The 57671-nt window shown below is 38.8% G+C and carries 62 protein-coding genes; 45 read left to right on the top strand and 17 right to left on the bottom strand.

The annotated features are described in order from the left end of the window. Window positions 1-14 precede the first annotated feature (14 nt). The 4 genes from E0W68_RS09740 to E0W68_RS09725 all read right to left on the bottom strand — a co-directional run bounded on the left by E0W68_RS09740 (window position 15) and on the right by E0W68_RS09725 (window position 4452). Window positions 15-947, bottom strand: coding sequence for a tryptophan 2,3-dioxygenase family protein (locus tag E0W68_RS09740; RefSeq protein ID WP_162076262.1), 933 nt, complete (start codon window positions 945-947; stop codon window positions 15-17). A gap of 9 nt (window positions 948-956) precedes the next feature. Further along, on the bottom strand, window positions 957-1718 hold the full coding sequence (locus E0W68_RS09735; protein WP_135219239.1) for a DUF3108 domain-containing protein: 762 nt from the start codon (window positions 1716-1718) through the stop codon (window positions 957-959). 301 nt (window positions 1719-2019) lie between these two features. Continuing rightward, window positions 2020-3180: a 4-hydroxyphenylpyruvate dioxygenase gene (gene hppD / locus E0W68_RS09730; RefSeq protein WP_135219238.1), complete on the bottom strand. Its 1161-nt coding sequence runs from the start codon at window positions 3178-3180 to the stop codon at window positions 2020-2022. Window positions 3181-3294: 114 nt separating this feature from the next. Next, a complete protein-coding gene (locus E0W68_RS09725; RefSeq protein WP_135219237.1) occupies window positions 3295-4452 on the bottom strand; it encodes a homogentisate 1,2-dioxygenase in 1158 nt (385 codons plus the stop codon). A 242-nt stretch (window positions 4453-4694) separates the two neighbouring features. On the opposite strand from E0W68_RS09725, the gene E0W68_RS09720 reads away from it, so the two are divergent. From E0W68_RS09720 to E0W68_RS13850, 3 genes are all read left to right on the top strand, one after another. Then, window positions 4695-5675 carry a hypothetical protein gene (locus tag E0W68_RS09720; protein ID WP_135219236.1) on the top strand — a complete coding sequence of 327 codons (981 nt, stop codon included), beginning with the start codon at window positions 4695-4697 and terminating at the stop codon, window positions 5673-5675. Between the two features lie 316 nt (window positions 5676-5991). Beyond that, window positions 5992-7806 carry a sodium-dependent transporter gene (locus tag E0W68_RS09715; RefSeq protein ID WP_135219235.1) on the top strand — a complete coding sequence of 605 codons (1815 nt, stop codon included), beginning with the start codon at window positions 5992-5994 and terminating at the stop codon, window positions 7804-7806. After that, entirely contained in the window at window positions 7803-7958 is a 156-nt protein-coding gene (locus E0W68_RS13850) for a hypothetical protein (RefSeq protein WP_162845822.1), read from the top strand. The genes E0W68_RS09715 and E0W68_RS13850 overlap by 4 nt, the downstream gene beginning before the upstream one ends. Before the next feature lie 78 nt (window positions 7959-8036). On the opposite strand, the gene E0W68_RS09710 is transcribed toward E0W68_RS13850, so the two are convergent. Continuing rightward, on the bottom strand, window positions 8037-8999 hold the full coding sequence (locus E0W68_RS09710; protein ID WP_135219234.1) for a succinylglutamate desuccinylase/aspartoacylase family protein: 963 nt from the start codon (window positions 8997-8999) through the stop codon (window positions 8037-8039). A 290-nt stretch (window positions 9000-9289) separates the two neighbouring features. On the opposite strand from E0W68_RS09710, the gene E0W68_RS13845 reads away from it, so the two are divergent. From E0W68_RS13845 to E0W68_RS09695, 4 genes are all read left to right on the top strand, one after another. Next, window positions 9290-9445 (top strand): hypothetical protein, encoded by a 156-nt coding sequence (locus E0W68_RS13845; protein WP_162845821.1) that lies wholly within the window; start codon window positions 9290-9292, stop codon window positions 9443-9445. Window positions 9446-9453: 8 nt separating this feature from the next. Beyond that, window positions 9454-10047 carry a GNAT family N-acetyltransferase gene (locus E0W68_RS09705; RefSeq protein ID WP_135219233.1) on the top strand — a complete coding sequence of 198 codons (594 nt, stop codon included), beginning with the start codon at window positions 9454-9456 and terminating at the stop codon, window positions 10045-10047. Window positions 10048-10199: 152 nt separating this feature from the next. Next, window positions 10200-11996, top strand: coding sequence for an excinuclease ABC subunit UvrC (gene uvrC / locus E0W68_RS09700; protein WP_135219232.1), 1797 nt, complete (start codon window positions 10200-10202; stop codon window positions 11994-11996). Beyond that, window positions 11996-14197, top strand: coding sequence for a patatin-like phospholipase family protein (locus tag E0W68_RS09695; protein WP_135219231.1), 2202 nt, complete (start codon window positions 11996-11998; stop codon window positions 14195-14197). The genes uvrC and E0W68_RS09695 overlap by 1 nt, the downstream gene beginning before the upstream one ends. Before the next feature lie 58 nt (window positions 14198-14255). Here the strand turns inward: E0W68_RS09695 and E0W68_RS09690 are convergent, their stop codons facing one another. Further along, window positions 14256-15566: a Fic family protein gene (locus E0W68_RS09690; RefSeq protein ID WP_135219230.1), complete on the bottom strand. Its 1311-nt coding sequence runs from the start codon at window positions 15564-15566 to the stop codon at window positions 14256-14258. Between the two features lie 216 nt (window positions 15567-15782). Between E0W68_RS09690 and E0W68_RS09685 the strand changes: the two genes are divergently transcribed. Beyond that, window positions 15783-16355: a 5-formyltetrahydrofolate cyclo-ligase gene (locus E0W68_RS09685; protein WP_135219229.1), complete on the top strand. Its 573-nt coding sequence runs from the start codon at window positions 15783-15785 to the stop codon at window positions 16353-16355. Between the two features lie 116 nt (window positions 16356-16471). Next, window positions 16472-16804, top strand: coding sequence for a hypothetical protein (locus tag E0W68_RS09680; protein ID WP_135219228.1), 333 nt, complete (start codon window positions 16472-16474; stop codon window positions 16802-16804). Between the two features lie 62 nt (window positions 16805-16866). On the opposite strand, the gene E0W68_RS09675 is transcribed toward E0W68_RS09680, so the two are convergent. From E0W68_RS09675 to E0W68_RS09650, 6 genes are all read right to left on the bottom strand, one after another. Further along, complete coding sequence (locus E0W68_RS09675) at window positions 16867-17556, bottom strand: SDR family NAD(P)-dependent oxidoreductase (protein WP_135219227.1); 690 nt, start codon at window positions 17554-17556, stop codon at window positions 16867-16869. A 98-nt stretch (window positions 17557-17654) separates the two neighbouring features. Next, a complete protein-coding gene (locus tag E0W68_RS09670; RefSeq protein WP_135219226.1) occupies window positions 17655-17960 on the bottom strand; it encodes a TIGR03643 family protein in 306 nt (101 codons plus the stop codon). Next, window positions 17942-19237 (bottom strand): DASH family cryptochrome, encoded by a 1296-nt coding sequence (locus E0W68_RS09665; RefSeq protein ID WP_135219225.1) that lies wholly within the window; start codon window positions 19235-19237, stop codon window positions 17942-17944. The genes E0W68_RS09670 and E0W68_RS09665 overlap by 19 nt, the downstream gene beginning before the upstream one ends. Before the next feature lie 196 nt (window positions 19238-19433). Continuing rightward, window positions 19434-20756, bottom strand: coding sequence for a hypothetical protein (locus tag E0W68_RS09660; RefSeq protein ID WP_135219224.1), 1323 nt, complete (start codon window positions 20754-20756; stop codon window positions 19434-19436). After that, a complete protein-coding gene (locus E0W68_RS09655) occupies window positions 20743-21129 on the bottom strand; it encodes a Maf family protein (RefSeq protein WP_135219223.1) in 387 nt (128 codons plus the stop codon). Before E0W68_RS09655 ends, E0W68_RS09660 begins: the two co-directional genes overlap by 14 nt. Before the next feature lie 93 nt (window positions 21130-21222). Continuing rightward, window positions 21223-21963, bottom strand: coding sequence for a helix-turn-helix transcriptional regulator (locus tag E0W68_RS09650; protein WP_135219222.1), 741 nt, complete (start codon window positions 21961-21963; stop codon window positions 21223-21225). Window positions 21964-22101: 138 nt separating this feature from the next. Here E0W68_RS09650 and E0W68_RS09645 point away from each other — a divergent pair, with 138 nt between their 5' ends. The 25 genes from E0W68_RS09645 (at window position 22102) to E0W68_RS09525 (ending at window position 40575) form a co-directional block, all read left to right on the top strand. After that, complete coding sequence (locus E0W68_RS09645; RefSeq protein ID WP_135219221.1) at window positions 22102-22389, top strand: hypothetical protein; 288 nt, start codon at window positions 22102-22104, stop codon at window positions 22387-22389. Window positions 22390-22421: 32 nt separating this feature from the next. Then, complete coding sequence (locus E0W68_RS09640; RefSeq protein WP_135219220.1) at window positions 22422-22673, top strand: hypothetical protein; 252 nt, start codon at window positions 22422-22424, stop codon at window positions 22671-22673. A 70-nt stretch (window positions 22674-22743) separates the two neighbouring features. After that, complete coding sequence (locus E0W68_RS09635; protein WP_135219219.1) at window positions 22744-23007, top strand: DUF3127 domain-containing protein; 264 nt, start codon at window positions 22744-22746, stop codon at window positions 23005-23007. Between the two features lie 26 nt (window positions 23008-23033). Continuing rightward, window positions 23034-23297, top strand: a complete 264-nt coding sequence (locus E0W68_RS09630; RefSeq protein ID WP_135219218.1) for a hypothetical protein — start codon at window positions 23034-23036, stop codon at window positions 23295-23297. Window positions 23298-23446: 149 nt separating this feature from the next. Next, window positions 23447-23695: a hypothetical protein gene (locus E0W68_RS09625; protein WP_135219217.1), complete on the top strand. Its 249-nt coding sequence runs from the start codon at window positions 23447-23449 to the stop codon at window positions 23693-23695. After that, on the top strand, window positions 23695-24444 hold the full coding sequence (locus E0W68_RS09620; protein ID WP_135219216.1) for a DUF1376 domain-containing protein: 750 nt from the start codon (window positions 23695-23697) through the stop codon (window positions 24442-24444). The genes E0W68_RS09625 and E0W68_RS09620 overlap by 1 nt, the downstream gene beginning before the upstream one ends. Next, window positions 24419-24904, top strand: a complete 486-nt coding sequence (locus E0W68_RS09615) for a hypothetical protein (RefSeq protein WP_235831830.1) — start codon at window positions 24419-24421, stop codon at window positions 24902-24904. The genes E0W68_RS09620 and E0W68_RS09615 overlap by 26 nt, the downstream gene beginning before the upstream one ends. A gap of 475 nt (window positions 24905-25379) precedes the next feature. Then, window positions 25380-25685, top strand: coding sequence for a type II toxin-antitoxin system TacA family antitoxin (locus E0W68_RS09610; RefSeq protein ID WP_135219215.1), 306 nt, complete (start codon window positions 25380-25382; stop codon window positions 25683-25685). After that, window positions 25657-26163 (top strand): GNAT family N-acetyltransferase, encoded by a 507-nt coding sequence (locus tag E0W68_RS09605; protein ID WP_135219214.1) that lies wholly within the window; start codon window positions 25657-25659, stop codon window positions 26161-26163. The genes E0W68_RS09610 and E0W68_RS09605 overlap by 29 nt, the downstream gene beginning before the upstream one ends. 130 nt (window positions 26164-26293) lie before the next feature. Continuing rightward, window positions 26294-26776 carry a Panacea domain-containing protein gene (locus tag E0W68_RS09600; RefSeq protein WP_225990361.1) on the top strand — a complete coding sequence of 161 codons (483 nt, stop codon included), beginning with the start codon at window positions 26294-26296 and terminating at the stop codon, window positions 26774-26776. Between the two features lie 26 nt (window positions 26777-26802). Continuing rightward, the gene (locus tag E0W68_RS09595; protein ID WP_135219213.1) at window positions 26803-27186 is read left to right on the top strand and encodes an MgtC/SapB family protein; all 384 of its coding nucleotides are present in this window, start codon (window positions 26803-26805) and stop codon (window positions 27184-27186) included. A 6-nt stretch (window positions 27187-27192) separates the two neighbouring features. Then, a complete protein-coding gene (locus E0W68_RS09590; RefSeq protein ID WP_135219212.1) occupies window positions 27193-28038 on the top strand; it encodes a hypothetical protein in 846 nt (281 codons plus the stop codon). Window positions 28039-28064: 26 nt separating this feature from the next. Next, entirely contained in the window at window positions 28065-28577 is a 513-nt protein-coding gene (locus tag E0W68_RS09585; protein ID WP_135219211.1) for a hypothetical protein, read from the top strand. Window positions 28578-28693: 116 nt separating this feature from the next. Then, on the top strand, window positions 28694-29146 hold the full coding sequence (locus tag E0W68_RS09580) for a hypothetical protein (RefSeq protein WP_135219210.1): 453 nt from the start codon (window positions 28694-28696) through the stop codon (window positions 29144-29146). Next, window positions 29143-29571, top strand: coding sequence for a hypothetical protein (locus E0W68_RS09575; RefSeq protein ID WP_135219209.1), 429 nt, complete (start codon window positions 29143-29145; stop codon window positions 29569-29571). The genes E0W68_RS09580 and E0W68_RS09575 overlap by 4 nt, the downstream gene beginning before the upstream one ends. 81 nt (window positions 29572-29652) lie before the next feature. After that, window positions 29653-30981 (top strand): phage terminase large subunit, encoded by a 1329-nt coding sequence (locus tag E0W68_RS09570; protein WP_135219208.1) that lies wholly within the window; start codon window positions 29653-29655, stop codon window positions 30979-30981. A 152-nt stretch (window positions 30982-31133) separates the two neighbouring features. Next, window positions 31134-31673, top strand: a complete 540-nt coding sequence (locus E0W68_RS09565; RefSeq protein ID WP_135219207.1) for a hypothetical protein — start codon at window positions 31134-31136, stop codon at window positions 31671-31673. A gap of 396 nt (window positions 31674-32069) precedes the next feature. Next, window positions 32070-32519 (top strand): hypothetical protein, encoded by a 450-nt coding sequence (locus tag E0W68_RS09560; RefSeq protein WP_135219206.1) that lies wholly within the window; start codon window positions 32070-32072, stop codon window positions 32517-32519. Continuing rightward, window positions 32512-32967 (top strand): hypothetical protein, encoded by a 456-nt coding sequence (locus E0W68_RS09555; RefSeq protein ID WP_135219205.1) that lies wholly within the window; start codon window positions 32512-32514, stop codon window positions 32965-32967. Before E0W68_RS09560 ends, E0W68_RS09555 begins: the two co-directional genes overlap by 8 nt. Next, window positions 32964-34112, top strand: coding sequence for a hypothetical protein (locus E0W68_RS09550; protein ID WP_135219204.1), 1149 nt, complete (start codon window positions 32964-32966; stop codon window positions 34110-34112). The genes E0W68_RS09555 and E0W68_RS09550 overlap by 4 nt, the downstream gene beginning before the upstream one ends. A gap of 119 nt (window positions 34113-34231) precedes the next feature. Further along, on the top strand, window positions 34232-36451 hold the full coding sequence (locus E0W68_RS09545; RefSeq protein WP_135219203.1) for a hypothetical protein: 2220 nt from the start codon (window positions 34232-34234) through the stop codon (window positions 36449-36451). Then, entirely contained in the window at window positions 36448-36741 is a 294-nt protein-coding gene (locus tag E0W68_RS09540) for a hypothetical protein (RefSeq protein ID WP_135219202.1), read from the top strand. Before E0W68_RS09545 ends, E0W68_RS09540 begins: the two co-directional genes overlap by 4 nt. Window positions 36742-36743: 2 nt before the next feature. Beyond that, a complete protein-coding gene (locus E0W68_RS09535) occupies window positions 36744-39995 on the top strand; it encodes a hypothetical protein (protein WP_135219201.1) in 3252 nt (1083 codons plus the stop codon). 94 nt (window positions 39996-40089) lie between these two features. Next, complete coding sequence (locus E0W68_RS09530; RefSeq protein ID WP_135219200.1) at window positions 40090-40329, top strand: hypothetical protein; 240 nt, start codon at window positions 40090-40092, stop codon at window positions 40327-40329. Continuing rightward, window positions 40330-40575, top strand: coding sequence for a hypothetical protein (locus E0W68_RS09525; protein WP_135219199.1), 246 nt, complete (start codon window positions 40330-40332; stop codon window positions 40573-40575). 1 nt (window position 40576) lies between these two features. Here E0W68_RS09525 and E0W68_RS09520 read toward each other — a convergent pair whose 3' ends face one another. The 3 genes from E0W68_RS09520 to E0W68_RS09510 all read right to left on the bottom strand — a co-directional run bounded on the left by E0W68_RS09520 (window position 40577) and on the right by E0W68_RS09510 (window position 43691). Next, window positions 40577-42184, bottom strand: coding sequence for an Eco57I restriction-modification methylase domain-containing protein (locus E0W68_RS09520; RefSeq protein ID WP_135219198.1), 1608 nt, complete (start codon window positions 42182-42184; stop codon window positions 40577-40579). A gap of 77 nt (window positions 42185-42261) precedes the next feature. Further along, window positions 42262-43464, bottom strand: a complete 1203-nt coding sequence (locus E0W68_RS09515; protein WP_135219197.1) for a phospholipase D family protein — start codon at window positions 43462-43464, stop codon at window positions 42262-42264. An 8-nt stretch (window positions 43465-43472) separates the two neighbouring features. After that, a complete protein-coding gene (locus tag E0W68_RS09510; RefSeq protein ID WP_135219196.1) occupies window positions 43473-43691 on the bottom strand; it encodes a helix-turn-helix domain-containing protein in 219 nt (72 codons plus the stop codon). A 274-nt stretch (window positions 43692-43965) separates the two neighbouring features. On the opposite strand from E0W68_RS09510, the gene E0W68_RS09505 reads away from it, so the two are divergent. The 11 genes from E0W68_RS09505 to E0W68_RS09455 all read left to right on the top strand — a co-directional run bounded on the left by E0W68_RS09505 (window position 43966) and on the right by E0W68_RS09455 (window position 54548). Then, complete coding sequence (locus E0W68_RS09505) at window positions 43966-44997, top strand: Clp protease ClpP (protein WP_135219195.1); 1032 nt, start codon at window positions 43966-43968, stop codon at window positions 44995-44997. Further along, window positions 44997-46055, top strand: coding sequence for a hypothetical protein (locus E0W68_RS09500; RefSeq protein WP_135219194.1), 1059 nt, complete (start codon window positions 44997-44999; stop codon window positions 46053-46055). The genes E0W68_RS09505 and E0W68_RS09500 overlap by 1 nt, the downstream gene beginning before the upstream one ends. A 177-nt stretch (window positions 46056-46232) precedes the next feature. Next, entirely contained in the window at window positions 46233-46832 is a 600-nt protein-coding gene (locus tag E0W68_RS09495) for a hypothetical protein (protein WP_135219193.1), read from the top strand. Between the two features lie 3 nt (window positions 46833-46835). Continuing rightward, window positions 46836-47315 (top strand): hypothetical protein, encoded by a 480-nt coding sequence (locus E0W68_RS09490; RefSeq protein ID WP_135219192.1) that lies wholly within the window; start codon window positions 46836-46838, stop codon window positions 47313-47315. Next, window positions 47312-48469, top strand: coding sequence for a hypothetical protein (locus tag E0W68_RS09485; RefSeq protein ID WP_135219191.1), 1158 nt, complete (start codon window positions 47312-47314; stop codon window positions 48467-48469). The genes E0W68_RS09490 and E0W68_RS09485 overlap by 4 nt, the downstream gene beginning before the upstream one ends. Further along, the gene (locus tag E0W68_RS09480; RefSeq protein WP_135219190.1) at window positions 48441-48947 is read left to right on the top strand and encodes a DUF6712 family protein; all 507 of its coding nucleotides are present in this window, start codon (window positions 48441-48443) and stop codon (window positions 48945-48947) included. The genes E0W68_RS09485 and E0W68_RS09480 overlap by 29 nt, the downstream gene beginning before the upstream one ends. A gap of 4 nt (window positions 48948-48951) precedes the next feature. Beyond that, window positions 48952-52578 carry a hypothetical protein gene (locus tag E0W68_RS09475; protein ID WP_135219189.1) on the top strand — a complete coding sequence of 1209 codons (3627 nt, stop codon included), beginning with the start codon at window positions 48952-48954 and terminating at the stop codon, window positions 52576-52578. Window positions 52579-52583: 5 nt separating this feature from the next. After that, the gene (locus E0W68_RS09470; RefSeq protein ID WP_135219188.1) at window positions 52584-52811 is read left to right on the top strand and encodes a hypothetical protein; all 228 of its coding nucleotides are present in this window, start codon (window positions 52584-52586) and stop codon (window positions 52809-52811) included. Window positions 52812-53111: 300 nt separating this feature from the next. Beyond that, window positions 53112-53378, top strand: a complete 267-nt coding sequence (locus tag E0W68_RS09465; protein WP_135219187.1) for a hypothetical protein — start codon at window positions 53112-53114, stop codon at window positions 53376-53378. Beyond that, window positions 53359-53889: a M15 family metallopeptidase gene (locus tag E0W68_RS09460; RefSeq protein WP_135219186.1), complete on the top strand. Its 531-nt coding sequence runs from the start codon at window positions 53359-53361 to the stop codon at window positions 53887-53889. The genes E0W68_RS09465 and E0W68_RS09460 overlap by 20 nt, the downstream gene beginning before the upstream one ends. Further along, a complete protein-coding gene (locus tag E0W68_RS09455; protein ID WP_135219185.1) occupies window positions 53886-54548 on the top strand; it encodes a DUF6549 family protein in 663 nt (220 codons plus the stop codon). The genes E0W68_RS09460 and E0W68_RS09455 overlap by 4 nt, the downstream gene beginning before the upstream one ends. Here the strand turns inward: E0W68_RS09455 and recO are convergent. Both recO and porZ read right to left on the bottom strand, forming a co-directional pair. Beyond that, window positions 54541-55254, bottom strand: a complete 714-nt coding sequence (gene recO, locus E0W68_RS09450; protein WP_135219184.1) for a DNA repair protein RecO — start codon at window positions 55252-55254, stop codon at window positions 54541-54543. The two genes, E0W68_RS09455 and recO, sit on opposite strands and share 8 nt — an antisense overlap. Window positions 55255-55280: 26 nt before the next feature. Next, the gene (gene porZ, locus E0W68_RS09445; RefSeq protein WP_135219183.1) at window positions 55281-57545 is read right to left on the bottom strand and encodes a type IX secretion system anionic LPS delivery protein PorZ; all 2265 of its coding nucleotides are present in this window, start codon (window positions 57543-57545) and stop codon (window positions 55281-55283) included. Between the last annotated feature and the right edge of the window lie 126 nt (window positions 57546-57671).

The raw sequence follows: 57671 nt of genomic DNA, 5'->3' as shown, positions 1-57671 counted from the left end.
TTTAAAAAAATCTGTTATACATTTTCACCCCACGTGCGTAACTCTTCTTCTGTCCATAATTCGGGGAAAAATATTCTTCTCTGGTATTTAGGGTGCATGTACTTTTTCCAGTCGCTGCCTCCTGTGGCTTCCTGTGGTCCTGCCTCGCTTTCTATATACTTTGCTGCGGCATTGTAATGCCCCATTACCCATGTTACATTTACAGTATAATCGTAATGGCGCATGGCTTTTACCAGCATGGCATCGTTTTGAGCTTCCTGAGGCAGTTGTTTAAATTTCCTCCAAATGTTTATGGTGTTATATTCTTCCATATAACGCAGAAATTCGTCTTTATATTTCTTTTCAAATGCTTTTATCAAGTAACTTTTTTCGCCTGTTTTGTGGTCTTTGCCTGCTGCCTGCCAGTACAGGTGTTCAAAAGCATGCTCGTAGGGCGTGTTGCGGTCTATAGTTGCCCTGAAACGGAAATCGATAAGGTTTATCAAATCGGTACTGGCAAATTCTATAAGCCTGTACTGCGCGCTCTGGAAACCGCTTGCGGGGGTGAGCGTATTACGGAACTTCATGTACTGCGCTACCTGCATACCGTCGCCCATTATATCGAATGATGTGGTGAGCATATCAAAATAGCGGCTGATGCGCATCAGTTTTTCGGTAAATATCTCGGTAGTGGGCGCATCGTCATGACACAGTTGCTCGGTTTCCCAAAGTATCATTTTAAACAGCAGCTCGTTTATTTGATGATACATTATAAATATCATCTCGTCGGGCAGCGTGGTGCGCTGTATCTGTAGGTTAAGTAAAGCGTCGGTTTGTATATAATCCCAATAGGTAATGGGCTTTGCCCATAGTAAGCCTTCTAAATGGGTTTCCGTTTTCTGGTTTATTGCTTTGAATTTTTCTTCAAGAGCATTTAGCTTTTCCTGCATAGAGGGTATTAACTCCATTGTGTGTGTTTATTTAGCTTCAAAGGGGTATTTTAACCCTTTATATTCCATAAGATCCGCCTTTAGCGAACCTACGGCAAGGCTTGCTTTTATTCGTAAGGGTATCTTATTTTCGTCGTCTGATATCCAGACGGTTAAACTTTCTTCTTCTTTAAATACGCGGCCTGCCTGTACATACGGCCTGAATATCATTGTGGAAACATTGCCAAATTTAGTTGATATCTCTTCTCTGCCGATAAATTTAAGTTTAAATTTTGTAGTTTCATCATCAAAAAACATATCTACCGCAATAAATTCACCAATTTTCATTTTATCTACTCCGGGATGGTTCCTCAAGTAGTAAAATGTAGAAACCATATCTTGTACACCGGCAGGTACTGACAGGGTTTTTTCCTTTTTATTCTTATAATCTTTTACCAGTACGGTATTGTTTGCCTGATTGAAGAAACCCTCCTGATCTTTGGTATAGCCGCCCTCATCTATTTTTCGCACGTACTGGTAGGGGGTTATCGTTTTTTTATCAAAGTAGCTTTCATAATTGTCTTCTACTTTAAAAAAAAACTTTGTCATACCCGTAGTGCGCCCCTTGCCTACCACATGATATACTTTTTTACCATTTCTTACGGCATCTTTTACCTCCAGCGTTGCATATCCTGCATTTACGATACCGTAATGTATTCGGAATTTGAAATATTCGCCTGTGGTAAAAGCATTTTGCGAAAAAGCATTGCCCACTGTAAAAAGCAATAATATTGCTAACATTTTTTTCATAGTTTCCTTTTTTGTTCGGTGTTACTAGGGGTGAACGCAATTTCTGTTCCAAAAGTAAGAAAACAAAAAAACCCAGTCAAATGAATGACCGGGTTTTTATGCTATTAACCAACCAAAAAACTATAAATTATGAAAAATTTATCACAAAAAGCAGATTATATCACTACCTCCTTTTTTGCGAGTGCAAATGTATTCATATTATTGAAGATTTATTTGTTAAAAATATACTTTAACACATTATCCTCAAAAAAATAGCCTTTCGATATTCTAAAATTACATATACTGTAATTTTAGGGCTATTTTATAACGTTCCTCGCAACTCTTGCTCGCGTTCTATGCTCTCAAACAGGGCTTTAAAGTTACCGGCACCAAAACCGCGCGCACCCATTCGCTGTATTATTTCATAAAAAAGCGTTGGTCTGTCCTCTACCGGTTTGGTAAATATCTGTAGTAAATACCCCTCTTCATCAGCATCTACCATAATACCCAGGCTTTCCAGTACCGAGATGTCTTCTTTCATTATACTCATGTGCTCGCCCAGTCTTTCGGGTACGGCTTGGTAGTAGGTATGCGGTGGTGCAGAAAGGAACTCTACCCCTCTTGCTTTCAGGTCGCTTACTGTTTTTATGATATCATCCGTAGCAATGGCTATGTGCTGCACACCGGGACCACCATAAAAATCCAGATATTCTTCTATCTGCGATCTTTTCTTTCCTTCGGCAGGCTCATTTATAGGGAATTTTATACGCCCGTTACCGTTGCTCATTACCTTACTCATTAATGCCGAGTACTCGGTATTAATTTGCTTATCGTCAAACGAAAGGAAGTTTACAAAGCCCATAACCTCTTCATACCACTTTACCCAAGTGTTCATTTCGTTCCAGCCCACGTTGCCCACCATGTGGTCAACATATTTAAGTCCTGTAGGGGCAGGGTTATAATCGCTTTTCCAAGCTCTGTAACCGGGCAAAAATGCTCCGTTGTAGTTTTTTCGCTCTACAAACATGTGTACGGTTTCGCCATAGGTATATATACCGGCACGCACTACTTCGCCATGCTCATCGGTTTCAACCGTTGGCTCCATATATACTTTTGCTCCGCGCTTGGTGGTTTCTTCAAATGCGCTTCGGGCATCCTCAACCCAAAGGGCTACTACCTTAACTCCATCGCCATGCTTTACGATATGGTCGTTTAGCGGAGACTCTGCCGTTAGCGGAGTGGTAAGTACTAATCGGATTTTATCCTGAACCAGTACATAACTTGCACGGTCTTTTACCCCCGTTTCCAGTCCTGCATAAGCTAATGACTGGTAACCGAAAGCTGTTTTATAATAATGGGCTGCCTGCTTGGCATTACCCACATAAAATTCTACATAATCAGTTCCCATTAGGGGAAGAAAATCTTGTGCGCCCTCAAATATTTTTTCGAGTCCGTATTCTACACTTTTAACTTCTTTACTCATAATTTTATATTTTCGTTAACTGACGTGCTGACACTGACAGTTAGTTATTTGTTGAATTGTTTATTTGTAAACAGAGTATGTAAGCCTTCTCCTTTGGAGAGGGTTTGGGAGAGGCTACTCTACCCAGCTTTTATAATACTGCCCGTCGTCTATACCCATAGCGGCTTTAGTTACTTTTAGCGGACGGAAGGTATCTACCATTACGGCAAGTTCCTGTGTTTCGGTTTGCCCTATACTGCGCTCTGTAGCTCCCGGTGCGGGTCCGTGCGGAATACCTTTCGGGTGCAGGGTAATATGTCCTTGCTCTATATTGTTACGGCTCATAAAATCGCCATCTACATAATACAACACCTCATCGCTGTCTATATTACTGTGGTTGTAGGGTGCAGGTATCGATAACGGGTGATAGTCGTACAGCCTTGGGCAGAACGAGCATACTACAAACGTAGAGGTTTCAAACGTTTGGTGTATGGGTGGCGGTAGGTGTACCCTGCCGGTTATCGGCTCAAAATTATGGATGCTAAAGGCATACGGGTAGTTGTAACCATCCCACCCTACAACGTCAAACGGGTGCGTGGCATATACTATCTCGTGCATCATGCCTTCTTTCTTAACTTTTATAAGGAAGTCGCCTTTCTCGTCATACGTTTCAAGCTCTTGCGGAAGTTTAAAATCGCGCTCGCAAAACGGCGAATGTTCTAAAAGCTGCCCACTGCCATTTTTGTAACGCTTTGGTGTATATATCGGGGCGATTGACTCGGTATAAAACAGGCGGTTATCTTCGGTATTAAAATCGATTTGGTAAATCATTCCGCGCGGAATGATAAGGTAATCGCCATACTCAAACGGTATGTTACCCATAAAGGTGCGCAGCGTTCCGCTGCCTTTGTGGATGAAAATCATCTCATCGGCATCGGCATTTTTGTAAAAATAGTCGCGTAGCGATTTTCTTGGAGCTGCAAGCCCTATAATACAATCGCTGTTTACCAACATATCTGTACGGCTTTCTAAAAAGTCGTCCTGCGGTTGCAATTCAAAGCCTTTTAGCAGTAATGATTTTATATTCTTGTCAATGGCAATTTCGGGCGCAACAGAGTATGATTTTACAATCTCTTTTACCTGTGTTGGCCTGTGCACCTGATACAGCAACGAAGAGTGACCGTGAAAGCCCTCGGTACCGAAAAGCTGCTCATAATAAATGCCGCCATCGGGTTTGCGAAACTGTGTGTGCCTTTTTTGCGGGAAATCCCCTAATTTGTGGTATATAGGCATAATTAAAATGTGTTTTAGTTATTAAACAGTAAAATTGAAAAACAGTTATAACAACAACTGCCTCACTCAGGATTTCTCTTGATGAGGAATTTTAAATAGCTTAATAAACCGTGCCATTGCGAATTCATGTAACAAATATCGGAAAAATTTAATTTTAGCCCGTAGTTTTTGAGAAAAAATAAGAATACTTTTAAAAGTTATTATTATTATTTTTATTATGTTTGATATATAATTTTTTATCCATGACCAACAAAATTACATCTAAAGAAATCGAATCTAAACCAAAACAAATTAGAAAATTTTTTTACAGACACCTTCCATGGGTTTTTACAATTATATCAATCCTCATTTTTTGGATAGTAGAATGTAATTTTTTTACATTGAAATTTAACTCTATCTTAGAAAAATTCGGTATAGCTATTTTCTCTTCTGGAGTTTTTGCAGCTGTATTAAAATCCATTCAGTTTACAGGTCTATTCAAAGAAGAAATTGAAAAAGTAATGCTGGGAGCTGATTTTCTAAAAAATAGATCTGATCTTCCAGTTTTATGGCGTAAAATTTCGCAAACTATCTATAAAAGCAGATTTCCTAAAATAAGTGAAGAACTTGAAAACAGAATATTAAATACTTATTTTCCCACATCCACAGAATATTATTATGAAGATTATATTGTAACAATTAATATTGATGAAATCGATGAAAATTTTGTCATAAGTTACACTCAGACATGTAAATATAATGTGATTCTTGACAAGGATTTAAATGGTACGAATATTATTCTAAAAACTGCCATAAGTCAATTAGATGAAGCATCTAAACCTATCAATGATTTAATTTTTTTTAAAGTGAATGGCGAAGACTTAAATCCAAAAGAAGACCAAGCTACTCTTGATGATGAAGATGCAAAAAAATTCACAATTCCTTTAACCGGGAACGGACCATTTAAAGTACATTCAAAATTTAAACGGAAATACTCATTAAAAGGTGAAAACTATAAACTATTCAGAATGAATACTTTTACAAGAAATATGGATGTAACCATTTCTTACCCTCCGCATGTATGTGTTTCTTTTTTTAACATTGGAAATGTAAATTTTTTCGAAAAAAATCATACTGAAATAAAAAACCTCATTAGTAGAAGTCACAGAAATGACGTAATTTTGCCATATCAAGGTTTCGGCATGAGTTTTGAGAGAAATAATATAAATGTTAAATCAGAATGAAAAAGTTTGTTTTAAAAAAAATATTACCAATATTTGTATTGATATCCAATCAACAATAAGACTTTTAAAACTTAAAAAATCAAAAATTATGGCAACAAAAACAAGGAACACCAAAGGAATTGATGAATTAAGTTAACTAAAAACATTAAATTTTTTAAAAAAGCAGCTCTTAGCTGCTTTTTTTATAAAAGCACATCAAATCTGTTAAAACCTTTTACTGATATTTATTTTTCAGTACCAAAATTTCCGCTTTTAGTTGTTTTTTAGTTTGTTTTCCTATCTTTGAAACCTATAATTAACCAAAAAACATTCTTTTATGTCAGGAAAAGCAGAATCGTGGGGCTCACGGGTAGGCTTAATTCTCGCTATGGCAGGTAATGCCGTAGGGCTCGGTAACTTTTTAAGATTTCCTGTACAGGCAGTACAAAACGGCGGAGGCGCATTTATAATCCCTTACCTTGTTTGCTTTGTAGTAATGGGGATACCCCTACTTTTCATAGAATGGTCCACAGGGCGTTACGGCGGGCGTTACGGCAACCACAGCACACCTTACATTCTTGACACAATGGCAAAAGGGCGTATCTGGAAATACATAGGTGTTTTCGGGATATTTACCAACATTGCCGTTGCTTCCTACTACTGTTATATCGAGTCGTGGACAATGAGCTACGTGTACCACTCCATCATAGGTACGTTCAGCGACATGAACCAATCGCAAATAGCAGGCTTTTTTAATGACTATACCACCATAGGAAAATCGACAACAGGAATACCCTTCGAAGCTATAATTTTCTATGTGCTGTGTTTACTGCTAAACACCTATATACTTTCTAAAGGACTTAAAGGCATCGAAAAGGTAGCCAAAATAGGCATGCCGTTACTAATACTTTTCGGAGTAATACTTGCCGTAAGAGGCTTAACACTGGGTACTGACGGAGCTTCGGATATGTTCCCGGATGCCAACGCATGGGATGGTCTTAACTTTTTGTGGACACCACAATACGACTCACTCGCCAACCCCAAAGTGTGGCTTGCAGCAGCAGGGCAAATATTCTTTACCCTATCAGTAGGTATGGGTACAGTGCACTGTTATGCAGCATACATTAGGTCGAAAGACGATATTGCACTCAATGCCGTATCGGCAGGATTTATGAACGAGTTTGTAGAAGTAGTACTGGGCAGCCTTATCGTAATTCCAATCGCGGCAGGATATCTTGGTTTGGACTGGGTATTGCAAAATGCAGGCTTTGGTATGGCGTTCCAAACCATGCCGTATCTCTTCCAGCAATGGGGCGAAGTCCTCGCTGTATGTGCAGGCGTGTTCTGGTTCGGGCTGCTGTTCTTTGCCGGTATTACCTCATCACTCGCAATGGGTACACCATGGATGGGCTTTATGCGCGACGAGTTTAACTGGAGCGGTAATAAAGGCGCATGGTCTTTCGGGCTTCTTGCCCTTATTATGGGGTTACCCACGGTATTCTTCTTCCAGGAGGGCGTGTTCGATGAGTACGACTACTGGGCGGGTACAGTAAGCCTTGTAGTATTTGCATTCCTCGAAACCATACTGTTCTCATGGATATTTGGTATCAATAAAGGCTGGGCAGAAATAAATATGGGTGCCGATATTAAAGTGCCTATCGTGTTTAAATACATCATACTTATAGTTACCCCATTGCTGTTGGGTTGGGTACTGGTAGCCAGCTTACCGGATATGGCTGATAAAATAGCCAACAAAGATACCAACAACAGAGAATGGTTTGCCGATGCCTATTATGCCGAGAATTTTGATTCCGAAGGGATAAAAACGGGTGTGGTCGATTCGGTTGCCACCGATTTTATAAAAATGGCATACCAAAACGAAAAGCAGGTATATAACAAACAACTCGACAAACTGGAAACACAGGTTTTTACCGATTATAAAACCTATGGCTTTAAAAAAGGACAAAATCCTATAGTAGCAGTAGGACAAACCATAAAACCTAACGATAAAATTGCCGAAGGTAAATTTACCAACCACGTGTTTTATAAAACCATAGGCAGGCTGCTGCTGGTAGCGCTGTTTTTATTCATATCTTTAATGGTATATAAAGCATTCATTAAACGCAGAAAAGAAGGGAGGGTACATTCATGAAAACAGAAGCATTAATAACCATGGTAGCCGCGCAGGGTATTGTAATAATAATGGCATTATACTTTTTTTATAAAGTTTTAACCATCAAGCCCAAAGAAGAACCGGACTCCTACAGGGAGAACGACGATGAAACCGACAGGCAAGAATCTTAGTTTTTAGTCGCAGTCGCAGTATTCAGTCACAAATACTGAAAACTGAATACCGCGACTGAAAACTGCGACTGACCGCTACTATTCAGAAAGTTTTATAGTAATATGAAAAATAGCGTCGCCCTGATATACAATAGGCGCATCGTTACTGTTGATGATATAGCCCTTGTGAGGGGCTTTTACCGTATGTTCAAACTTGCCGAAAGGGTCGGTAATAAGCGCAATAACCTCACCTTTTTCCACCAGTTTGCCCACAGTAGCCTGATTTTGCAATAACCCCGAAAAAGTAGCCCGCACCCATACCGAACGCTCTATATATACCGATGGCTCATCCTGTTTCACCTTTTTCTTAGGGTTCAGCATATCCAAATGGTCTAAAAAACGTTTGGTGCCACGCACCGCTGCCTGGGTAACATCATGGTTCAGGTCGAGCGATTTACCGCCCTCAAACAACAACATTTTTACCCCCAGCCTGCCGGACGCATTTCGGAAAGAACCCGCTATATTTTTAGAATACAGCGTAAAAGGAGCATTAAATACATCTGCCAATTGTTTCAACTCGGCATTATTGGGCACAATACGAATTTGCGGAGCATTAAAACGGCTTGCGCCCCCCGCATGAAAGTCAATACAATAATCCACATTCGGGATTATCTCTTTAAGCAAATGCCAGGCAAAACGCCCGGCAAGCGACCCGCGCGGGCTACCCGGAAACACGCGGTTAAGGTCGCGCCCATCAGGAAACTCCCTGCTCTTATTTACAAACCCGAAAATATTAATAACAGGTATGCAGATGATAGTACCGCGCTTGGGTTTGTTTATCTTCCGTACAATCAGTTGGCGCACTATTTCGGTGCCGTTTATCTCGTCGCCATGCAGGGCTGCCGTAAACAGCACCACAGGGCCATCGGTTTTGGCACGTTCTATAATAATAGGTACTTTTAGCTTACTCATAGTGTGCAGGCGCGCAATTTCCATATTAATGGTTTTACTCTCACCGGGCAATACCGTTTCGCCAAGTATCGTTATGTTTCTGTGTGGCATAGGGTTGTTTTACAGCCCATAAAGATAAGAGTTTTTTGGTTTTGGTTATTTGAGACCCCAAATCTTGTCCCTTGTAATTATTAAAACGAAGTACGATTAACAATTTTATAATCAAAAATACTCCTTTGTATTAAAAGAAAAATTTACCTCAACTTCAAAACCACACACAAATAAGAATAAGTATAAACTATCAAAACCGACTGCTCTATAGAAAAAAGAGATTGTCCCACATAGTTATTAGGACTCAATTCTTCTTATATTTGTAGATATTTTTCTATATATAAAATATTATGGCAATTGCAATAAGACAAGTACCAGTATTAAAAGACAAATTAGCGTCAGGTTTCAATAAAAGAGCAGATGCTAATGTATCTAAAAAACACTCTGTTGATTTTTCGACTCAGTCTTCTATTGCAAAAAAAATACTTAAAAACGCAAATTTATAATTCTTGCTTTGAGTTTTCTACAAGAAGAATGCACTTTAAGATTATTAAATCAAAATCTTCTATCTGGTTCAAATAAATTTTCTTGCGGAGATAGAGACTTAGATGATTTCTTTATAAATGATTGTGAAGATTATTCCAATCAATTAATGGGAAAAAGTTATTGCTTTACTTTAAATCAAGACTCTAGTCAAATTGTATGCTCATTCACACTCTCTAATGACAGCATCAAGACCAACTTTATACCAAAATCCAATAAGAATAAACTAAACAGAAAAATACCAAACGCAAAACGGATGCGTTCGTATCCAGGTGTTCTAATTGGTAGATTAGGAGTAAATCAAGACTTTGTTGGCAAAGGCATTGGAAGAGAATTAATGGATTTCATTAAAGCTTGGTTTATTGATAGTGCTAATAAGACTGGGTGTCGCTATTTAGTAGTCGATGCATATAACCGAGAAAAGCCAATTTCATACTATGAGAAAAATGGCTTCCAATTCCTATTCAATAACGAAGAAGAGGAAAAGACATATGCAGGATTAAACACTAATGATATTTTAAATACAAGATTAATGTATTTTGATTTAATTGTTCTGAAGGCTTAAGCAATTTAATTATTTATCATTTTCGATTTCTATCAAATTCCCTTCATCGTACCTTCCCACAATAAGGAGTCCCGAAACTTTTAACTGAAAACTGTTTACCGAGACTGAAAACTACAAGCTGAAAACTCGAAACTAAATACTAACTTTGTAGTATGCAAACGCCTTTGGAACTCCAAATACAAACCCTGCCCGACAGCCCGGGTGTATATCAATATTTTGATAAAGACGACAAGCTGCTGTATGTAGGCAAGGCAAAAAACCTGAAAAAACGGGTAATGTCCTACTTTAACAAAGTAAACGACTCGGGGCGCATACGTGTTATGGTACGCAAAATAGTGCGCGTTAAGCACATAGTAGTTCCCACCGAAAGCGAGGCACTGCTGCTGGAAAACAACCTGATAAAAAACCTGCAACCCCGCTATAACGTACTGCTTAAAGACGACAAGAGTTACCCCTGGATATGCATTAAAAAAGAACCCTTTTCGCGCGTGTTTGCTACCCGCAATGTTATTAAGGACGGTTCGGAATATTTCGGGCCCTATACCTCATTCAAAACCGTAACCACGCTGCTGGAACTCATCAAAGAGCTGTACCCGCTGCGCACCTGCAATTACGACCTGAGCCCTGCCAATATACAGGCAGGTAAATTTAAAGTATGCCTGGAGTACCACATAGGCAACTGCAAAGGGCCATGCGAAGGCTATGAACCACTGGAGGAATATCAACGCCACATAGCTGCCATTCGCGAAATACTGAAAGGCAATTTTAAAGACAGCCTGAAAGACTTTCGCAGACACATGCAGGAACTGGCTGCCAATATGAAGTTTGAAGAAGCACAGGAAATTAAAGAAAAGATAGAAGTGCTGGAAAACTACCAGGCACGCAGTACCGTTTTCAATCCGCGCATTAACAACCTCGATGCCTTTAGTATTGTGAGTGACGAAACAATGGCGTACATCAACTTTATACAAGTGTCGCACGGGGCTATTATCCGTTCGCACACAATGGAAATAAAAAAGAAACTGGATGAGCCTGACGAAGACCTGCTCCAAATTGCGGTGGTAGAGCTTCGCGAGCGTTTTCAGCTACGCTCCAGAGAGGTATTAGTACCTTTCGAAATCAACCTGGGCGAAGAGGTAAAAGTAACCGTACCCAAACTGGGCGATAAAAAGCAAATTTTGGATTTTAGCGAGCGCAATGCCCGTTTTTACCGAATGGATCAGCTAAAGCAAATAAAAATTACCGACCCGGACAGGCACACCAACCGCATTATGGCACAGATGAAAAAAGACCTGCGCCTGCCTGTAGAGCCCCGCCATATAGAATGTTTTGATAACAGTAACATTCAGGGTACTAATCCCGTATCAGCATGCGTTGTATTTAAAGATGGCAAGCCCAGCAAGAAAGATTACCGCCATTTTAATATAAAAACCGTAGAAGGCCCTAACGATTTTGCGAGTATGGAAGAAGTAGTTTTTCGCCGATACCGCCGCCTGCTTGACGAAAACGAACCCCTGCCGCAGCTTATCATTATAGATGGTGGCAAGGGGCAATTATCTTCCGCTTTAAAAAGCTTGGAAATCTTGGGCTTACGTGGTAAAATCACTATCTTAGGCATCGCAAAAAGGCTGGAAGAAATATACTATCCGGGCGACTCGATACCGCTGTATCTGGACAAAAAATCAGAAACGCTGAAGGTTATCCAACACCTGCGCAACGAGGCACACCGATTTGGCATTACGCACCATCGCGATAAGCGAAGCAAAGGCGCACTGCAAACCTCGGTAGAGAGCATACCCGGCATTGGCGAAAAAACAATGGTAACGCTGCTTACGCATTTCAAATCGGTAAAACGGTTGAAAGAAGCCCCCGAAGCGGATATTGCCAAAGTGATAGGTCCTGCCAAAGCAAAAAAAATTACTGAATTTTATCACTCAAAATCGAACTGATGAAAAAAATATTTCTCCTGTTACTATGCTTACTGCTTATCGGTACGGTTACCGCACAGGAGGACAACAACGCCAATGCTAAAAAACCAAAAATAGGGGTAGTACTAAGCGGTGGCGGTGCAAAAGGCTTGGCACACATAGGTGTGCTGAAAGTGCTGGAAGAAGCCGGCATAAAGGTAGATTACATAGGCGGTACCAGTATGGGTGCCATAGTGGGCGGGCTGTATGCAGCAGGCTACTCGGCGCAGGAGCTGGACTCTATTTTCAATTCGCTTGATGCCGATGCGCTGATACAGGATTTTACCCCGCGAGGCTCTAAAAACTTTTTCGAAAAACGTAATGATGAGCTGTATGCGCTGTCGTTACCCTTTAAAGGGTTTAAAATCAGTTTCCCCACCGCCTTTTCCAAAGGTTTGTATAACTATACCACCGTGAGCCGTCTTACGGATAACGTGCGCCAAGTGCGCGATTTCGACTCGCTGCCCATACCCTTTGTGTGTATTGCTACCGATATAGAAACGGGCGAAGAGGTGGTGCTGCGCAAAGGCGTGCTGCCCGATGCCATACTGGCAAGCGGGGCTTTCCCATCGTTATACTACCCCGTAGAGATAAACGGCAGGCTGCTGATAGACGGCGGGGTAACCAACAACTACCCCATTGAGGAAGTAAGGAAAATGGGTGCCGATATTATTATTGGCGTAGATGTGCAGGACGGGCTTAAAGACAGGACAGAGATAAAAGGGGCTACGGGGGTACTGGTACAAATAAATAACTACCAGATGATAAAAAAGATGGAGGTAAAGCGCAAAGCTACCGATGTTTATATAAAACCCGATATTACAAACTACACCGTTATATCTTTTGATGACGGCAGGCAGATAATAGACGAGGGCGAAAAAGCGGCACGCGCCATGCTGGACTCCCTAAAAATACTGGGTACGGGCAAACCCATTGTAAGAGACAATGTGTGTACCGAGGATACACTTACCATAACGCAAATAGAAATTGCGGGGCTCAAAAATTACAGCAGAGCCTATGTTATCGGTAAGCTTAACTTTAAGCCCGGCTCAACAATTTCCTATAATAAACTCAACAATGGCATAAGCAACCTTAACGCCACCCAAAATTTTAACGCTATTGCCTACAACTTTACACAGGGAAAAAGAGGCGACATCCTTAACCTGCGCATGACCGAGAACCCTATAAACCGCTACCTGAAGTTTGGGCTGCATTATGACGGGCTTTATAAAAGCGGGGTTTTGGTAAATTTTACACAAAAAAACCTCTTTAGGCGAGGCGATGTTGCCTCTTTGGATGTTATACTGGGCGACAACTTCAGGTATATGTTTAACTATTATATGGACAACGGGTTTTATACCAGCTACGGGTTGCGCTCTACTTTTAATAGTTTTAACCGTAACGTGCCGGGCAGTATTATATATGATATGGGCGTAAACTCTGCCAACGTAGATTATACTGACATTAACAATCAGATATATGTGCAAACCATATTTGCACAAAAATTTTTATTGGGTGGCGGTGCAGAGCTTAAACATTTAAAAATAAAATCGGAAACATTAAGTTCCGACAGGTCGCGGGTGTTTGATAACAGCGATTACTTCTCGGTATATGGCTACTTAAAGTTCGACTCGTATGATAAACGCTATTTCCCAACCAAAGGCGGGTATTTTGCAGGAGAAGCAAAGTCATTTTTATATTCCAGCGATTATACGGGCGACTTTGACCGTTTCAGCATTATAAAAGCCGAAATGGGCACGGCAAAAAGGATATATCGCAACTTTACGCTGGAGCTACAGGCAGAGTCGGGCATTACGATAGGCGAAGAAAATGTAACTTTTTTCGATTTTATACTGGGGGGGTATGGCTATAATATGATAAATAACTTCCGCCATTTTTACGGATACGATTTTATAAGCATATCAGGCAACAGTTATATAAAGGGTGTTGCTACGCTGGACTGGGAGTTTATTCGTAAAAACCACCTGAATGTTACGGCAAACTTTGCCAATGTAGGTCAAAATTTATTAGACGAAGGCAATATACTGTCGTTACCCCAATATACGGGCTATGCAGTGGGCTATGGCATGGAGTCTATTATTGGTCCGCTGGAACTAAAGCACAGTTGGTCGCCCGATACCAACAGGCACTATACCTGGATTAGTATAGGATTTTGGTTTTAAATAATCAGCAAAAACCCGCCCAATCCGTGTCATTCGCGTTTCGAAAAAGCATTACGATTTAGTTACTACCTAATGCCTTTTCTAATTCTTTATTATGAGCCTGTACAACTTGTTTTACTATAGTTGTGATTTCAGTATCAGATAAGTTTTCATAAAACTTTGTATATAAAGTTTTATCCATATTACCGAAAAGTTTAACCGTATAATCTAATACATTAAATTTAAAATATACCCCATAACCGAATTCGAAATCTTCGAAACCTACTTTTTTTATTGATTTATAGCTAATTACAACTCCAATGTTGTTTAAACTTCGATTCTCAACAAGATTAGGACTATATGGATGCGGTGTGCCATCTATATAAATACGTACATCGTTATTTATATAATACTTTTCAAATGGTTTGAGTTTAGATTGTATTTTATTAACAATCTTAACTATCGTATTTTTATAAATTTCTCTAACTATTTCATCTGTCCTTTTATTCTCTGTGTTTTTATCCTTACCATGACCCGCTAATCTCATCTCCAGCAATGCAATTTCTTTATCAATATCATCAGCATCCTCTATACTTTCGCCTTTTGCTCCGGCAATCATAATTTCCAGAGAATGGATGGTATTTTTAGCAATATAATTAACGAAAGCCTCTATATTACCTGTATCGGCAAGGCGCAGGGCGGCAAAGTAATTTTCTTTATCTTCGGCTTTTACAATTACAGGCGGGTAGCCAAACTTCATTAATATAAAGTTCATGAGTATGCGCGCTGTCCTGCCGTTACCATCATCAAACGGATGTATTCGTATAAACTTATAATGAAACTCTGCTGCCAACAATATAGGGTTTACATCTTCCTCCTCTATTTTGCCATTATACCACGCCATGAGGTCAGCCATTTTTGCAGGCGTTTCTTCGGGCGTGGCAAAATAAAATATCTCGCCCGTTTTTGTCTCTACATGGTTCGGCGTTGTTTTATAACTCCCAACGGCTATTCGCTTTTTGGTCGGGCTGCCGTCGGCAGTAACCGCATCAACCTCATAGGATTCTTTAAGCAATAGTTGGTGCAACTCTCGTATAAAATTCTCGGTAAACGACCTCTCGCCTTTTACCATGTCCAGCACCCAATTTATAGCCTCGTTATGCCCTGTAATCTCAAAATGGTCTTTAAGCGGCTTGCCCTGTGCCGTAATTCCGTGCATTAACAAGGCTTTGGTTTCGCCATAGGTAAGCGAGTTCCCCTCAAGGTTATTAGAATGATAATTCCAGTCCAAACGAAATTTCTGCATTATCCGTGCTTCCTGTTCCTTATCAATAGGGCGCAGGCTGTCCAATTCTGTTTTAAACGCAACCGCTTTTATAATATCTTCCATAAACCAAACAGGTTATAATTCAAATGTAAATATACACAAAGCTAAAATATATCTGTGAAAACCCGTCTTATCCGTGTCATTCGCGTTCCGAAAACACAAAACCACTCATCAACCCAATAAAATTATACTTAAATTGATTTCAAAAAATTCGCGAAAATCAGCCCAATCCGTGTTATCCGCGTTCACAACATCCAAAAACTTTTATCTTTGCACTGTATGACAAAGCAAGAAATCCGCACCAAATACCGCGCGCTGCGCAAAAGCTTAACCACAAAGGAAGTGGAAGAGAAAAGCCTTGCCATAGCCAACAGGCTGTTGCAGTTGCCTGTTTGGGACAAAACCTACTACCACCTGTTTTTGAGCATTGAGGAGCAAAAGGAAGTGCAAACCGAATTTATACTGCACCTGCTTGCCGGAAAAGATAAAGAAATTGTAGTAGCGCAATCGGATTTTGACAGTCATGAAATGACCCACTACCTGCTTACCGATAACACAAGGCTCGTAAAAAACCAATACGGCATACCCGAACCTGTGGATGGGCTGGAAGTGCCTGTAACAAAACTGGATGTGGTGTTTATACCCCTGCTTGCCTTTGATATTTTTGGTAACCGGCTGGGGTATGGCAAAGGTTTTTACGACAGGTTTTTGGCGCAATGCCGCCCCGATACCCTAAAAATAGGGCTTAGTTTTTTTGGTGCTGAAGAAAAAATACTCCCAAACCTCCCTACTGATATGGCAATGGATTATTGCGTAACACCATACAATACCTACACATTTACAACAAAATAAGAAGGTTCAATGTTAAGTTTTTACTGACATTGAAAAACTTAACATTGGAACATGCCATGATATAGTTTTTAATATTAATTTTGTGTTAAATTAAAGTTATTATAACATATCCTTAAATGAGTAGAGAAGACCTTAGACTGGTAGAATTTTCTGTAACAGAGAAAACCAAATCGAGTAAAACCAAAAAATCAGTTTCTAAAACAAAAAAGAAGTTAGGCTATTTCCACATTTGGGGGACTAACTTAGACGGAAAGGGCAACGAAAAATTTTATGGACTTATTGAAGAAGCCAAAACCGGAAAACTGGTAGAGGTAAACTACAAAAACATTCGTTTTTTAAGCGAAGCGGAGCTGGACAGCATATTTGAAGAAACTGTTGAGGAAATTATTACCGAAGCAGATGAAGAGCCGGCAAATGAAGAAGAAAATACTACTACAACCACAACATAGCTTTTTGTTGCTGTAAGCCCCCTACAGAACGAATCCTATTGCTATTAATTAAGGCTGTTATTTTATAACAGCCTTAGTTTATTCATACCCCCATCTACAGCCAGTACCTGCCCTGTTATCCAGGCGGCATTTTCGCCCAGTAAAAAGGTTATAGCCTGTGCCAAATCATTGGGAGTACCTATTTTTTTTAGCGGGTTTCTGTTTTTTGCAGCTTCCGTTTTATCGTCAGAGCCTAATAAACGCTCGGCAAGCGGGGTATCTGTAAGCGAAGGCGCTACACAGTTTACCCGTATTTTTGGGGCAAACTCTGCGGCAAGCGAGCGCGTTAACCCCTCAACGGCACCTTTTGCCATAGCTACCGAGGCATGGAACGGCATACCCGTACCCACAGCCACTGTACTGATAAATACTACCGAGGCAACAGCACTCTTTTTAAGATTGGGCAAATATGCCTGTACAAAAGCGGCAGCACCCAATGCACTCACATTATAATCAGCAGTAAAATCATTTTCGTTGATACGATGAAAAGGTTTCAGGTTAATAGTTCCCGGAAAATAAACCAATCCGTCAATTACATCATCAATAGCGGGAAATGTGCCAAAACCATAGTGTGCTACTTTGTGCCATTCGGAATAATTTCCGTTATCGTCTTTAGTCGAAACACCAATAACCGTGTGTCCCTGTTCTTTTAACAATGTTGCGGACTGTGTTGCCATTGCCGAGAATGCCCCCGCGAAGATGTATGTAGCCATAAAATGTTGTTTGTACAAATTTAAGTACTATATACAGCTTTAACCGTTCAACAAATCTTAAACTATCAGAAAAAATTCAGTCTGTTATGTATGGTTGGTTATCGCTTAGAAATTTTATTGCCCGATATGGCGCGCTGCCTGTTGCATTTAAAACGGTTTATGGCATCGCTGCGTTTTTTGGCGTGCTTGGTTTTGCAACGCTCTACCCTGTCGCGCCACAGGCGGTAACTGCTGAATTTGAGTTCGCGCTTCATGAGTGCTTTTACCTTATCTTCGGTAAGCCCAAACTGGTAGTATATGGCATCAAAAGGGGTGCGGTCTTCCCAAGCCATTTCTATAATACGGTCTGTATCCCTTTCAGTTAAAGGGGTTTCTTCTTTATTACTTATATTTCTTGCAACCATAAATTACGATAGTCTTTTTTAGCGTCATAATCATCTGCTTGTTTCTGCGGGTCAAAGTGTCGCTCTATACGCGGGTCGTTGCCCACGCCGGCTATGTATGCCCAGTTGCCCCAGTTGCTCGATGGGTCATAATCAATCAAAGTTTCTTCAAAATAGGCTGCGCCGTATCGCCAGTCAATATGCAGGTCGTGGCACAGGTAGCTCGCTACATTTTGCCTGCCCCGGTTACTCATAAAGCCTGTCAGCTTCAGCTCGCGCATGTTGGCATCTATAAAATCCTGTCCTGTTTTGCCGTCTATCCAGCGTTGCAGTACTTCGGGGTCAGGTTTTTTCCACTTAGCAGCAGTATTTTTTATACCTCCGGGCAAAAAGAGGCGGTTGCGGTGCTTTTTCATCATAAACCTAAAGTAATCGCGCCACAACAGTTCGAATATCATCCAATAGGTACTTTTGTTGGCGCCATGTGCTTCTTCATACTTTTTTATTTCATGATATACCTCTCGCGGCGACAGGCACCCCATAGCGAGCCATGGGGAAAATTTGGATGAATAGTTTTCGCCCAGCAATCCGTTTCGGGTTTCCTTATAGGTAGCAATGGCTTCTGTTTCAAAAATATAATCGTTAAGGCGTTTCAGCCCTGCGGTTTCACCGCCTTCAAAGGTCATTACAGCCCTGCTGTCGGGCGCAATAGGTTGCAGCCCAAGCTCGGCAAGCGAGGGTAGCTGTAGGGGTGGGATAATGGGTGAAGGGATGCTTTCGGGTTTATGGAATACAGGGCGAATGCCTGCTTCTTTTTCTATTTTTTTTCTGAAGGTAGTAAATACATCGGGAATGCCTCGTAATGGAAAGGGTAAATCCTCTGCATGGTACAGGGTGCTGGTACTAAAGGTTTCTACCACACAACCTTGTTTCCACAGGGCTGCCACTACGCGTTCTTCCTGCTTTTTCTCGTCGGTAGTTACCTCTTTCTTGGCATATATTTTTTTAGCATTATACAGGCGCGCCACACGGGGCAGCTCCTCTTCGGGAATGCCACGCACTATTACCAACCCTGATTTTAGTTGGCGTAACTGCGCATCAAGGTCGGCAAGCGATTCCAAGAGGAATTGCGCTCTAAAGCTGCCTGTTTTTTCGAAACCGAATTTTGTTTTCCCAAACTGGCTTTCGTCTATACAATATACAGGTACTATACTGTTACTTTGCTGTATAGCTCTTACCAGTGCTTCGTTATCATGCAGCCTTAAATCTGTTTTAAACCAAACAATAGATGTAGGCATTTTTGTAAGTAATTGTAGTTATTTAAACGCAATCTAAATAAATTTGCCTTACAAATATACTACAAAAACAGCCTTTATAAAATGTATTAAGATATTTTATACTTTGTTCAACGTGATGTGAAACTGTCTGATAATAGAAAAAACCATCCGTTTAGATGGTTCATTTTAAAATACACTGAAATATAGGCTTCAGGACTTAAGACTTATTTACAATATATTCGTATATCATGAAAACTAATCTTTTAATTTGATCATCAATTTTACCCGAGTCATCTGTAACTTCAAATTTTTCATTATCATAAATCGCAGAATAGACTACAGTACTTTTATTACTGAATATATTAACTGGGATTGAAAGATTAGAAACATCATTAAATCCATATTTCTTAAAGTTATCCTCCGTAAGCACTACATTGGTCATATCACTTGTAACAAATAATGTATTATCAAGCTTAATTGCTCTATTAGAAGAGTTCTTATCTATTACTGTGGTAAACTGAACTACTTCAAAATCTTTGTCCTCAATCTTAAAAATTTCCTCCCTGATAGGTAATATTTTTTGAATTACCCTCTTATCCTTAATTTTAATTGTAGAATATTTTGAGTCTTTAGATTTTTTAATTTTTAAATCAAAATTAGGGTTTTCAGTTATTTTAAATATTGGCTCAAAAATTTTTCTTCTATCTTCTTCATCATATGTTGCCAATATTTCATCTACAACTGCATCGTCATAATCTTCATCAAGTACCAAATTTTTATATTTGCTACCTACTTCTATAGCCCAATCCTTAATTTGTTTATTTTCAATAGAGCTTTTCATTACACTATCAACTGCTAGTCCAATCTCAAAACTACCCCATTTTAAATCCACCATTCTAAAATCTAAATCTGGCAATATCCTATTAAATAATTTATTGAGGGTATTTTTATCCGATTTAATATCTTTCATCGAAGCAAAAAAATCTATTTTGAGAAAATTTTTAAATGATTTAGTAAGATTTGATAATAATTCATTCGTCAACTCATTTAAACCAATAGTATCGGCATATTTTAAATTTGTTGATGCAAATTTTAAGTAAAAAGCATCCTCACGTAAATTCTGTAAATACTGTTTGGATTTATACTCTTCAACGATTTTATAATAATATGATGATTGAGTAGGCGTGTAATTGAGATATGATTCTTCCGCAGGCAAATAATCATCTGATATAGATTCACTAAAAACAATATTTATATTTGTAGTATTACCGCTAAAGTCCTCTTGAATAAGATATATGAATTTTTTATTCTTTAAAATTAAATCTCTAAGTGAAATTTCTTTTGTAAAATACTTTAAAATTTTTTCTTCATCAATCTCAAATAAACAATAAAAATCAGATTTATCATCTGTATCAACTAGATATAAAAAATAATCCGTCTCATTATATTTGAGATGGGAAAGTATAGGTTCATCCAAAAAAATTATATCTTCAATTTTTTTGAATTTCCGTAAATCTATATTGATACTATTCTCCATCATTTACATATGTAAATTTATTTATTATATCTAAATCTTTTTTGGGATAAAAGGTATAATGTAACTCATTTTTAGAACAATGTTTTATACCATCATCATCTGTTACATTCACAACTGCAATTCTAGAGTAATTGACACGTTTATTTTTTGACAAACTCTTCAACATTTGTTTTGCAGATTCATATGTAGAAAAAAGCGATAATCCCCAAGCAAGACAATTATCTTGTAATTTAGGCTTTAATAGTACGGCATTAGGTGTGAATGATTTCTCCGTCATATTTTCCTCTACACATCGGAAAAGCATTTTGTTTCCAGACTCATTATTAACAGGACAATCATCTATTAAACTTATTTCATATTGATATTTTAACTCCATTTAGTAATTTTTATTTGTCATAAAGTTGGTAAATATATTATTAAAATTTAAAAAAAGACAATATATTAAAAAACCAACTCTCATTTATAAAAATTAATAACTAATCTTTTTACTCACACTACGGCTCACATCAATAACATAAAAGAGTGCCTGCACATCGTTAAGGTGCAGTTTAAAATCAGTAAACTCCGGGCTGTCATTAAGCGAGTGGCACATTATGTAACCCTCCTCGGTATTGTGTTCTACAATTTCCTTTAGTAGCGGCATTTTGCTCTGCGTAGTATAAATAACCCAGTAAGGGAAATCGCGATAGCGCAATTTATCTGTCCAGTGGTGGCGTTGCAACTCGCGGGTGCTCACAATACTGTTTCGGGTAATGGCATGGTTACTGCCATCGTCCATACTGTCGCCATTTACACGAAACGCCACATACCTGCCCTGCAAAGGCTTATCTACCAATATACCATGTTGTCCTAAATCCATCAAAAAATCAGTATCCTGATAACTGCTAAGAAATCCTGCCTGTATTTTAAACTCTGCCAAAGGCATAAGCATGTAATACTGACCGTTGGGCAATTCGATAAACTTATTGCCGTTTTTATTCTCAAAATCTTCGCTAAGCGGTTTTACATTATTATGAGCCACCGAAAGATGATACACACCATCCGGCTCTAACACTTTGTGTAATATTTCACTTTTAGACTTGGGTATAGGCCTGCCCTTCTCATAATTAATGATGGTTTCGCGGCTTGCGCCAATAAGGTCGGCAAGCTCCTTTTGTGTGAGCCCCAATTTCTCACGGTGCTGTTTTATTTCTAAACCACTTATAATCATAACTTTACTTTTCTTAACTTATTAATTTTCCAACCAAGTTGAAATTTTAACATTTATTAATTTTGAAAAGTGGAATATTCCACTTAATTTTGTCCTGTGTTTGAGCAAAGATACTAATAAATGTGTAAAAAACAACATTTGAAAGAGAAAATATGTGTATTAGAGAAAATAAAATGGTCGTGTACGCGTTCCCTTACTAAATACAGCGCTACAAACGATGTGGAAAATACCACAAATACAGAGAAAAAAAAACAAGAAGTAAAGGCTCTCTTACACAAACTGTACACAGAACTGTACCAAGCTGATGAAATTGTGGAACATTTGGCTTTGGAATCGGAAAAAACAACAAGTTACCAACCCACAAATGAAGAAATAAATGCAATATTACTCTTTAACAAAGACAAAAGGTTTACCATAACCGAATAAACCGTCGCCCATCCCACTAAAAAAGAGCTATTATGAAAAAAATTTACAGTAAGCTGCAAGAAATCAACAGCCGTATTACCGACTGTGAAAAAGAAATAAAGGCTGTAAAGCATCTTCCGTTTTACAACATCTTTAACCGCGAGGCACAACGTGAAAAAGACCTCCAGGCACTGCAAGAGTTGCTAAACAGCCTTTTACATCAAAAAATAGAAACGCTCAATGCGTTAAAGTTACAAGTATATCAGGAAAAGTTAGCTGTCACATCATTACTACAGCACCGTTAGGCACTCAGCCCGCATAGTTATCCATAGTTCAAGCATTCAACCTATTTTTTAATTATTAAACCATTTCATCATGAAAATTTCAGGAAACATTGAGAGCATTGAGTACCGCAACACCGCCGGACACGAAAAAAAAGTAGTAACCATAGCACCCGGATTCAGGCAAAAAGCCTTTGTAGAATTTCGCGGCAGGCGTATGGCAGACCTTGACACCTTTAAGGAAAACGACGAGATAGAAGTAACCGTAACACTGGAAGGCAAAATATCTAAAAACAGCGGCATACAGTATAACAACCTCGTGGCGCAGGAAGTAACCGCAACAGGCAGCGAGCAATAAGTAAAAAACCCACAACACATAAAAAGATGGAATCGAAACAACAGGAATATACCGTAAAAATACTGGAGCAGTTACAACCGCTTTTTGAAGAAGATTGTAAAAACCGCATTGACATTAAAGAACTGGAAGACAACAGCAATGCATCCGATTTTTTTCATGCGCTTGCCAACCTTGCCCCCGCAGTAGTGTATAACAAACTGACGAAAAGCAATGCCGGCACACTCGACTTTAACCAGATAGCCAACAGGCTTTGTTTTCAGAATGTGAGAATAAAAGATACACAGTCATAAAGTCGAAAGTCATAAAGACGAAGGTCGTAAAGTCAAAAACAATATACACTATTCTCTTTTGGCTATTGCCTCATGACCAATGGCTATTACCTTTTGGCTAATAACTTTAAACAAAATTCCAATTTTTCAATTATTAAACTATAACCATTATGCAATTTAAAACCAAAGGTATCATTACCGCAGTGGGCGAAGTAAAAACCACAAAATTAGGAACAGCAGTACAACAACTGCACTTTGAGCAGGAAACAGGCAGAATTATTTATCCCAGTGCGCTCGGCACAAAAATAGAGCTGTTAAACGACCTTTTTCCCGGCGATGTTGCCGAAATAGAGTTCCATATATCAGGCTCAAAAGGCACATACAACAATGTTATAATCGACAACCTGGTACGTGTATAATGAAAGATCCCGCATTTCCATTCTATGCTCAGGACTTCCTGGTAGGAACACTGCACATGACGTGCGAAGAAACAGGAGCTTATATAAAGCTCCTGGCTTACCAGTGGGTAAACCTTGGCATACCCAAACAAAGGGTAGGCATTATTATAGGCACAGGCTGGGAAAACGTGTGGCAATCCATCCGCGATAAGTTTATCGAAAAAAACGGCGTGTTTTATAACCAACGGCTGGAACTGGAACGCGAAAAAAGAGCGCGGTTTAAACAAAAACAGTCCGAAAACGGTAAAAAAGGCGGTCGTCCTAAAAAAGATACCAGTATTACTAACGATACTGCCATCAACCCACCCTTAACCCAAAAAAAGCCTTTAGAAAATGAAAGTGAATATGAAAAGGAAAATAACAATGAATATGAAAAAGAGGGTACGGGAGAAAAAACAGTAGCCCACCCCTACGCTACCGAAGCCTTTGCGCAACAATGGCAGGCATGGAAAAACTACCGCGCTACCGAGCATAATTTTTACTACCGCAGCCCGCAAAGCGAGCAGGCAGCCCTGTCAGAACTCGGCACACTATCGGGCGGCAGCGAAGCCGATGCCATAGCCATAATGCACCAAAGCATGAGCAAGGGCTGGAAAGGATTTTTTGAATTAAAAACCAATGAGCAGTCAAGAGCACCTTCCCGAAAAGGCAAAACACAGTATAGCAACGATTTCAAACGAAAAATTGCTGAAGGTTTACAGTCCCGTTAACTGCATGCGGCATTCGGGCAAGTTAAGCACGGTGGCACAGGCCATGAATGCCCCTGCCCCTACACTGGGCAGCATTCAGCGCGATAAAAACCCCGCGTTTGCCAATGCCCTCGTAATGGGCTGGCTGGTGTACCTGAACGATATACTGAACCTGAACAAACCCATGACGGAAGAGCAGATAGAGCTATGCGCGCAGGAGGTAAACAACACTTACTACAGCCTGAAAATGAGCGACCTGACGTATTTGTTCAAGAAAATCATATCCGGGCAATACGGCGAGTTTTACGAAAGCCTTACCATAGCCAAAGTACTTTCGTTTTTTCGGGATTATTTTGAAGAGCGTTGCCAAGTTGCCGAAGAGGAAAGCCACCGCACGCATGCCGACTTTAGCAGTATTGACGAGTTCAACTACTCGCAAAACCTGCGCCGGATATGGCAGGGCAAAAGCAGCAGGAGCTAACGGCAAAATATCATTTACAGTTCTTTGACGTACCGACTGATTATCAAAATAATAAAATGGTTTCGGAAACGGTTTTAAAAAATATTTTTTATAATTTATTTTATTTGTACGCTTTTTTACCGTACATTAGCGGTTGCTAATACGCTCTTTGACATCTTTTCTCAGTTCAGTCTAATGATAAATGCTTACTATAAGTTTTCAAGTTATTGTGTCAAAATAATAAGACAAAAGCTATTTATCAATTTTCAAATCAAAGTATAAGTCATAACAAATAAGACAAAAACTATTTATCAATTTTCAAATCAAAGTATAAGTTCATAACAAATAAGACAAAAACTATTTATCAATTTTCAAATCAAAGTATAAGTCATAACAAATAAGACAAAAACTATTTATCAGTTTTTCAAATCAAAGTATAAGTCATAACAAATAAGACAAAAACTTTAATATTATTAATATTTTAAAATTAAAAATCATGGCAACATTCATTAATGACAGAATTGATGTTCGTATTAGCAAAGAACAGAAAGAGCTTATTAAGTATGCTTCTGAGTTACGTGGTTTTAAAAATCTGTCCGAATTTATTGTATTTTGTGTTAATAGAGAGGCTAATCAAATCATTAAAGAAAATAGCCTAGTGTTAAAAACATTAGAAGACAAAAAAATCTTTTTAGACGCAATTTTAAATCCATCAGAACCCAACGAGAAACTTAAACAAGCTCAATTAAATTATCAAAAATTTATTTTGAGTGATGAAAAAAATAACGGAAGTATTAAATAAAAGTCATAATAAAAGTGATTTTTATTGTGGTAAAGAATTACTGGATAATTACATCAGAAAACAGGCTAGTCAGGATATAAAAAAAGATTTATCCGCATGCTATGTGTTTTGTGAAGGTGATAATAAAGAGGTCACGGGATACTATACGCTTTCCAGCAACTCTATAGACAGGAGCACCCTACCACCATCATTAACAAAGAAACTCCCACCTACTTATGTAAACCTGCCTACAGTATTACTGGGCAGATTAGCTGTTGATGCAAAGCATCAAGGAAAAGGTTTAGGAAAACTACTTTTAATAGATGCCCTAAACCAATGTATTGAATTATCAAAAACTTTAGGAATAATCGCTGTAATAGTAGATCCAATTGATAGCGAAGCTATTAAATTCTACGAAAGCTATGGATTTATATTATTACCGGGATCTGGAAAAATGTTCATAACAATTAAAACCATTGAAAAAACATTCTTAGTATAAAAAACAGAACTATCAAATGAATTTGATAGTTCTGTTTTTAGTTTTTCTTTCAATAAAAGTATAATTTATTAATCGCATATTTAAATAAAAATTTATTACTTTTGTAATACCAACTAAAACAACCTGTTAAATGCAAAGCCCTATGTATAACCCTGTTACCATAGCAAACTACTTTATAAAAAAGTATGCTGCCGATGATCAGCTAACCCCGATGAAGTTAATAAAGTTAACTTACATTGCCTATGGGTGGTACTTGGCATTAAGTAACGGGAAACAACTGGTAAGCGAAGAACCGCAGGCATGGGATTTAGGTCCTGTACTGCCCACGCTGTACCATAACCTGAAACAATATGGCGGTAACAAAGTTAAAGAACCTGTTTTCCTTAAAAGTGCCGTTAACGACGTTATCTCTGATGAAGATTCCGAATTCCTTGATTTTATTTGGGATAAATACGGGCAATACTCCGGTAAAGAATTAAGTGCCATTACGCACACCAAAGGCACCCCTTGGTCAGAAATATACCCAAAAGGACACAACCTTACACTCCCAAAGGATTTAGTACAAAAATACTACGAGGCAAAAATGCACGAAATGTTAGACCGTGCATCATAACAAAAACCAATGTAGTATAACTTGTTATGAGCGACAAACCCAATTTCGATTTTAAAGAGCTTAAAAAACTGCGGAAAATTTCTTCTGAGGATGAGTCCGAAATAGAAATAAAGCCCGAAGACGAAATTAAAGCCGAAGAGCAGGAAATTACGTTTGAAGAAAGACAAAAAGAAGCCGAACTGCAACGTTATAACGACGATTCCCGCCACCGCAAAAACCTTGTAAAATGGGCTACCACACTAATAGGTATATGGCTTACAGCAGTTATTTTAATACTTGTAGCTACGGGAATGCCCCTACTGGAACTTTCGGATACCGTTATGGTTACACTGCTAAGCACTACCACCGTTAACGTACTGGGTTTAATGATAATTGTACTCAACGATATTTTTAAGGGGAAACAGAAATAGATGTCTATGAAAGACTTAATTAAAGATATCTTAGAAACTTCCCGCGACAGGATTAAAACCCCTATTACAGGTTCGTTTGCCTTAGCTTTTCTGCTTTGGAACTGGCGTCCTCTACTTATTCTGCTTTTCTCTGATTCTTCTATCGAGGATAAAATTAAACATATCGATAAAAACTATTGCACTACTTGGGCGTTATTAGTTCCTTTAATGATTGCCTTATTCTATATAACTCTTGTTCCTTACATCATGGTCTATTTAGAGTTTTTTACTAAAAGAGCAATTAAAGTAAGAAAAATGCACAAAGCAGAGTTAACAATATCTGATTTAGATAATAACATAGAATTTGCAAAAAAACAATTTGAGCTTGAACAAGCAAAAAATGGATATAAAGAGATTAGCACGCTAAATAACAGGATAGCCAATTTAGAACTTGATTTAAAAATTCAAAATGACCAACATAAAAAGCAGATAAACACTTTAAATGATCAACATAAAAGCCAAGCTGAAACGTACGAGAAAATAATTGAAGGATACAAAGAAAACAAAGAAATAGATAATACTTTAATTAGAAATCTAAGCACATTAAGCGACGACCATAAAAAAACCATTGAACTTCTTTCAAAACAAATATTGCAAGGCTTTTCTGAAAATGAAAAAAAAGGATTTATTGATTTTTGCGACTTTTATATTTACAAGAATATTAGTAAATATAAACGATATGAAACATTCGATTTATTTGAAGATGAACTAATAAATCGTTCTTTAATTGCTAAAGGTAGTGATGGATACTCAATAACTCCACTTGGAGAAATTTTATACTATTATTTAAAGGAAAACGAACCTATATTGTAAAAATATTTCTCCCAAACCCCAACTAAATGAAAGAAGCACAACCTACTGTAGCTTCAACCAAAATACGCAAACCCCGTTATAAAAAAGAATACCCGCATCAGGCATACAAACTGTGCCTGCTGGGCGCAACCGACAAAGAACTCGAAACCTTTTTCGGCGTGTCGCTCGATACCTTAGCGCGTTGGAAAAAAACCCACGAAGCGTTTAACACCCAAATCATAAAAGGCAAAAAAGCCGCCGATATGGAGGTTGCACTATCGTTATATAATGCCGCCATCGACCGGGTTATAACCACCAAGCAGGCTATAAAATGCAAAGAGGTCTATTATGACGATAACGGCAAGCGCGTAGAAAAAGAGCGTATAGAGGTGGTTGAAGTAGAAAAACACATCCCTGCCGACTTCCGCAGTCAGCAATTTTGGCTCAAAAATCGCAACCCCCAGCAGTGGAGCGATAAGTATGACGAAGCCGATGAACTACAAAAAGACATACTGCTTAATTTGGGCTCCGGTCGCAATCCCGAAATAAATGACCTTTAGTCATTTAACATTATTACAAATTAATTACTTAACTTTGTAATAGATTTGTATTTTAGATTAAAATAATACATTTACAAAATCGTTTAGATTGAGGAAATAATCAAATCTGTTTAATTATGGAATCTACTACTGCAAAAAAACAAATTACCGAAACATTTCAGGAAGTTAGAAATTTCTCTTACGAACAAAAGAAAGAAGAAACAATTAATGCCCTATTAGATAAAATTTTAGAATTACAAAACCATATAAATACAAAAACTGTTTTTTTAGAGGATTTATATCCGCGTTTTGAAAAAATAACTTGGATTGGCTTCGATGATATAGATGAAGAAACTTTAAAAATCATCAATGATATAATATCTACTACAAGAGATATATCAAGAAGCCTTACTCTTCAATATGTTTTTTTAAATAATAATTATAAAAAAATTGTTCCTGATACTATAAAAAAATTCAAATCCGCATTAGATGATATCAAAGAGATAACCGATGATTTAGAAGATGTTTTTTTTCGGTTTCCCAAAGACTATCGATTTCAAAAAGCTAATGATTTAATACAGTCTTTATGAGAATTTTTTCAACTCCTGAATTTAAACATGAGTTTGAAAAATTAATAAAAAACAACTCATATAAATATCTTTCAAAAGAAATTATCAATAACTATTTTGGGAAATCTATTGAAAATATTTCAAGTGGGACAAAATTAAATGGAAATTCTCCAAATGCCTTTATTAAAAAAAGAATTGGAGGTAGTGGTGGAAGCAGATTATATCTACTTATTGTCCAAACATCTGATTCTATTTATTTCACATTTATACATCCAAAAACACGACCTGCTGGCTATGAAAATATAGCACCCGAGAAAAAGGCTCAACTGTTAGAAAATGTATATGAATGTATCAAAAACAATGATTTTTACGAATTATCTCTTTGTAAAGAACAGAAAAATATAATTTTTTCAAAAGCTAAAGTAGAAATTTCATTGGTAAAATAATCTTCCACAAAATATTTGCTTAAAGAATATTACTTTGATTTATTTGGCTGAATTTGGGCTCCGGTCGCAATCCCGAAGCGGATGAAACTGTTGGTTAAACAGGAACACGCCATCTACTACCTGAAAGACAACCGTACCGAAGAGGTACTTTACGGCGGAGCTGCGGGCGGTGGCAAAAGCGCGCTGGGCTGCCTTTGGCTTATGGAAATGTGCCAAAAATATCCCGGTACACGCTGGCTCATGGGGCGCAGTAAACTCAAAAACCTGAAAGAAACCACCCTTAATACCTTTTTTGAGCTTGCTACTCTATTGCAAATCAGCAGGCAGTTTCATTACCGCGCGCAGGAAAATGTAATACGCTGGAACAACGGCAGCGAAATATTGCTTAAAGACTTGTTTCATTACCCCAGCGACCCCAATTTTGACAGTTTGGGCTCGCTCGAAATTACAGGCGCATTTATAGACGAGTGCAACCAAGTAGTATATCACGCTTGGCAAATCGTAAAAAGCCGAATCCGCTACAAGCTGTCCGAACACGGGCTCATACCCAAAATGCTGGGCAGTTGCAACCCTGCGAAAAACTGGGCTTACAAAGAGTTTTTTAAACCCCATCGCGAAGGCACGCTCCCCTCCTATCGGAGGTTTATACAAAGCCTGCCTACAGATAATCCGCACCTGCACCCCAGTTACCTGCAATCGTTATTACGGTTGGATAAAAACAGCAGGGAACGCCTGTATTACGGCAACTGGGAGTATGACGATGACCCCGCCACGCTGATAGACCACGATGCTATTGCCGACTATTTCAACCCGGCACACATAACCCCCGAAGGCTTAAAATACCTCACTATAGATGTAGCCCGAAAAGGGCGCGACAATACCATATTCAGGGTGTGGCATGGCTGGCTGTGCATCCATAGGGAGGCTATAGCCAAATCAGGGCTTGACGAGGTTGTGGGCAGGGCAAGGATATTGCAGGCAAAATTTGGCATTGCACTCAGCAACACCATAGCCGACGAGGATGGTGTGGGCGGTGGTGTAGTCGATTTCCTGAAATGCAAAGGCTTTGTAAACAACAGTACCCCGCTGGAAATGAAGGAGAACGGCACGTATGTAAAACCGAATTATGACAACCTGAAAAGCCAGTGCAGCATTAAAATGGCGGAGATGATTACTGCACGACTGACCGGCGAACGATGCGATAACGATGCCGTACAGCAATGCACTACCGAAGAAATGGAGCAGGTAAAACTGCGGGATATTGATAAAGACGGTAAACAGGGCATTATACCCAAAGACCGCGTAAAGGAACTCATAGGGCGCAGCCCCGACGAGTGGGACAGCATTATGATGCGTTACTGGTTTGCCCTGCGCAAAAATTATAATGCCCGTGTAAGAGTAGCCCCCTGACAGTTTTCAGTCGCAGTAGGCGGTCACAGTATTCAGTCACAGGTTTGTCATTCTGACGAAGGAAGAATCTCTTTACAACTATTATTAATATCATTACGAATAACTGTAAACTGAATACCGGGACTGTAAACTATTAATCAAAAAACAGTAAAATGAAAAACATCACACTAAAAAGATATTCCCAATTAGGCGATACCCTGCTTTATGATGCCCTGCTGGAACACCTTAACCCCAAAAACAGTTTTGCCAAAAAGCAAATGAACATCAACAGTATGCCCTATGCCAATGTAAAATATTGCGTGAGGCTGTTGCCGAAGATAAAAGACTGGCAAGATGTGTATCAACTGTTTTCTATATGTTATGATGTAACGGAGAAGGATTTTTGGAAAGCCGGAGTTACAGAATATTTTAGTGCCCGAAAGTTTATTTTGAAAGAGCTGGAGCGTGTTGTACTTACCGAGAATAAAGTAATGAGCTCACAAAGCACCGACGGTCACCTCTGGAAGCTGGCGGGTGCCGAAAAGTTAAACCCGTATAACGATACCCTGCCCCTCGTGCAACTGGGCAAACTGTTGGGTCAATACCCTTTTGACTTGGGGCGCAAACCCTATGGCGAAATTTTTAGCCTGTTGGCACAAACCAAATTACAAAATGAGGTGGAGGCAGACTACAGAAAACTGAGTGTACAGTAGTTAGTATTCAGTTACAGTTTTCAGTTTTCAGATATAAATTTTGGAACGCGGATGACACGGATTAGGCTGATAATCGCAGATGATTCGTCCCTCAGCATGACAGAACACAATGCATTTGTCATTCTGACGAAGGTAGAATCGCTTTATACGTTTTCAGTTTAAAACAGCCAAAAGGCAGTAGGCAATAGCCATTTGTTAATTGCGCAGTTTTCAGATATAAATTTTGGAACGCGGATGACACGGATTAGGCTGATAACCGCTGATACTTCGTGCCTCAGCATGACAGAACACAATGCATTTGTCATTCTGACGAAGGAAGAATCTCTTTATGATTGCAACTGTAAACTGAGACTGAGAACTGAGACTAAAAACCCAAGCTTTCTTCAAACAATTTTAATGAAAGACATCGTACGAATACTGGAAGACCTTGCCGTTGAAAAAGAACTGGAATACCACTACGGCAAAAAAGCAGCGTTAAACCTGCTGGATGGTTCGGCAGAAGCAGGCAAAACCTACTTGCTGCACGAGTTTACCAACCGCAAAAGCGAATATAACAGCACCGGTACTAAAATAACGGCTGTTGAATATGAAGGAAAGTTTTTCCTTGTGAAGCATGCCGATTACGACCAACATTATTTTGCCGAAACAGGCACACAGGCAACCTCTAAATATGTTACTAATATAGAGCCGTTACTGCAAATATTTACCCAACTGGGCGACCGCCTTGCCTGTCTGGGCACAGTAGTTACCCAATGGGATAATATAGATGTTACCGATGCCCTTGATGCTAATATGGACGGGCTTTTGTGCAGTTACAAAATTCGCATTCCGCACAATTATGAGTAGCGTAAATGAACTGCTCACTGCCGAATTCGAAGCCCTGAAAGCGGAAATTATTACGCAGTACGAAGCCTCAGGGCTAAAAGCTTCGGGCAACTGGGCTAACACGCTTGAGGTACGGGTAACAAACAGTAGTGCTGCCATTATGGGTGCTGCCTATGCCGATGGTCGCCCGCCGGGCAAACAGCCCCCCAGCGAAGCCATACTGCAATGGATACAGGCAAAAGGTATAGCCGCACAGGCAGAAAACGAAACAAGCCTTAGCAGCCTTGCCTACCTGATTGCCCGAAAAATAGCCCGTGAGGGCTGGAAACCCCAACAAACCGGCAGCAATATAATAGCAAGTGTAGCCACACCGGAGCGGATGCAACAGGTTATAAATCGCGTGGGCGAAGCCTATATAACACAGTATAGCAACAACATCATCAACTTCTTAAAACAAAACCAAGCATGATACAATTTACAAGCCCTATAAATCATACTAAATTGCGCATGGCATATAATAACGATATTATTGAGTTTTACAGCCAAACGCCCAACGCTTCTTATGCCGATATAACAACCTCCGGTTTAAACATCCGATTGTACCCTAATCCTTCGGGAAAGTTTTGGGTTAATTTAATGCCTTATATAAAGGGATTAATAAATACCCGAGATTTTTCGGACAATGTGCAAACCAACATACAATCGCCCATTCCCGAAAGCTTTGTATATACATATTCTGACGGTACTGATAACGGGGTTTATTTGGGGTTAAGAGTAAAATTTGCTATTACTTTTGAGGATGAAAGCACAGAGAGCACCACTTATGACCTGGCTTGGATAGCAGGTGTGCAACAAATAGGCAACAACGTTTCGCTTAGTAAATATGGCGTAAATGTACTGTCGCCATTTAAGGAAGGGAGTACCAACATGCATTATATAAAGTACTGGCAGGGATATCCTTTTGATATAAGTATTTACTATGATAGCTTGTACCTGAAACTAAAAAACAATACCAATATGCTGTGGGCAGATTTTGAGGTAGATATATACATCAACCGATTTTTCTTTTCTGATGGCAGAACCGATGAAACAATAGAGGACGTACTACCAATGGTTGATGGCTTTAACGAAATAAGAATATTGAGAGAGGGTGAGGAGCTTGAAAATGATAAGTTCCTGATAGTTGAAAAAGTGCCATATCAATGCGGAGTATATTTAAAATGGTTTAACGCTATGGGCGGTTACAGTTATTGGTTGTTCGAAAACACCTATAGCATAGACCGGAGTACTAAACATATTGGGGAAATAGATCGAGATTACAGCAACCTCGAAAAAGCTCGTGGGCGTGTTATATCTATCGGTAAAGAAAGTCAGGATACTGTAAGGGTTATTGCTGAGCTGCTTAATGATGATGAACGCGCTGTTGTAGAAGGTATTTTGGACAGCCCCAAGGTGTATTTGTTTACAGGGAAACCCTTTTCGCAAAACAGTTATACCAACTGGACGGAGGTTAGCCTGAAAACGGGCAGCGCACGACTTAAAAACCCGCGCCAGCCACTTACCAATTTTAGTTTTGATTTAGAGCTGCCGGAACGATATACTCAAACGCTTTAAACAGCCATAAAGTCTAAAGTCAAAGGTCTTAAAGCTGTTACAGTTCTTTAGACGTTATGACTTTACAACTTTCGACTTTACAACTTTATAAAATTTAAGACTTTATAAACTTTTTAAAATTGTCACTACTACTCTACATAAACGGGCAGCGTTTGGATACCGACAGTAAGACGGTAATAGCGCAAACAAAACAAATTAATGATATAGGCTCTTTAAGCGACAGGCAATGTAACTATACAAATAAAATAAAAATACCCAAAACGGCTAACAATGTAAAAGCGTTAAATTTTACGGGCGTAACAGGAAATACATCTTTTATTCCTTATCAAAAAAACAACTGTTTTTTGCAATCAGATAACGGTCAAAACTTTGTATATAATGGGTGGGCTAATGTTTCTGATGCCGGAGACAGCTATGAAATAGTAGTGTATGACGGCATTATAGATCTTTTTAAAGCCATAGAAAACAAAAGCCTTTCAGATTTAGGTCTTTCGGAAATAGATCATATAAAAACTATCGAAAACGTGACCAGTAGCTGGTCGGCAGGCTATAAAGACTATCGTTACTTGGTAGCAGACTACAACGGCGATGTGGCAGATAGTGTGAACGGCGAAATTAACATTGATTACCTCGTGCCTTCTGTTTGGATTCCCTATTTATGGAATAAAATACAAGTGTACTTAACAGACACATTAAATGAAGAGGTTATTTTTAACGGCACTTTATTTCAAACATTATATTTCAAACTTTTATACATGAGCTACCCGAAAGGGTTAGCAACCAGCGATACTGAAGAATTAAAATACCAAAGCGATTCTAACACATTTGTTTTTGAAGATATTGCTCAATATGTAAAGTATGAAGGCACGCCATCAACCTACGAAATTATGACAGATATAAACGGTGTGCATTTAAAAGTGGGAAATACCGGGTTTTATAGAATAGAGTTATCAGGCACTTTATATACATTATTAAATTATAAAGGGTCTATAAAAATAGGTATAAATGCAGACGGAATACCGGCAAAAGATGTTATTAGTGATGATTATGTAGTGCCCAGTTTTAACTCAGGTCAAGAATTTGAAGGAGAAATAATATTATTTTTAGAAGAAGGGCAATTTGTCAGCTTTATAGTGGCAAAAAAACCCAATGACAATAATGATTTTGATTTTAGTTTACAAGATACAATTTCAAATCAATTAACAGCCAATATTACTTATATTGTTCCAAACACTATATCCTTCACCAATGTGCTGGCAGAGTTTAGTGTTAAAGACTTTTTAACCGAAATAGTGCAGCGTTTTGGGTTAACCATCTTCAAAGACCCTTATAGCCATACCTATACGTTTATGACTATGGAAGAGTTTATACAAAATGCTGAGTATGTAGATTGGAGCGATAAGTATATCAATAAAAAATCTGAAAATTATGTTTTAGCAAATTATGCTCAAAAAAACTATTTCAGATATAAATATAACGATAGCGAGGGCGCATATAAAGATGGTTATATAACAATAAATAATATAAACCTCCCCGAAAAAAAGGATATCATAAAATCTAAAATGTACAGCCCCGAGCGTTTTCCTGTTACCTATTTTGGCAGTAGGTTAACCAATACCTATAAGCTGTGGGAGAAAGAAATTACCGAAAACGAGGGAGAAACAGAAATTAGTTATAAGCAGCTTGAAAGCCGATTCTACATAATTAATGCGGATTATGAAACACCCTACAGTCTTGGGCTTCCGGGCAATTTTAATGTAATTTCAAAACAATTAAATCAACTCTCAACAAGCACAGGCGCCTATTTTGAAAATTTCGGCGGACAATCATTTCCCGAAATAATACAAAATTTTTATCAGCCACTCAATAAACTATTACAAACCTCAAAAATAATAGAGGCCGAAATGTGGCTTAGCGAAACTGATATAGTCAACTTCGATTTCAAAAAACTATACTATATCAAGCAGTTATCAAACTATTTTATAGTAAACAAAATAAAAGACTATGTTTCAGGCAAGCCTACAAAAGTTGAGTTAATCAGAGTGTTGTATGCCGGAGAGGAAGATTTATCGGGTTTTGAATTTGGCATACTATGGTATAGCGCAGTTCAAAGCTCTCAATATGAATATACCCTCAATTATCATCTGTTATACACCCCGCAGGCAGGAACACAACTAACCTTTGAAGTTTCGGATAATGGCACTGTTTGGAATAATAGCGAGATAACAACAAGCAATTATTCTACCTACTTTATAAACTTGGAAAATTATCCCGATACGCAATACATAAGAATATATGATCCTATTTCAAATGCTTATTCTGATAGCTATTTTTTATGATACAAGAAATTAAAAACAGACCGCCATACATACATATAACCGATTTAAAAATATCTTTTCCGGTTGGAGAAAATATTACCGTATGGTTATCAGGGCAATATAACGAAGCAGAGTATAACTACTCCCTAACAGCCATTGGTGCTGCTACAAACGAAAAGGTATCTAACTATGAATATAGTTTAACCTATGACACACCCGGAACTTACACCCTGTTTGCAGTGCTCACAGGAAAAGGCGCAACAAAAGGAAAAGAATTGACAAGCAATATTTTAACCTTAACCGTAGTATAAAAATGGCTAACGAAAAAGTAACACTGGCATCGCTTGACCTTGATATAAACGGGCTTATTAAAGCCGCCGAGCAATCAAAAACAGCAATAGAAACCCTTAAAAAAGAACTCGAAAAACTAAAAGAGGCAGGAAAAGAAGCCTCGAAAGAGTTTAAAAAACTGGAAGAACAAATTAATACCCTAACGGCTGTATATACCTTACAGCAAGAGGCAATAAAAAAAGTAAAAAAGGAAAGCACAGAGCTTAAAAAAGCACACGAGGATTTAACCAAGGAGACCCAGAAAACAATAAAAGCACAGGAAAACCTATCCGAATCCATTGAAGATATAGCCGACAGTGCCAAAGATGCTTCGAAAGAAATAAAAAATCTGGGCAACAGTGCCAAAGATGCTACTGATGATATTGATGAACTTTCTGATAGCCTGGAAAATACCTCAGATAATTTAAAAGACATAGAAGATGCCGCTGAAGATGCCGGCGATGGTATTAATGAATTAAACGATGCCTTACAGACCAATGAAAGCCTTATGAATAAAGGAGGAGATTCCACATCCAAATCCTCTAAGCTATTCAGCGATTACAAAAAACAAGTAAAAGATTCATTCGCCCAAATCAATATTTTTAATGGCGGAATAAAAGGCTTTGGGCAGCGTATGGAAGCCGTAGGAGGACTTAAACCCCTACTGGTAGGCTCTCTAAACGGTATGACCGCAGGTATAAAAGGCATGGGAGCAGCCATTACTGCCAACCCCATCGGGATACTGCTCCAAATATTAGGACCCATAATAGCCAAGCTTATGGAGTTTACTCCGGTAACCAAAGCCGTAGAAAAAGTAATGGCATCACTAACTCCCGTAATGGAAGTTTTAATGATACCCATACAACTCATTGCCGAGGCGGTAGCATGGCTCATAGGCGGGTTTGCCGACCTTATCGGTTCTATGAGCAGTACTTCCGATGAAGCCATGAAACTGGCAAAGGCACAGGAAGACCTTGCCAATAAAACAGCCCTGCAGGGAGCTGCCAATGAGAAAGCAAAACAACAAATAAACGAGCTTATACAAAAGTCGAAAGACCAAACCCTCTCTGAAGAAGAACGTGCTAAAGCGATAGAAAAAGCTACACAAATACAAAATAAAAACTATAAAGAGCGTGCCGATTTAGCCAACCAAACACTGGATGTAGAGAAACAAAAACTCATGCAATCTAAAGGACTCTCTGCCGAAGACATCAAAATTATTGAGGAAGGAGATGTGGCAAGAGTGCAATCTTTAATGGAAAGAAAAAACCTTACTGCCGAAGAAATACAGGCCTATAACGATGCCCTTCTCGAAAAAAGCAGTATTGCGGGAGAAGAAGACGATATTAAAAGACAACAGGCAGAAAATTTTAAATCGCTTACGGATGAACTCATAAAAAAATCAGAAGACCAAACTTTATCCGAAGAAGAACGGCTGGAATCCTTGGATAAAGTAGCCGAATTAGAGAAACAATATTATAAAGACAGAAAAGCAGAGGTAGAAGAACAAGCCCAAGATATCATAGAAAAAAGCGGCTTATCGAAAAAATTCAGTCAAGAAGAAATAAATAAAATTTTAGAAGAAGGCGATGCTTATGAAAACAAAGCGCAGTTAGTAAAATCTCTATCTAAAGAAGAGCTAAAAGAACTTGAAAATTTAGTTAAGGAAAAAAATCGACTAAATGATGAAGAGATAAAAGGTGTAGAAGCTACCTCGGCAGCAAGGCAAAAAATACATGATGACGAAGCTAAAAAAGAAGAAAAGCGTATTGCCGATGCTGAAAAAAAACGCAAAGATGCCGAAAAGAAAAGACAGGATGCCAATAAAGAATATGCCCAAACACTAAAATTACAGCTTGACCTTTACATGCAGGCGCAAAGCCAAAAAGAGAGAACGGCAGAAGAAGAGATAGCCTATCTTAAAAAAATAGAGCAACAAAAAATAGCCATTGCGAATGCTGAGTTTGCAGCAACAAAAAGAACAAAGAACGATGAGCTTGCTCTTACATTAAAATTAAACCAAATAGCACTGGACAGCTCTAAAGAGCAAGCCGAGTTTGCCATAGCCAATGCCAACTTAGAACTTGCTAATTATCTGGAAAACCACAAAAGCAAAATAACTGCCGAAACAGAGCTGACAGCAGCTATAATTGCTGAAGAAAATAAAAGGCTGGAAGACATTAAAGCCAAAAAGCTGGAAACACTGGCTGTAGAGCTGCAAACTAATGACGATATTATTGAAGCAAAAAAAGCAAAAAACCAACAGCTTAATGAGCAAGATTTAGAATACCTTGTACAAAAACAAGCATTAGAAGACGAATACAAGGCGGCAGAAGAAGCTAATAATACAGCCCTCGAAGAGCAGGAAAAAGCTAAAAAAGTTGCAAAGCATGAAGAAGAATTCCAGCAAAAACTGGCATCGGCAGCCAATGAGTATGAACAACAACGAATTATTGAAGACGAACGCTATGCTCAAGAACAGGCACAACTGGAAGAACGAAGAATAGCCGAAAACCTCTCTGACGAAGCATATAATGCTTTAAAAGAACAAGCCCAAAAAAATCATTCAGCAAATTTAGAAGAAATAAAAAAGGCTGAACTTAATAATAAATTTGAACTTGCCAAAGGTGCTTATAATAACATTGCCACTATATTAGGCAAAGAAAGCGAAGCAGGTAAAGCAATGGCTATTGCCCAAGCCACTATAGATACTTTTCAGGCAGCAACATCGGCTTATAAGTCTATGGCGGGCATACCTATTGTAGGTCCGGCACTGGGAGCAGTAGCAGCCGGTGCAGCCGTAGTAGCCGGGATTAAAAACGTAAAAAAAATAGCCAGTACCAAACCCGCAAAAGCCCCAAAAGCCGAAAAAGGAGCGCTGTTCAACATTGGCGGACAAAGGCACAGCGCAGGCGGAACACTCTTTACCGGAGCAGACGGCACACAGTTTGAAGCCGAACAAGGCGAACTCATTGGGGTGATGAACCGCAATGCAGCACGCCACTTTATGGCTTTCAACAACGCTTTCCCGGCAGGCGGAGCATCTGCTCCTAATTATTTTGCCAATGGCGGTATCGTATCGCGCGATATAGCCACACCGGGAATAAATACCGATGAACTTGCCTTTAAAATAGCCGAAGCCAACCGCAACATACCCGCCCCGGTAGTATCAGTACAGGATATTGTTACCGAAGGTAACAGCTACGTGCAGGTAAGGCAGGGAGCTGATTTTTAATGCCGGCACAACCATTCCCCTCCCGTTGGAGGGGTGGCTGAAAGCCGGGGTGGTAAAAAACCATCTCAAGTTTTCTTATTACAATACAATCTCCATGATAAAAAACATACTATCCGGCTGGAAAAACTACCTCAGCAAAAGCGAAGTAACCGAAGCCGTGGCAAAACAGCGGGCTGCACTATGTGCAGCCTGCCCCCACGCCAGGCAGGGCAAGCTACTCACGTTTGTAAAAGACACCCTTAAAGAAGTAGAAGGCGCCTACTGCAACCGGTGCGGATGCCCCCTGAGTGCCAAAGTGCGCAGCAACGATATTTGCCCGATAAACAAATGGTAAATGAACCGCTACCAAACCATAACAAGCCTTGGCGATAACTTTATGAAGCTAATGGGTAAAAACCTTATACCCATACACATACTCGACTGGAAAGTATATTATGAAGCCTACCTGAAAGAAATGGAGTACCAGCAAAAAAACTTTAAAAAACCCCGAAAAACCCACGCCGCAGGCTGTGTAGCCGAGCAATATAAAATAACCGAGCGCACCATGTTTAATATCATCGCTTTTATGGAGGGAAGTTGAATTATTTCCCTCTATTTAGCCTCCTTTTTGAAAGTTTTTTCCAAATTCTATCTGCAAGTTCAATTTCTTCAGAAGTTAGTCCAAAATTTTTCTTTAAAATTATTTTATTAGTAATTTTCAAAACTTCTGAAATATTTTTTTTTTCTCTAATCAATTCTTCAATTAAAGGCAGTAGTTCCTTATTAGACTCATGATATGGTAGAAGAATCTCTTCTACCTCATTAGGCATTAATTCCAAAACACCACCACCATGACTTCTCCCACAAATTTCAGTAAATGCAAGAGAAAGTGAATTATAATAGCTTGCTGTTAATGCTTTTATATTAATATTAGGCATAACAGTTACCCTATGCATTGTATCTGTTGTATAAGCTTTAGCTTCATTTATTATAAGTTTAGGGTATAAGTTATTTCTTCTAATGAATAATGCATCAGATATTCTTAATGAAGGTACTATTTGCCATTCATCTCTAATTCTACATTTATAACCTTTATGAATTTGCTGTGCTTCACCCTCATCAATATACTTTCTAGCTCCAATACTACCATTAAGATTTTCTTTCTTTGGAAAAGCCAAAATATGTGTTCGGGCTTCTATTTGTCTATTATATTCCCAGTCTTTTTCGGTAAATATTACACTTGGAACTTGAACACTCCTACCGACTAATGGACGTGCATATTTGTCTAAATTGTACGTTTTAACCGTTGAGATAGGTACTGTAAAAAATGGATTAGCTCCAGTAGTAATACCTACTTCTACTTTAGCATATTCTCCAAATTTTGGAATTCGTCTTGTTTCTTGAAGTTTCTCTAAAAAATCGATTTCTTCTTGCTCTAAAAAATAAAAGGTCCATTTATTAGATTTGAAATCAATTTTCTTCTTTGGACTTTTTAATCTCGATGTGTCCAGTTTTTTTAGAGATTCTGCATCTTTGACCTCCAAATGCTCTATTAAATGTTCTGTAGAATTATCTTTTTCACACAACAATAAAACGACTTCTTGTTGAATATCAGGAAAGACGAGCTTTTCAAAAGAAATTATATTTATCTTATTATAAAAAGTTGCTAAAAAATATCGTAGTTGCTTTGCAAAGGAAACTTGTAAAATTTCTGCGGGAACAACAAATCCAATCTTCCCTTTTTCCTTAAGCATTAAAGACGAACCAACCACAAAGGATACCCATGCATTTGTAAGTTTTGAATATTTCAATTTTGCTTTGGTAAATATCTCCGAAGCTAACTGTTTTTGCTCCTTATCAAAATATTGATACCTTATATAGGGAGGATTTCCAATAATTAAATCAAATTTATTATTGTTCATTTCAAAAAATTTATGAAAATCTTCATTAATAATTTGACAATCAGAAAGATTTATTTTTTTTGATTTATTTGCTTCATCTTCATCTAATTCAACTCCAGTTATTGAGTTATAATTATATTTACCTTTTTGAATTGCTTTTAAAAAAACACCATCTCCACAGCTAGGCTCTAAAATATCAAAGTTTTTATTTTCATTAAATGCCCATTTTAAAATAAACTCAGCAATTGGCATAGGGGTATAAAACCCTCCTCTTAATTTATTCTTAGATGCTACTTCTATTAACTGCATTTTAATCTACTTTCTACAAAAGTAATCACATAACCGTACTTTAGTATCCCTCTCCTAATCATTTTATAAACAAAATACTAATCTATACTAATCACAAAATCTATCTCAGAAGAAGTATTTTTATATAAAGTCATTGTTTTCCCTAATAAACTACGATCAGCAATCACATCTTTAGCAAAACCCCACCTTATGTTTGTCATCATATTGTTCTGGATATATTGTTTTGTATCTGTTCTTGGATTATGGGATAACTTCAATTCATAAATGCCCTTATTCTGACCATCAATAATTATTTGGAAATTTGCTGTACTTAGCTCTATATGTTCAGACTTTTTCCTCGTACTTAAAGACCATTCTAAGTTTTCAAAAACCTCATCTCTAAAATAATGGCGATGATCTATATTTATTAATGCTCCTTTTGAGAAACCCATAGAACCGGTAGGATTTGTGTTGCTCCCAGTAGGAATATTCAAATCTCGTTCTGTTAACGGTTTAGTTTTCCAAACTTCAATCAAATTCTCTTCTATATGAATGTGTTCTTCAGCCTCAGGATTAGGCTCAATCTCTTCATTAAACGATTCTATCAATTCAGCCTCTTTGGGTTTTCTTTTAAAACTGTTTGGTAATGAAGCTGTTTTCCTCTTTGGTATTTCAATTCGAGTATCATCAATCTCCTTTTCATTTATTGCTCCTTTACTATATTTTTCAGTCCATTCAATTTTTAGAGGCACATCTCCTCGATTTACAAATTGTTCAATTATTTCAGGAGTTATCCTAAATAAATTAGGGTCAGAAAAATCAAACAAGGTGTTATAATATTTTTTAATATTCAGTAATAGTTCTTTACCTTCCTCGTCATCATTTTCAAACTCTACCAATAATGATGATTCTACATTTTTAAACAGTCCGGCAGCAGTGAGATTTGAAGACCCTACAATCAAAGAAGTTTTATCAGAACCTTCAAATAAATAAATTTTGGGATGAAATATTACTTTCTCGCTTTGATAAAATATATAGCTGTTAATCCCGATATTGTAAACCTCTTCCAAAGCCTCTTTTGGAGTACCTTGTTGGTCAATACCTATGATAAGATTAAAAGAATTGAAAGCTTCACTACTGGATATTAAACTTGCAAGACCTCTTATACCCGACACGCTCGCAAAAGCAGACATTCCTGTAAAAGTATGATACACTTTTTCTGTAAATAATCTTTCTAAATTTCCTCCTACAGACCCGTCTGTTTTTGGACTAAACCCTTGACCAAGAAATGTAACTTTCATGACGTTTTTTATTTAAGTTTCTGAAATAAAAACTCCATAGACACATCAAGTCCTTTACAAAATTTATGAATATTTTCAAGAGTTATGTTCTTTTCGCCTCTTTCTACCATCCCAACATAAGTCCTATGAACATCGGCTCTATAAGCCAATTCTTCTTGAGAAAGTTTCTTTTCTAGCCTTATTTCGCGGATTAACTGTCCAAATTTTAATGAAAGCTCTTTATTCATGTGTATACTATAGTTATACAAATTAAAAACTAATAGTAAAGTCAAGCCACATACTAAAGTTAGCACTATTTATTATCATACACTTACTGAAAACCCCGCTTCAGCAAAACCCTAAAATACCTTTGTAACTTTGTAACATCAAAAACAGCGCTGTTTATATAGCCAATAGTAAACAGACAAAAGGCAAAAAGATAACATCCCTAAAACTAATGGCTATTGCCTTTTCCCTATTGGCTAAATAATTCCCCCCAATATTTCACTCATTCCATATCGAATGACAGGAAACATTTATATCTCCGGTCAGATAGGCACGTTTGATGGCGTTACGGGTACAGAACTTATCGATGTGATAGGTCAGGTAAAAAAACAACCCCAAGCAACCGCCTTCAACGTGCACATCAACTCCGAAGGAGGCTTGGTAGATGTAGGTTTCGACATTTACCATTACCTGCGCGCTTTGGACAAGCCCATAACCACCATAGGCAGCGGTATCGTGGCAAGCATAGCCACCGTAGTATTTATGGCAGGCAACAAAAGAGTAGTTAGAGAAAACACCCCTTTTATGATACACCTCCCTTGGGGTGGCTCTATGGGTACTGCCGATGAGCTCGAAAAGTTTGCCGACCAACTACGCGCCATAGAACACAAAATGGTAGGCTTTTACAAAAAAGCCCTTAACGTACAGGAGCAGGCAATACTGCCATTGCTCAAAAACGAAACCTGGCTAACGGGCACACAGCTCACCGCCCTTGGCTTTACTACTTCGCAGCAAGTCAAAATCGCTGCAAAAGCATTCATTAATCCAAAAACTATTATGAGAGGAACACTTACCGAAAGGGACAGGCACTGGATGGAAGGTCTGTTCAACCGAGTGCTGGCAAAATTTAAGCACAACACTATTTACAACAAAATCGTGCAGGATGCCACAGGCGCAGAACTCGATTTTACCGAACTGCCCGATGATGCCATCATCGAAATTGGCGCAATTGCCACAGTAGAAGGAACACCTGCCGAAGGCGAGTACATGATGCCCGATGGTGTAACCTATGTATTTGAAGCAGGAGAACTGGTAGAAATCATAGAGCCCGAAGAAGGTGCAGGTACCGGTGCAACCGCAGCCTTGCGTGCCGAAAACAAAGCACTGAAACGCCAGCTAAACACCATAAAAGGCGAAGTACTGGCACTAAAAAGACAAGTGGGCAGCCGCTACAGCCTTGACGGCAAAAAAGTAGCTGCACGCAAACCGGGCGAAAGTGACAGGCTATCCGGTATGAAGCAATATTTGCAAAATAAAAACAGGAAGTAATGGCACTAATTAATGCAGATGCGTTAACACTGAACGCCCGTGAGGCCGAAACGGTAAGCGAGGTAATTTTTGAAAGGGTATTTAACGACAGCGACCTTGCCGAATATCACGAAATAGAAACAGGCATTGATGTAAAAACCCAAATAGCCTTTGCCGAAAGACTGGGGCTGCTGGGCAAAGCAAGTGTAGGCTGTACGCCAAACGAAGCGGGCGGGTTTGCCCTTACCGAAAAATTCTGGACACCTGTACTGGAAGACTTCAGACTGAAACACTGCCAAAACGATATGCCTGCGCTGCTGAAACTTTTCAGAAAATCGCAACGCATTAACCCGGACTTTTTTGATGCTATAGGCTCAGAAGAATTTGGTGTTATCATCGCAGCAGTAGAATCGGCAATGCTGGAAAATATGCACCGCAAAATATGGTTTAACGATACCGCTGCCGCAACAGTAGCAGATGAAGGTGTGTTTACCAATGGTACTGATTTGGGTTACTTTAACTCCTTCGATGGGTTGTTTAAACAAATCATGGCAGAAGTACCTACATCGGCTGCCAACTATGTGGCTATTGCTAAAAATGCAGGCAACTCTTATGTCAACCAAGCCCTTGCCGAAGATGCAGCAATAGCTATATTCGAACAAATGGTTACTGCTGCCGACGAGAGGCTTGTAGCTACCGAAGACAGTTTTATACTGGCTACCCGCACCCTTGCCGATAACTACCGTGCTACCCTGAGAAACAAAAACTTAGGCTCAGGATTCCTTGAAGTGGTAGAAGAAGGCAGACCAAAATTGTACTTTGACGGTATCGAGGTAAAAGTACGTTATGACTGGGACAGGTATATTAAAACCTACCAAAACAACGGCACTACATGGAACCTGCCACACAGGGCAGTGTTTACAACCAAAGCAAATATACCCGTAGGAACACTAAGCGAAGACGACTTAACCAAGCTGGATGCTTTTTACGACAAAACGCTGAAAACAAACATTATGGATGCTGCCTATACTATAGATGCCAAACATCTTGAAACCTATATGACGGTAGCAGCATACTAAGCCAATAGTAAAAAAGTATTCAGTCGTAGTGAGCAGTTGCTCCCTCAGTATCATTGCGAGCAAATCGAAGCAAACTAAAAAAAATAAAGATTGCTTCGTCGTACCTCCTCACAATGACGAATAAACCAATTATCAAATCAACAAATCACAATACTTCAACTTTAAAAACAAAACAAAATGCCAGTAGATTGTACAGGAAACTTAACAGCAGACATTTTATTTGACTGCGCCAATGCGCCAATAGGCGGAATAGAGCAAAACATCGTGCTTATCAATAAAAACGATATCGATTTGACAGCCACAACTATTGATGGTACTAACCGTATTTTGGTTACTAACCTACAGTTGAAACCCGGAACTACCGGTTATTTACTCTCCGGTGTAAAACAATCCAACGGAAAAGCATGGGAGTTGGTGAAAAAAGAAAACGCGCCCGACAAGTTTAAACACACCTTTAGCGGTGTAATTTTTAACCCAAGTGCAACCAACAAGCAGCAGGCTGACGAATTATCTAAAGGTGCCAAATATATTGCCGTAGTAGAGCAAGTATGGAAAGGTGCCAGCAGCGCAGACGCATTTGAGATACTGGGGCTTACATCAGGCTTAGAGCTTACTACTATGACCAACAGCTCTAAAGAAAACGACAACATGATTGTTTTCGAACTTTCTTCTGCCGATGGATTTGAAGAAACAACAATGCCAAAAACATTGCTTGAAACTGATTATGACACTACCAAAACAGCTTTCGAGAACAAGTTTGCTCAGGCTGAATCATAAGTCATGGACTTTACCACTATGGATATCCGTACCGTCACCCAAGGAAAAAGGGGTGACGGCGTACGGTATCTCCAGCTATTTATGCAGGAGTACACGTCTTTGTTTAACGAGAGGGTAAACCCCGGTTGCCCTAAATGTTTAACCCAATACTTAACAAAGTATAAAAACCACTTTAAGACTATGGCAAATACATCAAAATACAGGCTACATGCCAAATACGAAAATATACCGCTGGAGTTTGGATCTCCCATATTGGTTAACAATGCCAATATTACGCCCGAATATGCCCAGAAATTATTAAGTCGCCCTAACGGCGAACGCCTTTTTGCCCACATCCCCACCGAAGAAGCATTAATAACAACAGAACCAAAACCAAGAAAAAAACGACAAGTAAAGAAACAACCTTTACAACACGATATAAAAAAACAAGCCGATCTTGAAACCGATGATGCCGATACTTTGCCTAACCCCCAAGCACAATGAGAACATTACTCATAGATGTATGGAAAAGGCTAACACCCTGGAGCAAAGGCGCTGATGTATATGCCAATGATACTGATAACGGCTACCCCGAAAGGATGGACAGACTGATAAACAACAGCGTTACGGCAAAATCGGCAGCAGCCATAATGGTGCAATACCTCATCGGTAAAGGGTATGGGGAGGAAAATGACAACCTCATTATCAACAAAGATAAAAACCTGAAACTGATTGATTTTATCGATGATGTAGCCGACGATTTGGTAAAACAACGGGGCGTTTTCATTCACGTGAATTGGAATGCACTCTACCAGATTGCCGATTTTAGCGTAATACCTTATGAGTGGTGCCGTATTGGTAAAACAGACAGTAATGACTATGCCGGCAAGATAGCCGTTTGTAAAGAATGGTTACGCCCCAAAAAAGCCGACATTCAGCTTATAGATGTTTTTAACCCTCGAAAAAAGGTAATTGATGCACAGGTGGAGAAAGCCGGCGGATGGGAACATTACAAGGGGCAGGTACTGTATGTTAATATGGATACCAAGCTCATCTATCCCCTGTCGCGTATCGATTCGGTAGCAGATGATTGCGACAGCGAAGCACAGGCAGCCATCTACAAAAACAGATTGCTGCGCAAAGGTTTTTTTGGTAATACACTGGTAGTAACCCGCCCGTTGGTTGGCGAAGGGCTTGAACCCGGAAGCCATGCGCTGCTGGATGCCGAAAGCGAACGTGAGAAGTTTCAGGAGGCTATAAAAGACAGTCTTGGTGCGCAAAACACAGGCGGTGTACTCTGCTTAGAAATGGATTTTGCTGGCGAAAAACTGGAAGATGCCATATTGATAAAACAGATTGAGAGCAAGATTGATGATAAGTTGTTTAATTATACCGAAACCAGCGTTCGCGAAAATATTTTGGTAGCATTTAACAATCTTCCGGCAGGGCTTATTAAAACCAATGAAGCATCGTTATTCGGCAACTCCGGCGAAGCTATCCGCGAAATGAAACGCACCTATTGGGAAAATACTACCAAAGAGCGTAACCTGCTCACATCGGTTATCAATCAGTTACTGCAACAATCGCAAGATTATGCCAGCCTTACCGTAGAACCTTTAAAACTTATAGATGATGCAGCCCTTAATAACCCGGAATGATATTGCACAATACAAGCAAATATCTAAAACACCCAATGATGCCAAGCTGAACGAAATGATACTGGATGCACAGCTACTGGATATACAGCCGTTGCTGGGCGAAAAGCTGTTTAATGCTGTTATGGCGTCGCCCGAAGATTTTACAGTCTTACTGGAAGGCGGTATTTATGAAAAGGACGGTATAAGCTATACCAACTATGGTTTAAAAATGGTACTGTCCTACTTTACCTATGCCCGTTACATGATGTTTGCATCGGTAACGGATACGCCGTTTTCGGTAGTAGAAAAACTGAATAGTGACAGCCGTCCTGTAGAGGCTACTACCAAAAAAACAATATACCAGCTTAACCGTGATGCTGCCTATAAAGTATGGGAAAGCGTGCACAACTGGCTGGTAAGAACAAACAATGAGGAGTATAAAAAGAACTGCGGAGTGGCGAACACTAACCAAGGGATGCGATTTACCAAAATAGGATAAAAAAATGATTATAATAAACAGTTTAAACGAGAGTAGGTTTACCCTGAATGGTATTCAGTTTTTTAAAAATTATATATCAAAAATTGCGGGGGATAAAATAAAAATATTCAACTGCTATGAAAATTCAGATGTATTGGTTGATTTTACAGAATATACCGATATAGAGCTAAACGGAACTACTTATGAAAGTGCCGAAGCATTGCAGGCAGGTATAATAGATGTTATTTACAGTCGTTTAACGTCAGGCGGAAGTTCCAGTCCTGTTCTCAATCAAAACAATGTAGGCAGGTATTTTATTTTTGGAGAGCTGATAGGAGAGGGTGATATAACAAATACACAGGCTGTTGCTTGGTTAAATTCGCAACCATTTTTCCTTATTTTTGATGAAACAAAAACGCCTATCTTTTTCGTTTTTACCAGAGGGGGTAAAAAATATATTTTTATTTTTTTAGATGGTAAGGGTAAGTGGGGTAATTCGCCTCCTCTCATTAGCGATGTTAATCCGTATAGCGTAAATAATGTTAAAATACTATCTATCTTTAACACAGAGCCTGATGATGTTACCGACAACCCCGGTGCCACAATAATAGATTTAGGAAACCTGCCCACCGGAAACTATCTGCTTGCAGCTAACAGCACGGAGCGCGATTTTAGCGATGCCGGAACGTTTGATGAAAACGATAATATTGTAACCTACTATTTCAGTTACACTCAGGAAGAAGTCTTATATTTTGTGCAGTTTGTGGGCGCAGCAGGTATATACAGCGGTACGCTAACAGAGGCTGATTTGGTGGCAACTACCAATAGTAATATAGCTCCTGTAAATCAAAACAATACAGGGGTAAAAATAAACATAGGTAACTTTTATGTAAATCCTTTAACACCGTTAGAGCAAACAGTTACAAAGGTTAATACACAATATCCTTTAAACATTTCGGAGATTCAAAGCCCGGTATTACTGTATGGAATAAAATTAGAAACTCCTCCGGGTTTCACAGGACCCGGAAGCCCTCCGGCAATCCCAACGGTTAAATATTGGTTTCTGTTTTTAGGCGGTAAAGGTTCTTGGGGCGTTGGCGGTACACCCATAACATCTGCCATGCTGTATGTCCTGCCTTCGGAAAACCTGCAACCTGATGATATCACAGAATCTGATACAACGGAAATAATCCCTTTAGGAAACATTGAATCGACAGATAATTTTTTGAGTACTGCCAACTCCGAAGAACGAGATTTTAGTGATGAGGATATGACTTATTACTTTAGCTATACAGTAACAGAAGGCGAGGGAGAAGATGCTCAAGATGTTCTATATATAACAATATTTGTGGGAGAGCCGGGAACGTATGGAGGCTCGACCGGAAATAATTTTGTTGAGGGAGATTTTATAGGTATTACTAACAGTATTATATCGCCCACTGTTATTCCTAATTTACAATCTGTATTAGAAAGCGGAAGTATAGCCACAATAGTAACCGGATGGCAAATAACCAGTGATGATGGTAGTGACATATCTACCGTAGGTGCTGGTACAGACGGTATAGGGTTTACTTACAATGATAATTTTTTAAATATAGAAAATGATTTAGTAACCATAAATTCGCGAGTACAGATACAGCCAGCAGTATCAGATAATCAAGCGGTTACCAAAGGGCAGTTGGATGCGGTTGCTGATGGGTTGAATATACCGGATGATTTTCAAATTTATTGTACATACGATAGTGCTACGGATAGAGGTAATAATATGCTTTATCGTACAGATACTGACAGGAATTTAGATATTAGTGTTTATACCGAAGCCGAAGTTTGGAGTACAAATTGGGTTGGAATAATGGGTAATACCATACTTGTGACAGGTCAGTTATATAATGAGGTTGAGGCTACGGGAAATTTATTTTTATTGAGTTTAATAGATTGCAAAATAATAAATAACGTACTAATTCCTAAATCTTTTGAATATAGAGAATTAACAGAGATATATAAGAACAGTAACAACGTGCCTTTTGCACTACATGCTTCGAGAATTAACAGAGGCTTTTGGTATCTGACTACAAGAACACAAAGCAGTAACTCTACTGTACCAACACAAATATTAAAAGTAAACCCGTACGATTTAACCGATTTAACCATAAAAGAGTTAGCTGTAGATGGTGATTATAATGGTTCTACTGGTATGATACAGGTATATAAAAACAATATATACATGATGTTATCTGCCTCAACTACAGCAGGTAATAGATTAGTTAAATTTGATGAAAATTTAGAAAACCCAGAGGTATTATTTACTGTAGGTAATATAAGCTCAAATGAAAGGGTAAGAAGAGATGGTGTTTTTATAATATATAATGATGAGGTTTTTATACCTTATGTTGACAATACCTCAGCTGGTTATGATTATGTAGGTATTTTTAAATATAATTTGCTTAAAAAGCAGTTTATATCCAAAAATTTAATAACACTAAGTACAGGTTCTACTAATCAGGTAACACCTCATTGGATTTCAGAGTTTAACGGTGCTATTTTATTTCATACTGGTGGAAGTACCACCCCTAATAATTGGTATGTAGCTGTATCAACAAGCGATTTATCACTTATCACAAAAAAAGAATTACCCTTTAAAATTAGCAACAATAACAGCGTTATGAACAATGGGGATGTTCATCTAAACCCTGAGCTTACAACAACAGCTACTTTATTGAGAGGGAAATATAATGACGGAGATAGTTTTATTGCCGATAGTTCAATAGGCTTCTATTCATTAGGTTCACCCGAAAGAGAAAGTTATAAAGAAACTGTAATTTCTAAAACATCACAGTTAGAAAATAATAGCTTTATCCCACTCACAGGAACAACAGAAGGTAATCCTGTTACTGGAGATATAGAGATAGAAGATTATACCTCTATAATTTCACAATCAGCAACTAACCCAGATTTCACAAGAGGGTTACAATTTGATGATGGTAACATGAGATTTTTCTTTAACGATGCTGACACAGGTTATGTATCATTTTTTGGTGCAGGTGACAGTACTACTGGTTTCGCTATTAATACAGATGATCCAGCAGCAAGAGGTTTAATAGGTGAACAAGATTTCACTCCAAACATTCAATCCCTCGATTATGTACAGAAAAAATACGTAGATACCCATGCACCACGCATCCTTCATAATGATGTTACAGACAGTACTACAATTACAGGTACAACTACTAACACGATTATAAAGTCATACCTTATTCCTGCTAACACTTTAAGTGCCGGAACTTTGTCTTTCGTTGCTAAATATCTAAAAATTGGTAGTAATGATAATGTAACACTAACTGCTTATATAAGAAGCTCCGATACTTTAAGCGGAACTGACGGAAGAATAGGGATTTGGACTCCTATAGTAGCAGGCAGGCAATTTATAGAATATGGCAGGACTATTACAATTAAAGCAGGCGGAAGTACTTATGGGTTTCCTGATTTTATATCAAACCAATACGGAGAAAGTGATAATAGCAGTTTGCCTTCAGGTGTAACCATTGATTTTGAAGTAGATAATTATATTATACTTACATTACAAAACGCGAATGCAGACGATGCTATGGTACAAAAATCAGCAGAGGTAATATTTAAAAAATCCACAAATTAATAACTATGATATATACAATTTATAATACTGAAAACAACCGTGTGGCATGGTGTGAAGATATAATAAGTCCTGAAAATCTAAATGCACGTTTAGAAGAAATAGGCTCTCCTTATGCAGCAAGTGAGCACTTGTGTACCGAGAAGTTTTATATCGCGAAAATAAACCCGGAAACGGGCGAGTTTAGCGAAGATGCAACACCCGAAGAGATTGCCAGTGTAGAAATTGAAGAATAAAAAAACAAAGCATGAAAACACTACTGAAATCGCTTACATTTTTTTTAGCTAAAAGCCTTTATTACCTACACGTAGGAGGTTTTTTTGTTAAAATTTGGAGCGCAACAAAATTATCAGTCGCGGTGGGCATCCCTACGTGGTTCGTTTCTAAAGTAACGGGTTGGGGAGTGTCTAACAGTGATTATATCGCAGGGGTTTTAACCTGCATAGCCATTGACCATGTTATAGGTAGTTATTATCATGCCTTTAAAATAAACGATTTTACAATCAAAAAAAAATGCTGTAGGTTTAATCACAAAATTGTCATTATGTGCCGGCGCAGCTATCCTGTTTGAAATAATACACAATGTAGTTAAGGAAGCAACGCTGATATATGATTACCTGAAGATAGTAACAAGGCTCATTGTAATACTATACCCTGCAGGTTCGGCATTTATGAACATGAGTGCGCTAACCAACGGCGTTTTCCCGCCGTTAGGTTGGATAACAAAAATTAAAGCGTTTAATAAAGACCTTGACTTAGAACGATTTACTTATAATAATAACAATGGACAAAATAACAATTGAACGAATTAAGCTAATGCACCCCGGCCTGCGCAACGAAGTGCTCGAAGCCTACAAACATGTAAACAACAAGCTATTGGGCAAAGGCGTACGGCTCCGGTTTAGCAGTACCCTGCGAACCGCCGAAGAGCAAGCAGCGCTATATGCACAAGGCAGAACCAAACCCGGCAATAAAGTAACCAATGCAAAGCCATGGCAGTCCATACACAACTATGGGTTGGCAATGGACATCATCATCCTGCTGGATAAAGACGGAAACGGAACATTCGAATCAGCATCATGGAATACAAAATCAGATGATGATAAAGATGGTACTGCCGACTGGATGGAAGTAGTTAACTACTTTAAATCCATAGGTTGGGAATGGGGCGGCGACTGGAAATCGTTTAAAGATTACCCCCACCTCGAAAAAACCTTTGGCTACAACTGGAAAAAATTAAAAGCAAAAATTGATAACGAAGACTTTTTTACCGAGACCATAAACGGCAAGATTTATCAGTGGGTAAATTTATGAAACGATACATCTCGTATAGTGTAATTGCAGTACTTATAACAGTACTGCTTTTACAATGCGAAAAAAATACTGATTATCGAAATATCGCCAAGCAAAACGAAGAAGCGTTAACCGACAGTATAAAACATTACAAAAACAAACTGGGCACCATAACGGCAAGCAGGCAAACCCTGCAACTAACCCAACAACAACTACAACAGGAGCTTATTGAAAAAGATGCCGAACTGGCTGCATTGGCAGCCGAGTTTAAAACCATAAAAAACCTAACCCGTTTTAAAAGCAATATACAATTAGAGCCTGTCAATTTTGCTTTTGATGAGCCCCTATATCCCGCTTCCGCAGAAGACACAACGGATTATTTTGAACGAAAAGGATTTACCCAAACCCAATGGTACAGCATGGGCTATAAGGTTACTAACGACAGCCTTACCATACAACCCTTTACAACCTGGACAGAAACCACAGTAATAACAGGCTTTAAACGCAAGTGGTTTTTGGGCAGGCAAACACTGGTAACCGATGTTACCAATACCAACCCATACATAAACGTTACCGCCATACAAGCAGCCGATGTAACAGTACCCGAACCCTGGTATAAAAAATGGTATATGTGGCTTGCAGCAGGGTTTGTAACCGGTATAGCTGTAACGGCTAACTGAATACCTCTTTAAGCACCTCGATAGATTTGGGGCGTACAAAACCATCCATATGAAGCGAATAGTAATCCATCAATATCTTTAAAAGAGCTTGCCGTTCCGAAACGTGAAATACTTTGGCTGCATTGTCGGGTTTCAACAACATCAATTTTCGCAGCAAAACCGTTTCCTTTTCGGAGAGGCAGCTTATGGTTTCAAAAGGTATAAAAACCCCGTCGGACATTTCGAAGTACGGATTACTGTTAGCAGGGCTTTCAGGATAAAACCCTAAAAACTTTGTAATTTCCAGCAGCAGTATTAAATGAAAATTAGCCACCTCATCATGCGTGTCCAGCCAAAGTAAAGCCGTTTCCAGGTAGTTATATAAGTTTTGGTTTTGCTCCTCCTCTTTAATGCAATGATGCAATATCTCGGATATAAATATAGCAATGGAGGTTTTTACAATATCCGTATTTATAGAGTGGTACGGATGTGCCAATCGCACTTCTTTAAAATACTCCAGCCTGCCGTTATTTTTATGAGAAGCCTCTATCTCCAGAATATTCAACGGGCGGAAATAAACCGTTTTTTGGCTGCTTTTCCGGGAAGAAAAAGCATCTCTTACATAATACGATTTCAGCCCGTCAGATGCTGTAAAACACTTTACAATCAGGCTTTTTTCCTGATAGCGCAGCGAGCTGATTACTATTGCATTAGTTTTTACGAGCACATTATTAAAGTGTCTGGTTTCCTTATTTATCGTATTATCATTACCTTTTTAACCTTGGTTTCAGCACCATCATCAGAGGCTATAAAAATCATATATACCCCCGATGCTACTTTATACCGCCCAAAGGCAGTAGTATCCCACAGTATAGTACCACCTTCGGAGGTGGTTTCATATACAAGGTTGCCCTCTATATCGGTTATCTTTATGTTGGCATTATCTATAAGCCCGCTTATTTTTACCTCACCTTCAAACCCCGGGCGCACAGGGTTAGGATATACATATACATTACTCAAGTCGCCTGCAGCCTCTGTAGCAGTCCCTTTATAGGCAACCATACCTTTATCTGTTGCAAAATAAACATCGCCTGTTTTAGAGTCTATAGCAATATCATTTATAGTATTACTGGGTAAAGGCGAGTTTAATTTTGTAAAATGAAAAATAGTTCTTTGCCCGTCGGGCGATACTAAAAATGCGCCGGAGCTTGCCGTTCCTATCCACTTATTGTTAGAGCCGTCAACTTCAATATCACTTATATTCTGTTCATAAAGCAGTTCCTGTGCCAGCCCGTCTTCTTCAATAATAACAGCATTGGTGCTCAATACATCATCGGTTAAAAAGCGGTCTATGCCGGGCAGTACCCGCAACCCTCCTGATGTACCTATCCACAGCCTGTTGCTGTTATCTATAGCTACACACTTTGCATACTCGTTAGGGAGGTTGCCAATATCATCATCACTGATTACAATAAACTTATTATTCAGGCTTTCGTTGAAACCTATAAGCCCTCTGTTAACCGAAGGAATCCATTTAGTACCATTCCTGTCAATAACCATTTTTTGGTAGGTTACCGATTTTGGTGCACTTACTGCATCAACAAAGCTGTAAGATGTCCAGTTACCGTTACGAAAAACTTTTAAAGGCTTTTCTGTCAAATCATTAGTCATCCATAACCCGCCCGTATCATCAAAATACAGGCTGTTTACCCTAAGGTTGGCAAAGCCGCTCAACTGTTGTTGGTTTTCCAGCGCACTATTACTCTCGTCATACAGTTGTACAGGTACATCATCTTCAATCCGTAAAAGACCGTTATGATAAGACGATACATATACCTCGGTGGTATTGTTAGGGTTAACAGCAATATCGCTAAGCGATTTTGCACCCAGTACATCTTCGGTAGGGATGTTAACCCACCCTTCGGGCGTCAACTTACTAATACCCCTGTCTGCATAATCAGGCACAAACTGATAATTATACCCCCCAAATACCGCCCATAAAGCATTGGCTGTTTTTTCGATCGAAAAAACACTGCTCAGCAAAGGGCCGTTTGGTGTAATATTTTCGGAAATTGAAGTGTTGTTAAGAAACGTTTGTATTACTCCATCGTTCCTCGTTCCTACAAATAGTTGTTCGGATACTATTGTTGCACAGGTAAATATAACATTTTGCCCCGGCAACCCATTGAGTTGCAAAATCTGGAGCAAGTCTTCATCATAAACAATAATACGGTTTGGGCTGGTTACTACCATATAACCATTAGCCGACCTGACATCTACAGCGGCACTGCCCATTGTGGTAATAGGCTGTAAACCGGATGTTAATCGAAAAAGAGTCCCTCCGTTATCTACACCAAAAAGATTATCAGAAAAAGTAGTAATACCGCTCCAGCTTCCTATATATAGCTCTTCCCACTGGTTATAGTCGTTAAGGTTCGGGTCAGATAATTCCCCCCTGCGCACCCCGTTAGTCGCTGTAGCCGCATATATATATCCGTTAAATACTGTTGATTGTATTACAGGTATCTCTGCCCCGTTAGGACCAAGATAGTACGTATCGCCAAACTCGAGCGAAGCGATATCGAAAACGGCAATACCAAAATCGCACGAAATATAGGCCTTCCCCTCATGTTCGGCTATGTGGTTTATTCGCTTTTTAGAAGTCTGTACCGTAGCCTCTTCTACTATATCTATTTTATTTAAAAAGGTATTATCACCATTTACAACAATAAGCAATCCGTTATCACTGCCCACAAGAATACGGTTATATTCGGCACTGTAATGTATGGCTGTAATGGTTTCGGGTTTAAGCCCATCTACTGATGTGATGGTTTTTAGCTCATTGGTAATAAGGCTTTTTGAAAACATAGCACTTTCGGAAGCGGCATATACCCTGCCGTTAGACTGTGTTATATCCTGTATATTATTATATGAAAAATGACCAACCCATTGCTGACCGTTTTGTGCAAAAAGAGTATAAGCAAAAAGAAATATGTATATCCCGAAAAAACGTTTCATTAACTATGTATGTAGTATTTCAAAGCAAATATAAGCTAAAACGCATTTATTACCATTTTTGTATATCGTATATAAAAAAAAGCCCCTGCAATGCAGGGGCTTTTCATTGAACCAAGTTAACTATGG

Source organism: Flavobacterium salilacus subsp. salilacus, from assembly GCF_004634195.1.
GTDB classification, from domain to species: Bacteria; Bacteroidota; Bacteroidia; order Flavobacteriales; family Flavobacteriaceae; genus Flavobacterium; species Flavobacterium salilacus.
Note: the sequence above shows the minus strand (reverse complement) of the source record. Positions and strands in the feature narration are given on the sequence as shown.

What these genes read in the sequence shown, in the direction of transcription:
- E0W68_RS09740 (WP_162076262.1), bottom strand. Translation starts at nt 947, where the DNA reads ATGGAGTTAATACCCTCTATGCAGGAAAAGCTAAATGCTCTTGAAGAA.
- E0W68_RS09735 (WP_135219239.1), bottom strand. Translation starts at nt 1,718, where the DNA reads ATGAAAAAAATGTTAGCAATATTATTGCTTTTTACAGTGGGCAATGCT.
- hppD (WP_135219238.1), bottom strand. Translation starts at nt 3,180, where the DNA reads ATGAGTAAAGAAGTTAAAAGTGTAGAATACGGACTCGAAAAAATATTT.
- E0W68_RS09725 (WP_135219237.1), bottom strand. Translation starts at nt 4,452, where the DNA reads ATGCCTATATACCACAAATTAGGGGATTTCCCGCAAAAAAGGCACACA.
- E0W68_RS09720 (WP_135219236.1), top strand. Translation starts at nt 4,695, where the DNA reads ATGACCAACAAAATTACATCTAAAGAAATCGAATCTAAACCAAAACAA.
- E0W68_RS09715 (WP_135219235.1), top strand. Translation starts at nt 5,992, where the DNA reads ATGTCAGGAAAAGCAGAATCGTGGGGCTCACGGGTAGGCTTAATTCTC.
- E0W68_RS13850 (WP_162845822.1), top strand. Translation starts at nt 7,803, where the DNA reads ATGAAAACAGAAGCATTAATAACCATGGTAGCCGCGCAGGGTATTGTA.
- E0W68_RS09710 (WP_135219234.1), bottom strand. Translation starts at nt 8,999, where the DNA reads ATGCCACACAGAAACATAACGATACTTGGCGAAACGGTATTGCCCGGT.
- E0W68_RS13845 (WP_162845821.1), top strand. Translation starts at nt 9,290, where the DNA reads ATGGCAATTGCAATAAGACAAGTACCAGTATTAAAAGACAAATTAGCG.
- uvrC (WP_135219232.1), top strand. Translation starts at nt 10,200, where the DNA reads ATGCAAACGCCTTTGGAACTCCAAATACAAACCCTGCCCGACAGCCCG.
- E0W68_RS09695 (WP_135219231.1), top strand. Translation starts at nt 11,996, where the DNA reads ATGAAAAAAATATTTCTCCTGTTACTATGCTTACTGCTTATCGGTACG.
- E0W68_RS09690 (WP_135219230.1), bottom strand. Translation starts at nt 15,566, where the DNA reads ATGGAAGATATTATAAAAGCGGTTGCGTTTAAAACAGAATTGGACAGC.
- E0W68_RS09685 (WP_135219229.1), top strand. Translation starts at nt 15,783, where the DNA reads ATGACAAAGCAAGAAATCCGCACCAAATACCGCGCGCTGCGCAAAAGC.
- E0W68_RS09680 (WP_135219228.1), top strand. Translation starts at nt 16,472, where the DNA reads ATGAGTAGAGAAGACCTTAGACTGGTAGAATTTTCTGTAACAGAGAAA.
- E0W68_RS09675 (WP_135219227.1), bottom strand. Translation starts at nt 17,556, where the DNA reads ATGGCTACATACATCTTCGCGGGGGCATTCTCGGCAATGGCAACACAG.
- E0W68_RS09670 (WP_135219226.1), bottom strand. Translation starts at nt 17,960, where the DNA reads ATGGTTGCAAGAAATATAAGTAATAAAGAAGAAACCCCTTTAACTGAA.
- E0W68_RS09665 (WP_135219225.1), bottom strand. Translation starts at nt 19,237, where the DNA reads ATGCCTACATCTATTGTTTGGTTTAAAACAGATTTAAGGCTGCATGAT.
- E0W68_RS09660 (WP_135219224.1), bottom strand. Translation starts at nt 20,756, where the DNA reads ATGATGGAGAATAGTATCAATATAGATTTACGGAAATTCAAAAAAATT.
- E0W68_RS09655 (WP_135219223.1), bottom strand. Translation starts at nt 21,129, where the DNA reads ATGGAGTTAAAATATCAATATGAAATAAGTTTAATAGATGATTGTCCT.
- E0W68_RS09650 (WP_135219222.1), bottom strand. Translation starts at nt 21,963, where the DNA reads ATGATTATAAGTGGTTTAGAAATAAAACAGCACCGTGAGAAATTGGGG.
- E0W68_RS09640 (WP_135219220.1), top strand. Translation starts at nt 22,422, where the DNA reads ATGAAAAAAATTTACAGTAAGCTGCAAGAAATCAACAGCCGTATTACC.
- E0W68_RS09635 (WP_135219219.1), top strand. Translation starts at nt 22,744, where the DNA reads ATGAAAATTTCAGGAAACATTGAGAGCATTGAGTACCGCAACACCGCC.
- E0W68_RS09630 (WP_135219218.1), top strand. Translation starts at nt 23,034, where the DNA reads ATGGAATCGAAACAACAGGAATATACCGTAAAAATACTGGAGCAGTTA.
- E0W68_RS09625 (WP_135219217.1), top strand. Translation starts at nt 23,447, where the DNA reads ATGCAATTTAAAACCAAAGGTATCATTACCGCAGTGGGCGAAGTAAAA.
- E0W68_RS09620 (WP_135219216.1), top strand. Translation starts at nt 23,695, where the DNA reads ATGAAAGATCCCGCATTTCCATTCTATGCTCAGGACTTCCTGGTAGGA.
- E0W68_RS09610 (WP_135219215.1), top strand. Translation starts at nt 25,380, where the DNA reads ATGGCAACATTCATTAATGACAGAATTGATGTTCGTATTAGCAAAGAA.
- E0W68_RS09605 (WP_135219214.1), top strand. Translation starts at nt 25,657, where the DNA reads ATGAAAAAAATAACGGAAGTATTAAATAAAAGTCATAATAAAAGTGAT.
- E0W68_RS09600 (WP_225990361.1), top strand. Translation starts at nt 26,294, where the DNA reads ATGCAAAGCCCTATGTATAACCCTGTTACCATAGCAAACTACTTTATA.
- E0W68_RS09595 (WP_135219213.1), top strand. Translation starts at nt 26,803, where the DNA reads ATGAGCGACAAACCCAATTTCGATTTTAAAGAGCTTAAAAAACTGCGG.
- E0W68_RS09590 (WP_135219212.1), top strand. Translation starts at nt 27,193, where the DNA reads ATGAAAGACTTAATTAAAGATATCTTAGAAACTTCCCGCGACAGGATT.
- E0W68_RS09585 (WP_135219211.1), top strand. Translation starts at nt 28,065, where the DNA reads ATGAAAGAAGCACAACCTACTGTAGCTTCAACCAAAATACGCAAACCC.
- E0W68_RS09580 (WP_135219210.1), top strand. Translation starts at nt 28,694, where the DNA reads ATGGAATCTACTACTGCAAAAAAACAAATTACCGAAACATTTCAGGAA.
- E0W68_RS09575 (WP_135219209.1), top strand. Translation starts at nt 29,143, where the DNA reads ATGAGAATTTTTTCAACTCCTGAATTTAAACATGAGTTTGAAAAATTA.
- E0W68_RS09570 (WP_135219208.1), top strand. Translation starts at nt 29,653, where the DNA reads ATGAAACTGTTGGTTAAACAGGAACACGCCATCTACTACCTGAAAGAC.
- E0W68_RS09565 (WP_135219207.1), top strand. Translation starts at nt 31,134, where the DNA reads ATGAAAAACATCACACTAAAAAGATATTCCCAATTAGGCGATACCCTG.
- E0W68_RS09560 (WP_135219206.1), top strand. Translation starts at nt 32,070, where the DNA reads ATGAAAGACATCGTACGAATACTGGAAGACCTTGCCGTTGAAAAAGAA.
- E0W68_RS09555 (WP_135219205.1), top strand. Translation starts at nt 32,512, where the DNA reads ATGAGTAGCGTAAATGAACTGCTCACTGCCGAATTCGAAGCCCTGAAA.
- E0W68_RS09550 (WP_135219204.1), top strand. Translation starts at nt 32,964, where the DNA reads ATGATACAATTTACAAGCCCTATAAATCATACTAAATTGCGCATGGCA.
- E0W68_RS09540 (WP_135219202.1), top strand. Translation starts at nt 36,448, where the DNA reads ATGATACAAGAAATTAAAAACAGACCGCCATACATACATATAACCGAT.
- E0W68_RS09535 (WP_135219201.1), top strand. Translation starts at nt 36,744, where the DNA reads ATGGCTAACGAAAAAGTAACACTGGCATCGCTTGACCTTGATATAAAC.
- E0W68_RS09530 (WP_135219200.1), top strand. Translation starts at nt 40,090, where the DNA reads ATGATAAAAAACATACTATCCGGCTGGAAAAACTACCTCAGCAAAAGC.
- E0W68_RS09525 (WP_135219199.1), top strand. Translation starts at nt 40,330, where the DNA reads ATGAACCGCTACCAAACCATAACAAGCCTTGGCGATAACTTTATGAAG.
- E0W68_RS09520 (WP_135219198.1), bottom strand. Translation starts at nt 42,184, where the DNA reads ATGCAGTTAATAGAAGTAGCATCTAAGAATAAATTAAGAGGAGGGTTT.
- E0W68_RS09515 (WP_135219197.1), bottom strand. Translation starts at nt 43,464, where the DNA reads ATGAAAGTTACATTTCTTGGTCAAGGGTTTAGTCCAAAAACAGACGGG.
- E0W68_RS09510 (WP_135219196.1), bottom strand. Translation starts at nt 43,691, where the DNA reads ATGAATAAAGAGCTTTCATTAAAATTTGGACAGTTAATCCGCGAAATA.
- E0W68_RS09505 (WP_135219195.1), top strand. Translation starts at nt 43,966, where the DNA reads ATGACAGGAAACATTTATATCTCCGGTCAGATAGGCACGTTTGATGGC.
- E0W68_RS09500 (WP_135219194.1), top strand. Translation starts at nt 44,997, where the DNA reads ATGGCACTAATTAATGCAGATGCGTTAACACTGAACGCCCGTGAGGCC.
- E0W68_RS09495 (WP_135219193.1), top strand. Translation starts at nt 46,233, where the DNA reads ATGCCAGTAGATTGTACAGGAAACTTAACAGCAGACATTTTATTTGAC.
- E0W68_RS09490 (WP_135219192.1), top strand. Translation starts at nt 46,836, where the DNA reads ATGGACTTTACCACTATGGATATCCGTACCGTCACCCAAGGAAAAAGG.
- E0W68_RS09485 (WP_135219191.1), top strand. Translation starts at nt 47,312, where the DNA reads ATGAGAACATTACTCATAGATGTATGGAAAAGGCTAACACCCTGGAGC.
- E0W68_RS09480 (WP_135219190.1), top strand. Translation starts at nt 48,441, where the DNA reads ATGATGCAGCCCTTAATAACCCGGAATGATATTGCACAATACAAGCAA.
- E0W68_RS09475 (WP_135219189.1), top strand. Translation starts at nt 48,952, where the DNA reads ATGATTATAATAAACAGTTTAAACGAGAGTAGGTTTACCCTGAATGGT.
- E0W68_RS09470 (WP_135219188.1), top strand. Translation starts at nt 52,584, where the DNA reads ATGATATATACAATTTATAATACTGAAAACAACCGTGTGGCATGGTGT.
- E0W68_RS09460 (WP_135219186.1), top strand. Translation starts at nt 53,359, where the DNA reads ATGGACAAAATAACAATTGAACGAATTAAGCTAATGCACCCCGGCCTG.
- E0W68_RS09455 (WP_135219185.1), top strand. Translation starts at nt 53,886, where the DNA reads ATGAAACGATACATCTCGTATAGTGTAATTGCAGTACTTATAACAGTA.
- porZ (WP_135219183.1), bottom strand. Translation starts at nt 57,545, where the DNA reads ATGAAACGTTTTTTCGGGATATACATATTTCTTTTTGCTTATACTCTT.